This is a genomic window from Xanthomonas sp. F10 (assembly GCF_014206815.1).
Classification (GTDB): Bacteria; Pseudomonadota; Gammaproteobacteria; order Xanthomonadales; family Xanthomonadaceae; genus Xanthomonas_A; species Xanthomonas_A indica.
The window spans coordinates 284,938-338,362 of record NZ_JACHNP010000001.1; the positions used below are offsets into that span (position 1 = coordinate 284,938).

47 protein-coding genes (1 of these 47 cut by a window edge) are annotated in these 53,425 nt (G+C 66.3%); 24 read left to right on the forward strand and 23 right to left on the reverse strand.

The window, feature by feature from the left end; all coding sequences use genetic code 11:
* Nucleotides 1–1,533, forward strand: partial view of a valine--tRNA ligase gene (locus FHR56_RS01210; protein WP_160948125.1) — the 3' portion only. It extends 1,479 nt beyond the left edge of the window; only the last 1,533 of its 3,012 coding nucleotides appear in the window; its start codon lies beyond the left edge, outside the window; its stop codon occupies nucleotides 1,531–1,533.
* Between the two features lie 158 nt (nucleotides 1,534–1,691).
* Here the strand turns inward: FHR56_RS01210 and FHR56_RS01215 are convergent, their stop codons facing one another.
* From FHR56_RS01215 to pssA, 4 genes are all read right to left on the reverse strand, one after another.
* A complete protein-coding gene (locus tag FHR56_RS01215; RefSeq protein WP_160948126.1) occupies nucleotides 1,692–2,846 on the reverse strand; it encodes a pectate lyase in 1,155 nt (384 codons plus the stop codon).
* A 636-nt stretch (nucleotides 2,847–3,482) separates the two neighbouring features.
* A complete protein-coding gene (gene rimI, locus FHR56_RS01220; RefSeq protein ID WP_017907927.1) occupies nucleotides 3,483–3,971 on the reverse strand; it encodes a ribosomal protein S18-alanine N-acetyltransferase in 489 nt (162 codons plus the stop codon).
* A complete protein-coding gene (locus FHR56_RS01225; RefSeq protein WP_160948127.1) occupies nucleotides 3,968–4,459 on the reverse strand; it encodes an alanine acetyltransferase in 492 nt (163 codons plus the stop codon). The genes rimI and FHR56_RS01225 overlap by 4 nt, the downstream gene beginning before the upstream one ends.
* Entirely contained in the window at nucleotides 4,456–5,232 is a 777-nt protein-coding gene (pssA, locus tag FHR56_RS01230) for a CDP-diacylglycerol--serine O-phosphatidyltransferase (RefSeq protein ID WP_019796930.1), read from the reverse strand. The genes FHR56_RS01225 and pssA overlap by 4 nt, the downstream gene beginning before the upstream one ends.
* Before the next feature lie 77 nt (nucleotides 5,233–5,309).
* On the opposite strand from pssA, the gene FHR56_RS01235 reads away from it, so the two are divergent.
* The 3 genes from FHR56_RS01235 to FHR56_RS01245 all read left to right on the forward strand — a co-directional run bounded on the left by FHR56_RS01235 (nucleotide 5,310) and on the right by FHR56_RS01245 (nucleotide 8,207).
* On the forward strand, nucleotides 5,310–5,702 hold the full coding sequence (locus tag FHR56_RS01235) for a DUF4124 domain-containing protein (protein ID WP_160948128.1): 393 nt from the start codon (nucleotides 5,310–5,312) through the stop codon (nucleotides 5,700–5,702).
* 100 nt (nucleotides 5,703–5,802) lie between these two features.
* Nucleotides 5,803–7,497, forward strand: a complete 1,695-nt coding sequence (locus FHR56_RS01240) for a proline--tRNA ligase (RefSeq protein ID WP_160948129.1) — start codon at nucleotides 5,803–5,805, stop codon at nucleotides 7,495–7,497.
* Nucleotides 7,498–7,745: 248 nt separating this feature from the next.
* Nucleotides 7,746–8,207 carry an H-NS histone family protein gene (locus FHR56_RS01245; RefSeq protein WP_019796932.1) on the forward strand — a complete coding sequence of 154 codons (462 nt, stop codon included), beginning with the start codon at nucleotides 7,746–7,748 and terminating at the stop codon, nucleotides 8,205–8,207.
* A 61-nt stretch (nucleotides 8,208–8,268) separates the two neighbouring features.
* On the opposite strand, the gene FHR56_RS01250 is transcribed toward FHR56_RS01245, so the two are convergent.
* Nucleotides 8,269–9,528, reverse strand: coding sequence for a threonine/serine exporter family protein (locus tag FHR56_RS01250; RefSeq protein ID WP_160948130.1), 1,260 nt, complete (start codon nucleotides 9,526–9,528; stop codon nucleotides 8,269–8,271).
* Between the two features lie 99 nt (nucleotides 9,529–9,627).
* On the opposite strand from FHR56_RS01250, the gene FHR56_RS01255 reads away from it, so the two are divergent.
* The 4 genes from FHR56_RS01255 (at nucleotide 9,628) to FHR56_RS01270 (ending at nucleotide 13,240) form a co-directional block, all read left to right on the forward strand.
* Nucleotides 9,628–10,740, forward strand: coding sequence for an ABC transporter permease (locus FHR56_RS01255; RefSeq protein ID WP_160948131.1), 1,113 nt, complete (start codon nucleotides 9,628–9,630; stop codon nucleotides 10,738–10,740).
* Between the two features lie 76 nt (nucleotides 10,741–10,816).
* Complete coding sequence (locus FHR56_RS01260; protein WP_048491594.1) at nucleotides 10,817–11,638, forward strand: ABC transporter ATP-binding protein; 822 nt, start codon at nucleotides 10,817–10,819, stop codon at nucleotides 11,636–11,638.
* A 4-nt stretch (nucleotides 11,639–11,642) separates the two neighbouring features.
* On the forward strand, nucleotides 11,643–12,569 hold the full coding sequence (locus FHR56_RS01265; RefSeq protein WP_019797240.1) for an MlaD family protein: 927 nt from the start codon (nucleotides 11,643–11,645) through the stop codon (nucleotides 12,567–12,569).
* A complete protein-coding gene (locus FHR56_RS01270; protein ID WP_160948132.1) occupies nucleotides 12,566–13,240 on the forward strand; it encodes an ABC-type transport auxiliary lipoprotein family protein in 675 nt (224 codons plus the stop codon). Before FHR56_RS01265 ends, FHR56_RS01270 begins: the two co-directional genes overlap by 4 nt.
* A 306-nt stretch (nucleotides 13,241–13,546) precedes the next feature.
* Here FHR56_RS01270 and FHR56_RS01275 read toward each other — a convergent pair whose 3' ends face one another.
* Nucleotides 13,547–14,122 (reverse strand): alpha-ketoglutarate-dependent dioxygenase AlkB, encoded by a 576-nt coding sequence (locus FHR56_RS01275; protein WP_160948133.1) that lies wholly within the window; start codon nucleotides 14,120–14,122, stop codon nucleotides 13,547–13,549.
* A 113-nt stretch (nucleotides 14,123–14,235) separates the two neighbouring features.
* Here FHR56_RS01275 and FHR56_RS01280 point away from each other — a divergent pair, with 113 nt between their 5' ends.
* A complete protein-coding gene (locus tag FHR56_RS01280) occupies nucleotides 14,236–15,879 on the forward strand; it encodes an electron transfer flavoprotein-ubiquinone oxidoreductase (RefSeq protein WP_160948134.1) in 1,644 nt (547 codons plus the stop codon).
* On the forward strand, nucleotides 15,876–17,942 hold the full coding sequence (locus FHR56_RS01285; protein ID WP_160948135.1) for a glycoside hydrolase family 99-like domain-containing protein: 2,067 nt from the start codon (nucleotides 15,876–15,878) through the stop codon (nucleotides 17,940–17,942). Before FHR56_RS01280 ends, FHR56_RS01285 begins: the two co-directional genes overlap by 4 nt.
* Nucleotides 17,943–17,960: 18 nt before the next feature.
* On the opposite strand, the gene FHR56_RS01290 is transcribed toward FHR56_RS01285, so the two are convergent.
* Both FHR56_RS01290 and FHR56_RS01295 read right to left on the reverse strand, forming a co-directional pair.
* Nucleotides 17,961–18,593 carry a CoA transferase subunit B gene (locus tag FHR56_RS01290; RefSeq protein ID WP_160948136.1) on the reverse strand — a complete coding sequence of 211 codons (633 nt, stop codon included), beginning with the start codon at nucleotides 18,591–18,593 and terminating at the stop codon, nucleotides 17,961–17,963.
* Between the two features lies 1 nt (nucleotide 18,594).
* On the reverse strand, nucleotides 18,595–19,332 hold the full coding sequence (locus FHR56_RS01295; RefSeq protein WP_160948137.1) for a CoA transferase subunit A: 738 nt from the start codon (nucleotides 19,330–19,332) through the stop codon (nucleotides 18,595–18,597).
* 133 nt (nucleotides 19,333–19,465) lie between these two features.
* Here FHR56_RS01295 and FHR56_RS01300 point away from each other — a divergent pair, with 133 nt between their 5' ends.
* Together FHR56_RS01300 and FHR56_RS01305 are read left to right on the forward strand one after the other, a co-directional pair.
* Nucleotides 19,466–20,812 carry a phosphomannomutase gene (locus tag FHR56_RS01300; RefSeq protein WP_160948138.1) on the forward strand — a complete coding sequence of 449 codons (1,347 nt, stop codon included), beginning with the start codon at nucleotides 19,466–19,468 and terminating at the stop codon, nucleotides 20,810–20,812.
* A 43-nt stretch (nucleotides 20,813–20,855) separates the two neighbouring features.
* The gene (locus FHR56_RS01305) at nucleotides 20,856–22,259 is read left to right on the forward strand and encodes a mannose-1-phosphate guanylyltransferase/mannose-6-phosphate isomerase (protein ID WP_160948139.1); all 1,404 of its coding nucleotides are present in this window, start codon (nucleotides 20,856–20,858) and stop codon (nucleotides 22,257–22,259) included.
* Between the two features lie 83 nt (nucleotides 22,260–22,342).
* Here the strand turns inward: FHR56_RS01305 and rfbD are convergent, their stop codons facing one another.
* Genes rfbD through rfbB form a run of 4 tightly spaced genes read right to left on the reverse strand, consistent with a single transcriptional unit; the run spans nucleotide 22,343 to nucleotide 25,809 of the window.
* On the reverse strand, nucleotides 22,343–23,257 hold the full coding sequence (gene rfbD, locus FHR56_RS01310) for a dTDP-4-dehydrorhamnose reductase (RefSeq protein ID WP_152246372.1): 915 nt from the start codon (nucleotides 23,255–23,257) through the stop codon (nucleotides 22,343–22,345).
* The gene (rfbC, locus tag FHR56_RS01315) at nucleotides 23,254–23,811 is read right to left on the reverse strand and encodes a dTDP-4-dehydrorhamnose 3,5-epimerase (protein WP_019797144.1); all 558 of its coding nucleotides are present in this window, start codon (nucleotides 23,809–23,811) and stop codon (nucleotides 23,254–23,256) included. Before rfbC ends, rfbD begins: the two co-directional genes overlap by 4 nt.
* Nucleotides 23,808–24,695: a glucose-1-phosphate thymidylyltransferase RfbA gene (gene rfbA / locus FHR56_RS01320; protein WP_160948140.1), complete on the reverse strand. Its 888-nt coding sequence runs from the start codon at nucleotides 24,693–24,695 to the stop codon at nucleotides 23,808–23,810. Before rfbA ends, rfbC begins: the two co-directional genes overlap by 4 nt.
* Before the next feature lie 58 nt (nucleotides 24,696–24,753).
* Nucleotides 24,754–25,809: a dTDP-glucose 4,6-dehydratase gene (gene rfbB / locus FHR56_RS01325; RefSeq protein ID WP_160948141.1), complete on the reverse strand. Its 1,056-nt coding sequence runs from the start codon at nucleotides 25,807–25,809 to the stop codon at nucleotides 24,754–24,756.
* 225 nt (nucleotides 25,810–26,034) lie between these two features.
* Here rfbB and FHR56_RS01330 point away from each other — a divergent pair, with 225 nt between their 5' ends.
* The 11 genes from FHR56_RS01330 (at nucleotide 26,035) to FHR56_RS01380 (ending at nucleotide 39,233) form a co-directional block, all read left to right on the forward strand.
* Nucleotides 26,035–26,781, forward strand: coding sequence for an electron transfer flavoprotein subunit beta/FixA family protein (locus FHR56_RS01330; RefSeq protein ID WP_160948142.1), 747 nt, complete (start codon nucleotides 26,035–26,037; stop codon nucleotides 26,779–26,781).
* On the forward strand, nucleotides 26,781–27,722 hold the full coding sequence (locus FHR56_RS01335) for an electron transfer flavoprotein subunit alpha/FixB family protein (protein WP_160948143.1): 942 nt from the start codon (nucleotides 26,781–26,783) through the stop codon (nucleotides 27,720–27,722). Before FHR56_RS01330 ends, FHR56_RS01335 begins: the two co-directional genes overlap by 1 nt.
* Nucleotides 27,723–27,742: 20 nt before the next feature.
* On the forward strand, nucleotides 27,743–28,720 hold the full coding sequence (locus tag FHR56_RS01340) for a lysylphosphatidylglycerol synthase transmembrane domain-containing protein (protein ID WP_160948144.1): 978 nt from the start codon (nucleotides 27,743–27,745) through the stop codon (nucleotides 28,718–28,720).
* 106 nt (nucleotides 28,721–28,826) lie between these two features.
* Nucleotides 28,827–30,215 (forward strand): UbiA family prenyltransferase, encoded by a 1,389-nt coding sequence (locus FHR56_RS01345; protein ID WP_343160772.1) that lies wholly within the window; start codon nucleotides 28,827–28,829, stop codon nucleotides 30,213–30,215.
* Entirely contained in the window at nucleotides 30,215–31,522 is a 1,308-nt protein-coding gene (locus FHR56_RS01350) for an FAD-binding oxidoreductase (protein WP_160948146.1), read from the forward strand. Before FHR56_RS01345 ends, FHR56_RS01350 begins: the two co-directional genes overlap by 1 nt.
* A 2-nt stretch (nucleotides 31,523–31,524) precedes the next feature.
* A complete protein-coding gene (locus FHR56_RS01355; protein ID WP_160948147.1) occupies nucleotides 31,525–32,253 on the forward strand; it encodes an SDR family oxidoreductase in 729 nt (242 codons plus the stop codon).
* 155 nt (nucleotides 32,254–32,408) lie between these two features.
* Complete coding sequence (locus FHR56_RS01360) at nucleotides 32,409–34,649, forward strand: hypothetical protein (protein WP_160948148.1); 2,241 nt, start codon at nucleotides 32,409–32,411, stop codon at nucleotides 34,647–34,649.
* Between the two features lie 191 nt (nucleotides 34,650–34,840).
* Nucleotides 34,841–35,785 (forward strand): NAD-dependent epimerase/dehydratase family protein, encoded by a 945-nt coding sequence (locus tag FHR56_RS01365; protein ID WP_160948149.1) that lies wholly within the window; start codon nucleotides 34,841–34,843, stop codon nucleotides 35,783–35,785.
* A gap of 24 nt (nucleotides 35,786–35,809) precedes the next feature.
* Nucleotides 35,810–37,096, forward strand: coding sequence for an NAD(P)/FAD-dependent oxidoreductase (locus FHR56_RS01370; protein ID WP_160948150.1), 1,287 nt, complete (start codon nucleotides 35,810–35,812; stop codon nucleotides 37,094–37,096).
* Nucleotides 37,093–37,491: a GtrA family protein gene (locus FHR56_RS01375; RefSeq protein WP_010377761.1), complete on the forward strand. Its 399-nt coding sequence runs from the start codon at nucleotides 37,093–37,095 to the stop codon at nucleotides 37,489–37,491. The genes FHR56_RS01370 and FHR56_RS01375 overlap by 4 nt, the downstream gene beginning before the upstream one ends.
* A 65-nt stretch (nucleotides 37,492–37,556) precedes the next feature.
* Nucleotides 37,557–39,233 (forward strand): hypothetical protein, encoded by a 1,677-nt coding sequence (locus FHR56_RS01380; RefSeq protein WP_184502577.1) that lies wholly within the window; start codon nucleotides 37,557–37,559, stop codon nucleotides 39,231–39,233.
* A 308-nt stretch (nucleotides 39,234–39,541) separates the two neighbouring features.
* Here the strand turns inward: FHR56_RS01380 and FHR56_RS01385 are convergent, their stop codons facing one another.
* From FHR56_RS01385 to FHR56_RS01435, 11 genes are all read right to left on the reverse strand, one after another.
* Entirely contained in the window at nucleotides 39,542–40,393 is an 852-nt protein-coding gene (locus FHR56_RS01385) for a phytanoyl-CoA dioxygenase family protein (protein WP_160948152.1), read from the reverse strand.
* Nucleotides 40,394–40,441: 48 nt separating this feature from the next.
* The gene (locus FHR56_RS01390) at nucleotides 40,442–41,572 is read right to left on the reverse strand and encodes a hypothetical protein (protein ID WP_160948177.1); all 1,131 of its coding nucleotides are present in this window, start codon (nucleotides 41,570–41,572) and stop codon (nucleotides 40,442–40,444) included.
* Between the two features lie 130 nt (nucleotides 41,573–41,702).
* On the reverse strand, nucleotides 41,703–43,355 hold the full coding sequence (locus tag FHR56_RS01395; RefSeq protein ID WP_160948153.1) for a glycosyltransferase family 2 protein: 1,653 nt from the start codon (nucleotides 43,353–43,355) through the stop codon (nucleotides 41,703–41,705).
* A gap of 325 nt (nucleotides 43,356–43,680) precedes the next feature.
* A complete protein-coding gene (locus FHR56_RS01400) occupies nucleotides 43,681–45,288 on the reverse strand; it encodes a class I SAM-dependent methyltransferase (protein ID WP_160948154.1) in 1,608 nt (535 codons plus the stop codon).
* The gene (locus FHR56_RS01405) at nucleotides 45,278–46,507 is read right to left on the reverse strand and encodes an ABC transporter ATP-binding protein (protein ID WP_343160773.1); all 1,230 of its coding nucleotides are present in this window, start codon (nucleotides 46,505–46,507) and stop codon (nucleotides 45,278–45,280) included. Before FHR56_RS01405 ends, FHR56_RS01400 begins: the two co-directional genes overlap by 11 nt.
* Nucleotides 46,504–47,286 (reverse strand): ABC transporter permease, encoded by a 783-nt coding sequence (locus FHR56_RS01410; protein WP_160948155.1) that lies wholly within the window; start codon nucleotides 47,284–47,286, stop codon nucleotides 46,504–46,506. Before FHR56_RS01410 ends, FHR56_RS01405 begins: the two co-directional genes overlap by 4 nt.
* Nucleotides 47,286–48,482 (reverse strand): cystathionine gamma-synthase, encoded by a 1,197-nt coding sequence (locus tag FHR56_RS01415; RefSeq protein ID WP_160948156.1) that lies wholly within the window; start codon nucleotides 48,480–48,482, stop codon nucleotides 47,286–47,288. Before FHR56_RS01415 ends, FHR56_RS01410 begins: the two co-directional genes overlap by 1 nt.
* Nucleotides 48,483–48,566: 84 nt before the next feature.
* Nucleotides 48,567–49,937, reverse strand: coding sequence for a pyridoxal-phosphate dependent enzyme (locus FHR56_RS01420; RefSeq protein WP_010340227.1), 1,371 nt, complete (start codon nucleotides 49,935–49,937; stop codon nucleotides 48,567–48,569).
* 190 nt (nucleotides 49,938–50,127) lie between these two features.
* Nucleotides 50,128–50,346 (reverse strand): YdcH family protein, encoded by a 219-nt coding sequence (locus FHR56_RS01425; protein ID WP_019797073.1) that lies wholly within the window; start codon nucleotides 50,344–50,346, stop codon nucleotides 50,128–50,130.
* 333 nt (nucleotides 50,347–50,679) lie between these two features.
* Complete coding sequence (locus FHR56_RS01430; RefSeq protein ID WP_160948179.1) at nucleotides 50,680–51,552, reverse strand: hypothetical protein; 873 nt, start codon at nucleotides 51,550–51,552, stop codon at nucleotides 50,680–50,682.
* Nucleotides 51,553–51,569: 17 nt separating this feature from the next.
* Entirely contained in the window at nucleotides 51,570–51,962 is a 393-nt protein-coding gene (locus tag FHR56_RS01435) for a DUF4398 domain-containing protein (protein ID WP_048491628.1), read from the reverse strand.
* 99 nt (nucleotides 51,963–52,061) lie between these two features.
* On the opposite strand from FHR56_RS01435, the gene FHR56_RS01440 reads away from it, so the two are divergent.
* A complete protein-coding gene (locus FHR56_RS01440; RefSeq protein ID WP_160948157.1) occupies nucleotides 52,062–53,201 on the forward strand; it encodes a PilT/PilU family type 4a pilus ATPase in 1,140 nt (379 codons plus the stop codon).
* Nucleotides 53,202–53,425 lie beyond the last annotated feature (224 nt).

A 53,425-nucleotide genomic window follows, 5' to 3' on the forward strand; every position in this document is an offset into this window, starting at 1 on the left:
ACTGCCGACGTCGCCCTGCACCAGGACAGCGACGTGCTGGAGACCTGGTTCTCTTCGCAGCTGTGGCCGTTCGCGACCATGGGCTGGCCGAACCCGCAGGCGATGGCCGAACGCGGCTTCGACCGCTACCTGCCGTCGAGCGTGCTGGTCACCGGCTTCGACATCATCTTCTTCTGGGTGGCGCGCATGATCATGGCCACCGATAGCTTCACCGGCAAGGTGCCGTTCCGCGACGTCTACATCACCGGCCTGATCCGCGACAAGGACGGGCAGAAGATGTCCAAGTCCAAGGGCAACGTGCTCGATCCGCTGGACATCATCGACGGCATCAGCATCGAGGACCTTGTCGCCAAGCGCACCACCGGGCTGATGCAGCCGCGCATGGCCGAGAAGATCGAGAAGGCCACGCGCAAGGAGTTCCCCGAGGGCATCATCGCCCACGGCGCCGATGCGCTGCGCTTCACCATCGCCGCGCTGGCCGGCCACGGCCGCGACATCAAGTTCGATCTGGGCCGCGCCGAGGGCTACAAGAACTTCTGCAACAAGCTGTGGAATGCGAGTCGGTTCGTACTGATGAATACGGATGGTCGGGACTCGGGACCCGGGACCCGGGTTCCGCAACACCCGGTCACCGATGCGGAGAAATGGATCTTGCTGCGCCTGCAGGCGGTCACGGCCGAGGCGCAGGCGCAGTTCGCCGCATACCGCTTCGATCTGCTGGCGCAATGCCTGTACGAGTTCGCCTGGAACGAGTTCTGCGACTGGTTCCTGGAACTGGCCAAGCCGGCACTGAGCGGCGACGACGCGGCCGCCGCCGACAGCACCCGCCACACCCTGCTGCACGTGCTGGAGACCCTGCTGCGCCTGCTGCACCCGCTGACCCCGTTCGTCACCGAGGAACTGTGGCAGCAGGTGGCGCCGCGCCTGGGCATCGACGCGCCGACCATCTCGCTGCAGTCGTACCCGGACGCTGCGACGATGGACGTGGCCGCCTACGCCGGCGCCGCGGCCGACGTGGAATGGCTGAAGGCGATGGTGTCGGCGCTGCGCCGCGTGCGCAGCGAACTGCAGGTGGCGCCGTCGCGGCAGGTGCCGCTGCTGCTGCAGGGCGGCCAGGCACAGGATCGTGCGCAGATTGATAACCCCACGGTGGTTTCCGAAAAGTCCGCTCCCTCTTACTGGACGCAAGACCGTGCCCGCGTAGAACGGTTCACGCCGCAGCTGCGCTTCCTACTCAAGCTCGACGATATTGAGTGGCTGCAGGATGGTGCCGCGGCGCCGGCCGCGGCCACCGCGATCGTCGGCGAGCTGAAGCTGCTGGTGCCGCTGGAAGGGCTGGTCGACCTGGATGCCGAACGCCTGCGCCTGGACAAGGAGATCGCGCGCGTCGCGTCCGAGAAGGACAAGAGCGAGGCCAAGCTGGGCAAGTTCACCGACAAGGTGCCGGCCGCGGTGGTCGAGCAGGAACGCCAGCGCCTGGCCGACTGGAGCGCGCAACTCGACGGCCTGCGCGCGCAGCGCGCCAAGCTGTAGGAGCAGCGCGACTACGCGACCGTAGGAGCGGCTTCAGCCGCGACCTGGTTTTCATGGGAACGCCCGGTCGCGGCTGAAGCCGCTCCTACGACGCGCTGCCGAAATTGCCGCACCACCACACCGCCGCCCGGTCTTCCAGGCGGCGGCGCTGCGATCCCTCAGAGTTTGCCGGCGCCGGCCTTGGCCTTGACGTCGGCGGCCACCTTGTTCGCCGGCAGCAGCGAGTAGGTGTACGGCGGGGTCCAGCCGATGCTGTTGTTCCAGGAGCAGGTCAGCGCCTTGCCGTTGAGCAGCGAGCCGAAATCGCGGTAGACGCTGCCGCCGTAGTCGGCCGCGATCTTGTCGCAGCTGCTCACGCCGCCGATGTCGAAGACGTTGTTCTCGGAGAAGATCTTCGACTCCTTGCCGACGCCGTGCGCGTAGGAGAACGGATACACCGCGTGGCTGGTGCTGCCCACGTGGTAGTTGTTGTACAGGTGCACCTGGCCGAAGCGCACCCGCGGCGCGCGCGCGGAGATGTTCTCGAACAGGGTGTTGTGGATGGTCACCTTGAGCTTGCCGCTGTCGGTGCTGGAGGCGCTGTCGCTGGAGCCGATCAGGTTGTTCTTCTCGTGCGACTTGAACGCCGAGTAGGACACGGTGACGTAGTTGGCGCCCTTCTTGATGTCCAGCGCGCCGTCGTGGTGCTGCTTGGGCCGGCCGTTGGCGGTGCCGTTCTGGTCGTCGGTGCGGCGGCCGTCGGTGAAGGTCACATGGTCCACCCACACGTTGCTGGCGCCCTCGATGGTCATGCCGTCGTACTCGGAATTCCAGTTGCCGGCGCTGCCGTCGTCCGGATCCCACACCGGCTGCGGATCCCACGGATTCTCGATGGTCAGGTTGCGCACGATCACGTCGTTGGCCTTGACGTAGAAGTAGCCCTCGCGGATCTCTGCATTGCTGCCCACGCCGATCAGCGTGGTCTTGGTCGGGATGTCCAGGCGTGCGCGGCTCTTCATGTCCGCGGTGGTGCTGTACGGCGTGCCTTCGCTGATGTCGATGATGCCGTTGACCTTGATGATGCGGCCATTGCTGCCGGCGCTGGCCTTCAGCGCGGCCTTCAGTTGCGCCGCCGTGCTGACGCTGTAGACGTCGGCCGCGGCGGCCTTGGAACCGCCCTTGGTGCCGCCGTTCTGCGTGGCCCAGCCGGTGCTGGCGACCTCCAGGCTGGCGTCGGCCTGGGCGGCGCCGGCGATGCCGGCCAGGCACAGGGCCAGGCCGAACGTGAGCAGCGGCGAGCGCGGCGATGGAGCGATGCGGGACTGCGTGGTCATCCTGGAAACCTCGTGAGCATGCGTGGTTTGGACGCAGGCGCGCGCGCTCCGCCACAGCGGCATGCACGGCGACGCCTGCGCGATCGCTGTCTCCTCGGACAACTGCGGGTCATGCCTTCGTGAGAGGCAGGCGCCGAAGAGGCGCGCACTGTAGGGAGCGCGTAGCGCGTGTAAAGAGACGATGGAGAAACGCACGATCCAACCGCACGATATGTGAGCCGCATCGAACGAATCGCCCGCGCGCGACAGTGCGTCGCGACGCCATCGCTGCGGGACAACAACGTTGTCTCACCGACAGCAGGCGACATTCCGCGGCTCGCCTGCAACCACGCAAAAACACCGGAAAAAACCGCCAAGGTAATTGGGCGCACGCCGGGCCTTGCCCAGCGACGCGCGGCACGCATGCGCGATCACCGCAGCGAACGCGCTGCCGGCCGGCACCACCGCCGACCGCCTGCAGCGGGATCGCTCAGATCATGGGGTGTGGCACGCGGCGCAGTGCCGTTGCGCCGCCCGGGCACAGGCCAGCGCCATCCACCATCCCCTCATCGGCCGCGTGCGCCGACGCTGTCCGCACACAAGCGACAGCAGCGCACGAATGGACCGCACGTCGCCCGCGGCGGACGCGCAGGGATCTCAGGACATGCCGTCGAAGAACAGCTCGATCGCCATCACCAGCGCGTCCTCGCGGCCGTTCGCGGCCGGGTAGTAGCGCGGGCGCCGGCCGATCTCGTTGAAGCCTTCGCTGTGGTACAGGGCGATCGCGTTGGGATTGGACGGGCGCACTTCCAGGAACACCCGGCGCGCGCCGAGGTCGACGCCGTACTTGATCAGCGCGCGCAGCAGCAGCCGGCCGTAGCCGCGCGACTGCCGCTCCGGCGCCACGCAGACGTTGAGGATGTGCGCCTCGTCGGCGGCGACGCTGATCACCCCGTAGCCGACGATCGTGCCCTCCTCCACCAGCACCCAGCCCGGATAGCCGGCCTGCAGGCAGTCGCGGAAGATGCCGCGGGTCCAGGGGAACGGATAGGCGCGGCGCTCGATCTCCATCACCGCATCCAGATCGGCCTCGCGCAAGGCACGCAGCGTGGCCGTCGGCGCCGATGCCGAGCCGAGCGCGCTCATCGCGGCACCCGCTTGCGCAGCGCGCGCAGCTGCGGCCACAGCGCGCGCTTGGCCGCGGCATTGCCGCGCAGTTCGTCCAGCGGCCAGGTCGCCATCAGCGCTTGCGTGGCCGGATCGTTGGGATTGAGGCCGGAGGCCCGCAGCAGGGCGATCTGCAGGCGGTCGGGCAGGCGCAGCCCGACCCGGCGCGCCCCTGCCGCGGGCGCCGCTCTCACCGCGTCCGGCTGCACCGTCGGTGCCGGCGGCGCGGAGGCGCGACGTCGCTCCGGCGCCTCGGTGGCCGGCGCGTCGGCGTAGCCTCCCCGCGGCGGCGCCGATCCCGCTGCCGACCGCTGCACCGGCGCCGCCGGCTCGATCGCCGGCGACGGGGCGGGCTCGGGCTCGACCACGGCCGCGGCGTCCACGTAGACGGTGTGGCCGAGCGCCTGCAGCCAGCCGACCTGCTCGGCCGACCACAACGGCGCATGTCCGGACGCGTGCTCGCTCATGCCGCGTCCGGCACCCTGCGCCAGCGCCGCCACAGCCACAGGCACGGCCCGGACAGCGCGTACAGCACGCCGATCGCCAGCAGCGCCCGCGCCAGGTCGATGACCAGCACCGCCAGCACGATCGGCGCCAGCACCAGCATCAGGAACGGCACCCGGTCGGTGCGCGGGCCCTTCTCGCCGCTGCCCTTGAAGCTCCAGAAACGGATGCGGCTGACCATCAGCAGCGCCGCGGTCACGGTCAGGCCCAGGGCCACATAGCGCAGCTGTTCGCCGTCCCAGCCCAGCGAGCCGTCGGCGAAGGACCACACGAAGGCCATCATCAGGCCCGCCGCGGCCGGGCTGGCGAGGCCCACGAACCAGCGCTTGTCGACCGTGCCGACCTGGGTATTGAAGCGGGCCAGCCGCAGCGCGGCGCAGGCCGCGTACAGGAACGCCGCCGACCAGCCGACCCGGCCCAGCATGCTGCCGTCGAACTTCAGCGCCGACAGCGACCAGTGGTACATCACCAGCGCCGGCGCCATGCCGAAGCTGACCAGGTCGGCCAGCGAGTCGTACTGCACGCCGAATTCGCTGCTGGTGCCGGTCAGCCGCGCCACGCGCCCGTCCAGCCCGTCCATCACCGCGGCCACGAACACCGCCACGCTGGCGTGCACGAACTGGCCGTTGGCGGCGGCGATGATGGCGTAGAAACCGGAGAACAGGCCGGCGGTGGTGAACAGGTTCGGCAGCAGGTAGATGGTGCGCGAACGGGGGGGCGGTCGGGATGGGTCCATCCCGTCAGTCTAATCGACTTGCCAGGCCCGTCGGCGGGTGCTGCAATCGGCGCTCCCGCCGCGCCCTGGAGACCGAGATGCGCGTCCTGCCCCGGCTTTGCTGCCTGCCCCTGCTCGCCGTCAGCGGCCTGCTCGGCGCCACCACCCTGTACCAATGGAAGGACGCGCAGGGCGTCACCCACTATGCCGAGACCCCGCCCGCCGGCGGCAAATACCAGGTCCGCAAGGTCGACACCCGCGGCGACGCCCCGGCCGAGACGCCCGCGGCGGCCCCGGCCGAGAACGGCCAGTGCCTGACCGCGCGCAAGAACCTGGACATCCTCAACAAGCCCGGCAAGATCACCACCGACAGCGATGGCGACGGCAAGCCGGACGGGGAACTGGACGAATCCCAGCGCGCCTCGCAGAAGGCCCTGGCCGAGGCCGCGATCAAGGCCTACTGCACCCCGGCGGCCGCACCCGCCAAGTAACCCGAACGCACCCCGAACACGCCGGGCCGGCCGCGGGCGATGCCCGCAGCGCCGGCAATGACTGGCAAAATGGGCAACCCGCCGTCTGCGAAGCCCCTCGATGCGCCTTTCCCAGTTCCACCTGCACACCACCAAGGAAACCCCGGCCGACGCCGAACTGGTCAGCCACCAGCTGATGCTGCGCGCGGGCATGATCCGCAAGCTCGCCTCCGGCCTGTACACCTGGTCGCCGCTGGGCCTGCGCGTGCTGCGCAAGGTGGAAACGGTGGTGCGCGAGGAAATGAACCGCGCCGGCGCGGTGGAAGTGCTGTTCCCGACCATCCAGCCGCGCGAGCTGTGGGACGCCACCGGGCGCTGGAGCAAGTTCGGCGGGCTGATGCTGCGCATGCAGGACCGCAAGGAACAGGACTACTGCTACAGCCCGACCGCCGAAGAGGCCGCCGCCGATTTCGCGCGGCAGGAGCTGAGCAGCTACAAGCAGCTGCCGGTCAACTTCTACCAGATCCAGACCAAGTTCCGCGACGAGATCCGCCCGCGCTTCGGGGTGATGCGTGCGCGCGAGTTCCTGATGAAGGACGCCTACTCGTTCCACCTCAGCGACGAGGACCTGGCGCGCGAATACGAGAACATGAAGGCGGCCTACACCCGCATCTTCACCCGCCTGGGGCTGCAGTTCCGCGCGGTGCAGGCCGATTCCGGCGACATCGGCGGCGACGCCTCGCAGGAATTCCACGTGCTGGCCGCCTCCGGCGAGGATTCGCTGGCGTTCTCCACCGGCTCGGACTACGCGGCCAACGTCGAGGCCGCGATCGCCGCGGCGCCGGCGCCGCGCGCGGCGGCGGGCGAGGCACTGCGCAAGGTCGCCACGCCCACCCAGAAGACCTGCGAGGCGGTGGCCGAGTTGCTCGGCATCCCGCTGCAGCGCACGGTCAAGTCGGTGGCGGTGATGGCCGGCGAGACCTTCGTGCTGGCGCTGGTGCGCGGCGATCACACGGTCAACGAGATCAAGCTGGGCAAGGTCGCCGGCCTGGCCGGTTACCGCATGGCCAACGAGGCCGAGATCCGCGAGCACCTGGGCAGCGAACCGGGCTTCCTCGGCCCGCTGGGCCCGCGCCAGCCGATCCGCGTGGTCGCCGACCGCGACGTGGCGGCGCTGGCCGACTTCGTGGTCGGCGCCAACGAACCCGGCTTCCACCTGGCCGGGGTCAACTGGGGCCGCGACCTGCCGGAACCGGACGCCGTCGCCGACCTGCGCAACGTGGTCGAGGGCGAACGCGCCCACGACGGCGGCGAGATCCGCCTGGCCCGCGGCATCGAGGTCGGCCATGTGTTCCAGCTCGGCCGCCAGTATGCGCAGGCACTGGATGCGACCGTGGTGGACGAGAACGGCAAGACCGTGACGCTGGCGATGGGCTGCTACGGCATCGGCATTTCCCGCATCGTCGCCGCGGCGATCGAACAGAACCACGACGACGCCGGCATTCGCTGGCCGCAGCCGATGGCGCCGTGGACGGTGGCGGTGTGCGTGATCAATCCCAAGCGCGACCCGGCGGTGGACGCCGCCGGCGAGGCGTTGCTGGCGGAACTGCAGCAGGCCGGGCTGGATGCGGTGCTGGACGACCGCGGCCTGCGCCCCGGGGCGATGTTCGCCGATATAGAACTGATCGGCGTTCCGCACCGGGTGGTGGTTTCGGAACGGGGGTTGGCCGCCGGCACCTTCGAATATCGCGCGCGCAGCGGCGGCGATGCCGAACACCTGGATCGCGCCACCTTGCTGGCCCGATTGCAGGCATGACGAAAGGGCCGGGGGATATCCCGGCCCTTTTTCTTTACGCCGCCATCACGCCGCATGGGCGACACCGACAGGGTATCGCCGCAATTGAATACGTCCGGCATGAATCCATAAGGACATATTCCAGGGGATTGCGTTCGCAGATACCCGGACGCGAATAAGCCGGATATTTGTCAAGCCGATTCGGCATCATTATGATTCTGCGCTGCCAGGGAATGGCGAAAGGCCACCACCCATTTTCCGGAGTAAAGATGACCATCGATCTCAGCGGCCTGTCGGCCAAGCAATTGGGCGCCCTCATCAAGACCGCCAAGAAGCAGCAGTCCATCGTCGCCAAGCGCACTCCCATCGCCAAGGTCCGCACCCAGTTGACCCGTCTGGCCAAGAGCCACGGCTACAGCATCGAGGAAGTCTTCGGCGGCGCTCCCGCCGCACGCGGCCGCAAGGCCGGCAAGCCGGGCCCGAAGCCGGGCCGCAAACTGGGCAAGGTGCCGCCGAAATACCGCAATCCCGCCAATGCCGCCGAAACCTGGACCGGCCGTGGCAAGCAGCCGCGCTGGCTGGCCGATCTGGTCGCCAAGGGCAAGAAGGTCGAGGATTTCCTGATCGCCGGCGGCGCTGCCAAGTCCGCCGCACCGGCCAAGAAAACCGCCAGGAAGGCGGTCAAGCGCGTCGCCAAGAAGGCCAGCAAGAGCGCCGCGCCGAAGGCCTGATCCGGTAACGGGAATACCAACGAAAAACGCCGGCGCCTGCCGGCGTTTTTTATTACCGGATTCAAAGATTCTTGCGCGCCGGCACCAGCAGGTTGCCGAACAACAGGCCGGCGACCAGCGCCATCACGATATTGGTCACCGTCAGCAGCGCCGATTGTCCGCCGAGCACGTCCTGCTGCTGGACCAGGGTCAGCAACCCGCGCAGGCTGGCACTGCCGGGCACCAGCATGATGATGCCCGGCAGCCGCACCAGCGCCCCCGGCCGCTGCACGATGCGCCCGAACAGATTGCCGGCCGCGGTCAGCACCATCGCCGACAGGAAGATGCCGACCGGGCTGCCCCAGGCGTCGCCGGCGAAGCGCGCGATCGTATAGCCGGCCACCGAAGCGGCCATCACGAACGGATAATCGCGACCGCTGGCCTTGAACAGCAGCGCGAACGCATAGGCGGCCACCAGCAGCGAGGCCCATTCCACCCAGCCGTGTTGCGGCCGCGACGCGCGCACCATCGGCTCCAGGCCGAGCAGTTGCGCCAGGGTCACCGCGATGACCGCGCCGACGGTCAGTTTGACGATGGTGGTGACCGCACCGGCGAAGCGTGCCGTGCCCGAAACCCAGTGCTGGCTGGTCAGTTCGTTGACCGCATTGGTCAGCGCCATACCCGGCAGCAGTACCACCAGCGAGGCGATGATCACCGTATTGAGGTTCAGCGGCGCCACGAAACTGGCCACCAGGGTCGCGACGAAACCGGCCAGCAGCGCCGCCAGCGCGTCGTTGGCCTCCTTGGTGGCCGGGCGCTTGTCGGTGAGCTGGGTGAGCACGCCGATCAGCAGGCCGATCGCGGTGGCGGTGGCGATGTCCAGCCACGGCAGGCGCCACAGCCCGGCCACGCCGGCCGCGGCCAGACCGAAGCCGAGCACCTGCATCGCGATCCAGCGCGGTCCCGGCGGCTGGTCCAACTGGCGCAGCGCCGTGTGGCCCTGTGCCACGCTCATGCGCCCGCTGGCCACGTCGTCGGCGATGCGGTCGGCGACGCTGAGCTTGTGCAGGTCGTTGTCGCCCGGCGCCAGCCGCACCACGCGGGTGATGTCGCTGGAGCCGATCGCCTTGGTCGGGTCGCTGAAGCTGAGGATCAGCCCGGTCGGGTTGGACCAGGGCTCGCAGTCCAGGTCCAGTTGCTGCGCCAGCGCCACCACCGCCGCCTCCAGCCGCTGCGCGGTGGTGCCGTAGGTGTGCAGTCGCCCGGCGATGTCGGAGACGAAGGCGATGCGCTGCGCGTAGGTCGCGGTGGCGGAGGGGCTGACGGTGGGAGCGGCGGGCATGTCGGCTAGTATGGCGCGAACGCCGCGCCCGGCCACCCGTCGCGATCACCACATCTGCAACACGGGCGAAACAGGTATGCTCGCGCACCGGACGCCCCCATGATCGAACCGCAACCGCCCAAACTCAGCCAGGACGACCGAGACCCCTCGCGGGTGCGGCTGACCGGCAGTTGGACCCTGGCCACTGCCCTGGCCTCCTCGGAAGCGCTGCGCGGCATGCCGGCCGGCACCACCGGCATCGACGCCAGCGGCATCGCCCAGCTGGATTCGGCCGGGGTGCTGCAGTTGATGCGCTACGCCACGCGCAACGGCATCGCCCACGAGGCGCTGGATTTCCGCCAGGACCACCGTGCGCTGGTCTCGACCATCGAGGACGTCGCCGACGACCGACCCAAGCGCAAGCGCGACTACGGCTTCGCCGCGGCGCTGGAGCGCCTGGGCTACGCGGTACACCGCAACGGCAAGGAAATCGTCGCCCTGGTCGGCTTCCTCGGCGAGACCCTGGTCAAGCTGCTGCGCTTGCTGCACGCGCCGCGCCGGTTCCGCCTGACCGCCACCGTGCACCACATGGAGCAGGTCGGCCTGGACGCGGTGCCGCTGGTGGCGCTGCTGTCCTACCTGGTCGGCGCGGTGATCGCCTTCCTCGGCTCGACCATCCTGCGCGACTTCGGCGCCGAGATCTATGTGGTGGAGCTGGTCAGCATCGCCTTCCTGCGCGAGTTCGCGGTGCTGCTGACCGCGATCGTGCTGGCCGGACGCACCGCCAGCGCCTTCACCGCGCAGATCGGCGCGATGAAGGCGCGCGAAGAGGTCGACGCGATCCAGACCCTGGGCCTGGACCCGATGGACCTGCTGGTGATCCCGCGGCTGGTGGCGCTGCTGCTGATGCTGCCGCTGCTGACCTTCGTGGCGATGATCGCCGGTCTGGCCGGCGGCGTCACCGTCGGCGCCTTCGACCTGGGCATCCCGCCGCAGATGTATCTGGCGCGCATGCACGACACCATCCAGATCCGGCACATGCTGGTCGGCCTGTCCAAGGCGCCGATCTTCGCCATCGTGATCGGCCTGATCGGCTGCCTGGAGGGGCTGCGCGTGGAAGGCACCGCGCAGTCCGTCGGCGAGCGCACCACCTCCAGCGTGGTGCAGACGATCTCGCTGGTGATCATCATCGACGCGATCGCCGCGCTGTGGTTCATGAACATGGGGTGGTGATGGAGCCGGGATTCGGAATTCGGGATTGGGGTTTGGTTGAAGCCGGGCGCTGCGCGCCCGTGCGGGAGCTGTTGCCTTGACCAATCCCGAATCCCCACTCCCGAATCCCGAGCAAGAACTCGCCATCTCGGTGCGTGGCCTGGTCAATCGCTTCGGCAGCCAGACCGTGCACGAGGACCTGGACCTGGACGTGCGCCGCGGCGAGATTCTCGGCGTGGTCGGCGGCTCGGGCACCGGCAAGTCGGTGTTGATGCGCACCATCCTCGGCCTGCGCGACCCCGATGCCGGCAAGATCCAGGTGCTCGGCGTGGATACCGATTCCGGCCGCCGCGCCGATCGCCTGCACGTGGAGCGCAACACCGGGGTGCTGTTCCAGGACGGCGCGCTGTTCTCCTCGCTGACCGTCGGCGAGAACGTGCAGGTGCCGCTGAAGGAGCATTTCGGCGAATTGCCCGACAGCTGGCATTACGAACTGGCGCTGCTCAAGGTGAAGCTGGCCGGCCTGCCCGCCGATGCATTGAACAAGCTGCCCTCGCAGCTGTCCGGCGGCATGCGCAAGCGCGCCGGGCTGGCACGCGCGCTGGCGCTGGACCCGCCGCTGCTGTTCCTGGACGAACCCACCGCCGGCCTGGACCCGATCGGCGCGGCCGCCTTCGACCGGTTGATCCGCACCCTGCAGGAAGCGCTGGGCCTGACCGTGTTCCTCATCACCCACGATCTGGACACCTTGTACGCTATCTGCGACCGCGTGGCGGTGCTGGCCGACCGCAAGGTCATCGCTAACGCGCCGCTGGCCGAGATCGAGCAAGTGGACCATCCGTGGATCCAAGAGTATTTCCACGGCCCGCGCGCCCGCGCCGCGCGCGATGCCAAGACCGCCTGGACCGAGACCCCCTGAGCCCATGGAAACCAAAGCCAATTACGTGCTGATCGGCGCCTTCACCATCGTGGTGGGGATCGCGCTGCTGCTGTTCGGACTCTGGGCCGCCAAGTACTCCTCCGACCGCACCTGGCAGGAATACCGCGTGGTGTTCCGCGAGGCGGTGACCGGTCTGTCGGTCGGCAGCCCGGTGCAGTACAACGGCATCGCGGTGGGGTCGATCACCGAGCTGACCCTGGCGCCGAACGACCCGCGCCAGGTGGTGGCGCGGATCCGGGTCAACTCGACCACGCCGATCAAGAGCGACACCCGCGCCAAGCTGGGCATCACCAGCCTGACCGGCCCGTCGATCATCCAGCTCTCCGGCGGCACGCCGGAAGCGCCGACGCTGACCTCGATCGACAACAGCGATGCGCCGATCATCCAGACCACGCCCTCGGCGCTACAGAACATCACCGACACCGCCAACCGCATCGTCGAGCGCCTGGACGAGGTCCTCAGCGACCGCAACGTCGCCAGCATCACCGCGACCCTGCACAACCTGGAGACGATCAGCGGCGGCCTGGCCGACCGCGACCAGGGCATGCAGTCGCTGATCGTCAGCGCGCGCGACGCCGCGCGCAATCTGGACACCACGCTCAAGACCACCAACGGCACCATCCAGCGCCTGGACCAGAATCTGGTGCAGCAGCTGCCGCCGATCCTGGACAAGCTGGAGGACACGCTGAGCAAGCTGGATTCGGCCGCGGGCAATGCCGACAAGATCCTTGGCGAGAACCGCTCGGCGATCAACAGCTTCGCCAACGACGGTCTCGGCCAGCTCGGCCCGACCCTGACCGAACTGCGCGGCCTGATCCGCGACCTGCGCCGGGTCAGCGACCGCCTGGACAACAACCCCGCGCGCTACCTGCTCGGCCGCGACGCCCCGAAGGAGTTCAAACCCAAATGAAGCCGATGCGCGCCTTCCTCCTGCTCGCCGTGCCGGCCCTGCTGCTGGCCGGCTGTTCGCTGACCGGCGGCAACAAGGAGCCGGTGACGATCTACGCGCCGGACGTGCGGGTGACCGCGGACCCGGCCTGGCCGCAGGTGCGCTGGCAACTGGCGCTGACCAAGCCCAACGCCGCGCGCGTGGTCGACAGTGCGCGCATCGCGGTGCGCCCGACCCCGGACGAACTGCAGGTGTACGGCGGCGTCAGCTGGGCGCAGCCGGCCACCGACATGCTCGAGGACATGCTGCTGCGCGCGTTCGAGGATTCCGGCCGCATCCCGGGCGTGGCCCGGCTCGGCACCGGCATCCGCGCCGACTACAAGCTGCTGCTGGACCTGCGCCGCTTCGAATCGGACTACGCCGGGCGCACGGTGCCGTCGGCGACCATCGAACTCAATGCCAAGCTGCTGTACAGCGCCGACCAGCGCGTGGTCGCCTCGCGCACCTTCCTGGTGACCCAGCCTGCCGCCGGCACCGCCGAATCGCAGGTGGTCGACGCCTTCGGCCAGGCCATGTCGCAACTCGGCCACGACGTGGTCGGCTGGACCCTGCAACAGGGCCAGGCCGACGCGGCGACCGCGCTGGCGCCCAGCGTGCCGCCGCCGGCCAGCCCCAAGCCGCCGCGGCGCTGAAGGCTCCCCTCTCCCGCCGGGAGAGGGGCTGGGGGTGAGGGTACGGCGGCCAGGGAGCCATCTTCTCCAGACACATCCCTGGCCACCCGACCCTCATCCGCCCCTACGGGGCACCTTCTCCCGGAGGGAGAAGGGACAGCCCATCCGTCCCACCGCATGAGCGCTGTGCTCCCCTCTCCCACCGGGAGAGGGGTCGGGGGTGAGGGTACGGCGGCCAAGGAGCCATCTCCTCCAGACACATCCCTAGCCACCCGACCCTCATCCGCCCCTACGGGGCACCTTCTCCCGGTGGGAGAAGGGTGGGCACTAGACGATCCGGCGAAACGTCAGGTTGATCCGCTCGCCGACCGGCCTGGCGGTGCGCGGCAGGGCGTGCCGGTACAGGCGCTGGGTCTCGCCCGCCATCAGCAGCAGCCCGCCGGAGGTCAGTTCCAGCGCCTGGCGCAGCGCCGGCTGCTGGCGATGGCGCAGCACGAAGCGGCGGGTCGCGCCCAGGCTCAGCGAGGCGATCACCGGGGCCGGGCCGAGTTCGCGCTCGTCGTCGCTGTGCCAGCCCATGGCATCACGGCCGGCGCGGTAGCGGTTGGCGAGCACGCTGTTGAAGGCCACCCCGGTCTCGGCCTCCAGCCGTGCGCGCAGCGGCCGCAGCGCCGCCGGCCACGGATGCGGCGCGAAGCGGGTGCCGGAATAGCGATAGCTGGCGTCGGCATCGCCGATCCAGCAGCTCAGCCGCGGCGAATCGACCAGCTTGCCGAACAGGCGGATCCGGTGCACCTCCCACGGCACCTCGCGCAGCAACTGCGCGCACAGCGCCGCCGCCGCCGTCGGGTCCAGCCATTCGGGGTACCAGCGCACATCGGCGCCGGGCAGGTCCAGTTCCATCGCGCCACGCTAGCATGCCTGCCGCCACCATACGCCAGCGTGCGGAATTTGCCCCTTCACGCGCAAACCCTGAAAATGCAGGCAGCCAGAACGAGCCAACGGGAGCGGAGCAGATGACGGGAACCGAGGGCGGCGCCAATGCGCCGGAGCCAGTGGAGCGCGACGTCATGGAGTACGACGTCGTCACCGTCGGCGCGGGCCCGGCCGGGTTGGCGTTCGCGATCCGGCTCAAGCAGCTCAACCCCGACATCTCGGTCTGCGTGATCGAGAAGGCCAGCACCATCGGCGCGCACATCCTGTCCGGCGCGGTGATCGAACCGGCGCCGCTGGATGCGCTGCTGCCGGGCTGGCGCGACAATCCGCCGCCGATCTGCGTTCCCGCGGCCGAGGACGAGTTCTGGTACCTGAGCAAGGACGGCGGGCACAAGTTCCCCATGGTGCCGCCGGGCATGCGCAACCACGGCAACTTCATCGTCAGCCTCGGCGCCATGTGTGCCTGGCTGGCGCCGCAGGCCGAAGCGCTGGGCGTGGAGATCTACCCCGGCTTCGCCGCCGCCGAAACCCTGCACGCCGAGGACGGCACCGTGCTGGGCGTGCGCATCGGCGACATGGGCGTGGCCAAGGACGGATCGCACAAGCCTGGCTACACCGCCGGCATCGACATCCGCGCCAAGGTCACGGTGCTTGCCGAAGGCGCGCGCGGGCATCTGACCAAGCGCCTGATCGCGCGCTTCGCGCTCGACGCCGGCCACGATCCGCAGGCGTTCTCGATCGGCATCAAGGAGTTGTGGCAGTTGCCCGAGGGCCGCGTCAGCCCCGGCAAGATCGTGCACACCCTGGGCTGGCCGGCCGACAGCAAGACCTATGGCGGCAGCTTCCTGTACCACCTGGAGAACAACCAGGTGGCGCTGGGCTACGTCAGCGGCCTGGACTATCGCGATCCCGAGTACCGGCCGTGGGAAGCCTTCCAGCAGTGGAAGAACCACCCGATGATGAAGTCGCTGCTGGAAGGCGGCAGCATCCTCTCGGCCGGCGCCCGCGCCATCGCCAGCGGCGGCTGGCAGTCGCTGCCCAAGGTGGAGATGCCCGGCGCACTGCTGATCGGCGACACCGCCGGCCTGCTCAACGTGCCCAAGATCAAGGGCACGCACCAGGCGATCCGCAGCGGCATGCTCGCCGCCGAACACCTCGCCGCCGGCGCCGCGCTCGACCCGGCCGGCTTCGACGCGCGCCTGCGCGGTTCGGAGGTGATGGCTGAGCTGCGCCAGGTGCGCAACATCAAGCCCGGCTTCAAGAAGGGCCTGTGGTTCGGCCTGCTCAACGGCTCCTGGGAGACCCTGGTCAAGGGCGCCTCGCCGTGGACGCTGAAGGTCGGCGCCGACTGGAAGAGCCTGGACCGGCTGGGCGAGCACGAGCAGCCCAAGCGCGACTACGTGCAGCGCGAGCTGGCCCCGCGCGACCGCCTGCAGGGCGTGTACTTCGCCGCCACCGAGCACGACGAGGATCAGCCGGTGCACCTGCACGTGCTCGATCCGCAGATCTGCGTGACCCGCTGCACCGAGGAATACGGCAACCCCTGCACGCGCTTCTGCCCGGCGGCGGTGTACGAGATCGTCGACGACGCGGCCGGCAAGCGCCTGCAGATCAATGCCGCCAACTGCGTGCACTGCAAGACCTGCGACATCAAGGATCCCTACGCGATCATCGACTGGGTGACACCGGAAGGCGGCTCCGGGCCGAATTACCAGAACCTGTGAGCGCAGGCCTGCCCGCGCGCCTGAAGACCGCGCTGTACCTCACTCTGCGTGCCGGCTTCCGCGCCCTGCCGCTGTCGCCGGCGCAGCGCGACCGCCTGCGCGCGCGCTTCCTCGATCGCCATGCGGACCTGGTGCCGCCACCGCCGCGTGGCCGCGCCGCCGCCGGACACGGCGAACGCCGGCTGCGCGCGCGCGCCGACGAGCGTGCGATCGGATACGTGCCTTCGCAGCAGATACCGTTGCCCTCGCCGCTGCCGGCCACCGTGGTGGCGTTCTACCTGCCGCAGTTCCATCCGATCCCGGAGAACGATGCCTGGTGGGGCAGCGGCTTCACCGAATGGCGCAACGTCACCCGCGCGCTGCCGCAATTCGAAGGACACGTGCAGCCACGCCTGCCAGCCGACCTGGGCTTCTACGACCTGCGCAATCCGCACAGCATGCGTCAGCAGGTCGCCCTGGCGAAGCAGTACGGCGTCGGCGCGTTCTGCTTCTACTTCTACTGGTTCGGCGGCAAGACCCTGCTGGAGACGCCGCTGCGGCAGTGGCTGGACGATCCCACGCTGGAGTTGCCGTTCTGCCTGTGCTGGGCCAACGAGCAATGGTCGCGGCGCTGGGACGGCCGCGGCGACGACGTGCTGATGGCGCAGGCGCACAGCGCGCAGGACGACCTGGACTTCATCGCGCACGTTGCCGACTACCTGCGCGACCCGCGTTGCCTGCGCGTGGACGGCCGGCCGATGCTGCTGGTATATCGCCCGCACCTGCTGCCGGATCCGCAGGCCACCGCCACGCGCTGGCGCGACTGGTGCCGGGAGCACGGCATCGGCGAACTGCACCTGGCCTATGTGCAGGGCTTCGAGCGGCCGGACCCGCGCGACATCGGCTTCGACGCAGCAGTCGAATTTCCGCCGAACATGAGCAATCCGCGCTCGCTGGCCGCCGACCAGCAGCTGCTCAATCCCGACTACAGCGGCGCCGTGCTGGATTGGCGCGCCCTGGCCGCGGAGATCGCCGCGCGCCCGCTGCCCGACTACCTGCTGTATCCGGGCGTCAATCCGGGCTGGGACAACGAAGCGCGCCGCCCCGGCGCCGGCCGCGTCTATCTGCACGCCTCGCCGCGCGGCTACGAGGACTGGTTGCGCACCACCATCCACACCCGGCTGCAGAGCCGCCGCGTCGAGCAGCGCCTGGTGTTCGTCAACGCCTGGAACGAGTGGGCGGAAGGCGCCGTGCTGGAACCGGATGCGCGGCTGGGCCATGCCTATCTCGACGCCACCCGCCGTGCGCTGACGCCGCTGCCGGCGCGCGAGGCGACGCCGCACGCGATCATCCACGCGTGGTATCCGGACGTGCTGCCGGAACTGCTGGCGCACCTGGCCACGAGCGCCCTGCCGTGGCGCCTGCTGGTCACCACCTCGCCCGAGCAGGCCGATGCGGTGCGCGCGCACCTGCGCGGCTGCACCTTCCCGTCCGAGGTGATGGCGCTGGAGAACCGTGGCCGCGACATCCTGCCGTTCCTGCACGCGGCCGAGCGGCTGCTGCGCGAGGGCGTGGACGTGGTGCTGAAGCTGCACACCAAGCGCAGCACCCATCTGCACAACGGCGATGCCTGGCGCAGCGAACTGCTGCAACGCCTGGCCGGCGCCGACCGTGCCGCGCGCGTGCTCGAAGCCTTCGCGCAGGATCCTGCGCTTGGCCTGGTCGCGCCCGAAGGCCACCTGCTGCCGTTGACCGAATTCTGGGGCGGCAACCGCGCGGCCGCCGACTATCTGCTGCGCCGCACCGGCCACAGCGACGCGCGCCTGGCGCAGGCGCAATTCATCTCAGGCAGCATGTTCTGGGCGCGCCTGGACGCGTTGCGGCCGCTGCTGGACAGCGGCCTGTGCCCGTCGGAATTCGAGGCGGAGCAAGGGCAACTCGACGCCACCCTGGCGCACGCGGTGGAGCGACTGGCGGCGCCATTGGCCGAGCGCGCCGGATACCGAGTGGCCACCGTGGCCGAGCTGCTCGGTCAGCCACCACCAGCAGCCAGCGACTACGCCTACGCGCAGCGCAGCGCCTGAACGGCGCCGACGCAGCGCTTACGCGCGCCGGAACGGCACGCCGGTCTTGGCGACCAGCTCGGCCTCGTCCACGCCCTCGGCGGTTTCCACCAGCACCAGGCCGCTGTCGGTGACGTCGAATACGGCCAGGTCGGTGATGATGCGGTCGACCACGCCGACGCCGGTCAGCGGGAGGTCGCAGGCGGGCAGGATCTTGTGGCTGCCGTCCTTGGCCACGTGTTCCATCAGCACGACCACGCGCTTGACCCCGGCCACCAGGTCCATCGCTCCGCCCATGCCCTTGACCATCTTGCCGGGCACCATCCAGTTGGCCAGGTCGCCCTGCGCGCTGACCTGCATCGCGCCGAGGATGGCCAGGTCGATGTGGCCGCCACGGATCATCGCGAAGGAGTCGTGGCTGCCGAAGTAGCTGGCGCCGGCGCGGGCGGTGACGGTCTGCTTGCCGGCGTTGATCAGGTCGGCGTCGACCTCGTCCTCGCTCGGGAACGGGCCGATGCCGAGCAGGCCGTTCTCGGACTGCAGCCACACGTCCACGCCTTCGGGAATGTGGTTGGCGACCAGGGTCGGCAGACCGATGCCCAGGTTCACGTAGGCGCCGTCGGTGAGTTCGCGGGCGGCGCGCTGCGCCATGTCGTCGCGGGTCCAGGCCATGTCAGGCGTCCTTCTGGCGCAGGGTGCGCTGTTCGATGCGTTTTTCGGGATGCGGGTTGTGCACGATGCGGTCGACGTAGATGCCCGGCAGGTGCACCTGGTCCGGATCCAGGCTGCCGGTCTCCACCACCTGCTCGACCTCGGCGATGCAGAGCTTGCCGGCCATCGCACAGGCCGGATTGAAGTTGCGCGCGGTCTTGCGGAACACCAGGTTGCCCGCGGCATCGGCCTTCCATGCCTTGACCAGGGCCACGTCGGCGCGCAACGCGGTCTCCAGCACGTAGTGCTTGCCGTCGAATTCGCGGGTCTCCTTGCCCTCGGCCACCACCGTGCCGTAGCCGGTGGCGGTGAAGAACGCGGGAATGCCGGCGCCACCAGCGCGCAGGCGTTCGGCCAGGGTGCCCTGCGGGTTGAATTCCAGTTCCAGTTCGCCGGCCAGGTACTGGCGTTCGAACTCCTTGTTCTCGCCGACATAGGACGAAATCATCTTGCGGATCTGCCGCGTCGCCAGCAGCTGGCCCAGGCCGAAGCCATCGACACCGGCATTGTTGGAGATCACGGTGAGGCCGCCGACGCCGCTGTCGCGCAAGGCGGCGATCAAGGCCTCGGGGATGCCGCACAGGCCGAACCCGCCGACCGCCAGGGTCTGGCCGTCCGCCACCACGTCGGCCAGCGCCGTGGCCGCATCGGGGAAAAGCTTGCCGCGCCGCCCGCCCGCAGGGGTAGAGGTGTCGCCCATTCGCCAGCTCCGCATTGGAATGTAGACAGCTAGTTTAGCCGCTCGGGGACTGCGACCCCCGCCGCACCGCCGCAACGACCGATTAAGCGCCGTAACGTTACACTCGGGTTTCCCCCAACTAGGACCCTCTTCCATGTCGCTTCCCGCATTCAAGGCCTACGACATCCGCGGTCGCGTTCCCGACGAACTGAACGAGGACTTGGCGCGCCGCATCGGCGTGGCGCTGGCGGGGCAGTTGGACAGCGGTCCGGTGGTGGTCGGCCACGATGTGCGCCTGGCCAGCCCGGCACTGCAGGCGGCGCTGTCGGCGGGCCTGCGCGCCAGCGGCCGCGAGGTCATCGACATCGGCCTGTGCGGCACCGAGGAAGTGTATTTCCAGACCGACCACCTGCAGGCGGCCGGCGGCGTGATGGTCACCGCCAGCCACAACCCGATGGACTACAACGGCATGAAGCTGGTGCGCGAGAACGCGCGCCCGATCAGCTCCGATACCGGCCTGTTCGCGATCCGCGACACCGTCGCCGCCGATACCGCGCCGGCCGCTGACCCGACCGCCGCCGAGCATCACCGTCCGGACAAGAGCGCCTACATCGAGCACCTGCTCAGCTACGTGGACCGCGCCACGCTCAAGCCGCTGAAGCTGGTGGTCAACGCCGGCAACGGCGGCGCCGGCGCCATCATCGACCTGCTCGCACCGCACCTGCCGTTCGAGTTCGTGCGCGTCTTCCACGAGCCGGACGGCCACTTCCCCAACGGCATTCCCAACCCGCTGCTGCCCGAGAACCGCGCCGCCACCGCCAACGCGGTCAAGCAGCACGGCGCCGACTTCGGCATCGCCTGGGATGGCGATTTCGATCGCTGCTTCTTCTTCGATGCCGATGGCCGCTTCATCGAGGGCTACTACCTGGTGGGCCTGCTGGCGCAGGCGATCCTGGCCAAGCAGCCGGGTGGCAAGGTCGTGCACGACCCGCGCCTGACCTGGAACACGATCGAACAGGTCGAGGAGGCCGGCGGCATCCCGGTGCTGTGCAAGAGCGGCCACGCCTTCATCAAGGAGAAGATGCGCAGCGAGAACGCCGTGTACGGCGGCGAGATGAGCGCGCACCACTATTTCCGCGAGTTCGCCTATGCCGACTCGGGCATGATCCCGTGGCTGCTGATCGCCGAGTTGGTGTCGCAGTCCGGCCGCTCGCTGGCCGACCTGGTCGAGGCGCGCATGCGCAAGTTCCCGTGCAGCGGCGAGATAAACTTCAAGGTCGCCGACGCCAAGGCGGCGGTGGCGCGGGTGATGGAGCACTTCGCTTCGCACGCGCCGGCGCTGGATTACACCGACGGCGTCAGCGCCGAATTCGCTGATTGGCGTTTCAACCTGCGCAGTTCCAACACCGAACCGCTGCTGCGCCTGAACGTGGAAACCCGCGGCGATGCGGCCCTGCTGGAACAGCGGACGCAGGAGATTTCCGAGCTGCTGCGCGGCTGATCCAACTCCCTCCCCCTAGACGCACTATGGAGTTCCCCCGCCCATGAGCGACGTCCTTCCCATCATCCTGTCCGGCGGTTCCGGCACGCGGCTGTGGCCGCTGTCGCGCGAGTCGTATCCGAAGCAGTTCCTGCCGCTGGTCGGCGAGCAGAGCATGCTGCAGGCCACCTGGCAGCGCGCGGCTCCGGTCGCCGCGCATGCGCCGATCGTGGTCGCCAACGAAGAACATCGCTTCGTCGCGGCCGAGCAGTTGCAGCAGATAGGCGTAAAGCCGCACGCCATCCTGCTCGAACCCAAGGGTCGCAACACCGCCCCGGCGATCGCCGTGGCGGCGCTGGAGGCCTCCCGCGACGGCGCCGATCCGCTGTTGCTGGTCCTGCCCTCCGATCACGTGATCGGCGACGAAGCCGCCTTCCAGGCCGCGGTGCGCGTGGCCGCCGTGGCGGCCGAGCAAGGCAAGCTGGTGACGTTCGGGATCAAGCCGACCGCACCGGAAACCGGCTACGGCTACATCAAGGCGGCGGCCGGCGACGGCGCGCGCGCGGTCGAGCGCTTCGTCGAAAAGCCCGACCTGGCGACCGCGAAAAGCTACCTGGCCTCTGGCGAGTACTACTGGAACAGCGGCATGTTCCTGTTCCGCGCCTCGCGCTACCTGGAGGAGCTGCGCAAGTTCCAGCCCGCCATCGCCGATGCCTGCACCAAGGCCTGGCAATCGGCCAAGCGCGATGCCGACTTCACCCGTCTGGACAAGGAGGCGTTCGCCGCCAGCCCCTCCGATTCCATCGACTACGCGGTGATGGAGAAGACCGCCGACGCGGTGGTGGTGCCGCTGGACGCGAAGTGGAGCGACGTCGGTTCGTGGTCGGCGCTGCTGGACGTGTCGCCGCAGGACGCCAACGGCAACGCGCACCACGGCGACGTGATCGAGATCGATTGCCGCAACACCTACGCCTACGGCTCGCGCCTGATCGCGATGGTGGGCCTGCAGGACGTGGTGGTGGTGGAAACAGACGACGCGGTGCTGGTCGGTCACCGCGAACGCATCCAGGAAGTGAAGGACATCGTCGGCAGGATCAAGGCCAACGGCCGCTCCGAAGCCACCTGGCACCGCAAGGTGTACCGCCCGTGGGGCGCCTACGATTCGATCGACAACGGCCAGCGCTTCCAGGTCAAGCGCATCACGGTCAAGCCCGGCGCCACGCTGAGCCTGCAGATGCATCACCACCGTGCCGAGCACTGGATCGTGGTCAGCGGCACCGCCGAGGTCACGCGTGGCGAGGAAGTGCTGCTGCTCACCGAGAACCAGAGCACCTACATCCCGCTCGGCGTGACGCATCGCCTGAAGAACCCGGGCAAGCTGCCGCTGGAGCTGATCGAAGTGCAGTCGGGCAGTTATCTAGGCGAGGACGACATCGTGCGCTTCGAGGACACCTACGGGCGCACCTGAGTTCGGCGTCCGCCGCAGAAACAAAGAGCCGGGCACTGCCCGGCTCTTTTTTTGCTGCGTGGCGTTCTGCCGCGTACGGCGGATCAGGCGGTCGGCGTTGCCGCAGCGAGTTCGCCGATCACCTGGCGCAGGCCATCGCGCCACTGCGGCAGTTCCAGCGCGAAATCGCGCTGCAGGCGCGACACGTCCAGGCGCGAATACGCCGGGCGCTTGGCCGGGGTCGGATACTCCGCGGTGGTGATCGGCAACACCCGCGGCGCGCGCGGCAACAGGCCCACCGCCACCGCCTCGGCGAAGATCGCTTCGGCGAAGCCGTGCCAGGTGGTCTCGCCGGCCGCGGTCAGATGCCAGGTGCCGGACGGCAGCGTCGCGCGCTGGGCCAGCACGCGCGCGGTGACATCGGCGATCAGCGCCGCAGGCGTCGGCGTGCCGACCTGGTCGGCGACCACCTTGAGTTCGTCGCGATCGGCTCCCACCCGCAGCATGGTGCGCAAAAAATTGTGCCCGTGCGCGGCGTAGACCCAGGCGGTGCGGAAGATCAGATGCTGCGCAGCGGATGCGCGGATCGCCTCCTCGCCAGCCAGCTTGGTCGCACCGTACACGCCCAGCGGCGCGGTTGGCGCGTCCTCGGGATAGGGCTGGGTGCCCTGGCCGTCGAACACGTAATCGGTGGAGTAATGCACCAGCGGCACGCCGTGCGCCGCGCACCAGGCGGCGATCGCCGCCGGCGACTCGGCATTGGCGCGGTGCGCCGCCTCGGCGTCCTGCTCGGCGCGATCGACCGCGGTGTAGGCCGCGGCGTTGACCACCGCCGTCGGCCGCAGCCGGTCCAGCAGCGCGCCCAGCGTCTGCGGCTGGTCGAAGTCGGCGCGCTCGCAGGCGCTGCCGTCGGGCAACTGGCCGCTGCGGGTGGTGGCCAGCACCGGCCCCTGGCCCGCCAGCGCCCGCAGCAGTTCCTGCCCGACCTGGCCGTTGCCGCCGAAGACCAGCACGCTCATGGCTGATAGACCGGCAGGCGCTCGACCGGGATATCGGCCAGGAACGGCGCAACCGCGTCCTTGCCCGACAGTACCGGCTCGGAGATCGGCCAGTCCACGCCGATCGCGGCATCGTCCCAGCGCACGCCGGCGTCGGCCTCCTTGACGTATACGTCGGTGCACAGATAGCTGAACACCGCCCGCTCCGACAGCACGGCAAACCCGTGCGCGAAGCCCTCCGGAATCCAGAACTGCTTCTTGTTCTCCGCGCTCAGCACCACCGCGGCCCAGCGGCCGAAATGCGGCGAGCCGTGGCGGATGTCGACGGCGACGTCGTACACCTCGCCCTCCAGCACGCTGACCAGCTTGCCCTGCGGCCGCGGCCACTGATAGTGCAGGCCGCGCAGCACGCCCTTGGCCGAGGTGGAGACATTGCTCTGCACGAACTTGGTCGGCAGCCCATGCTCGCCGAAACGCTCAGCGTTCCAGGTCTCGAAGAAATAGCCACGCGCGTCGCCGAACACCGCCGGCTCGATCACCACGCAGCCGGGCAGATTGGTTTCAATCACTTTCACGGAACGGTTCCTCGTACAGCCAGTTCATGCAGGTAGTTGCCGTAAGCGTTCTTGCGCAGCGGAGCGGCAAGTTTCTCCAGCTGCGCCGCATCGATCCAGCCATTCCCGAAAGCGATCTCCTCCGGGCAGCACACCTGCAGGCCCTGCCGCGACTGAATGGTCTCGATGAAGTTGGAGGCCTCGTGCAGCGACTGGTGGGTTCCGGTGTCCAGCCACGCATAACCGCGGCCCAGCGCTTCCAGGTGCAGTGCGCCGGCGTCCAGGTAACGGCGGTTGAGATCGGTGATCTCCAGTTCGCCGCGCGGCGAGGGCTTCAGCTCCGCCGCATGGTCGCTGGCCTGGCCATCGTAGAAATACAGGCCGGTGACTGCGTAGTTGGAGCGCGGCTTGGCCGGCTTTTCCTCGATATCGATGACCTTGCCGGAGGCGTCGAACTCCGCAACGCCGTAGCGCTCGGGGTCGTTGACCCAGTAGCCGAACACGGTGGCGCCCTGTTCCCGCGCATCGGCACGCTGCAAGGTCTCGGTCAGACCGTGGCCGTGGAAGATATTGTCGCCCAGCACCAGGCAGCTCGGCTTGCCGGCGACGAAGTCGCGGCCGATCAGATAGGCCTGAGCCAGCCCGTCCGGACTCGGCTGCACCGCGTACTGGATGTCCATGCCCCACTGCGCGCCATCGCCCAGCAGCGCCTGGAACAGCGCCTGCTCGTGCGGGGTGTTGATGATCAGCACCTCGCGGATCCCGGCCAGCATCAGCACGCTGAGCGGGTAGTAGATCATCGGCTTGTCGTACACCGGCAGCAGCTGCTTGCTGACGCCCTTGGTGATCGGATACAGCCGCGTGCCGGAGCCGCCAGCGAGAATGATGCCCTTGCGTTGTGTCATGAGGTCTTTCCTATGGACGTCCCCACATGGAGGTGCGGACGCATGCGAGGGACGCGGGTTATGCCGCGGTGCCGATCCTTTCCAGCCGGTAGCTGCCGTCGAGCACACCCTGCACCCAGTCCTGATGGCTCAGGTACCAGTCAACGGTGAGCGCGATGCCCTGTTCGAAGGTGTAGTGCGGCTCCCAGCCCAGTTCGTTCTTCAGCTTGGACGCATCGATCGCGTAGCGGCGGTCGTGCCCGGGCCGGTCGGCGACGTAGGTGATCTGGCTGGCCCGCGGCTTGCCGTCTTCGCGCGGACGCCGCGCGTCCAGCAGCGCGCAGATCGCCTGCACCACATCGATGTTCTGTTTCTCCGAGTTGCCGCCGACGTTGTAGGTCTCGCCCACTTTGCCCTTGGCTAGCACGGTGCGGATCGCCTCGCAGTGATCGCCGACGAACAGCCAGTCGCGCACCTGCTTGCCGTCGCCGTACACCGGCAGCGGCTCGCCGGCCAGCGCCTTGGCGATCACCAGCGGGATGAGCTTCTCCGGGAAGTGGTACGGGCCGTAGTTGTTGGAGCAGTTGGTGGTCAGCACCGGCAGGCCATAGGTATGGTGGAACGCGCGCACCAGATGGTCGGACGCGGCCTTGGACGCCGAGTACGGCGAGTTCGGCGCATACGGCGTGGTTTCGCTGAACTTGCCGGTCTCGCCCAGGGTGCCGTAGACCTCGTCGGTGGACACGTGCAGGAAGCGGAACGCGGCGCGGCGGTCCTCCGGCAGCGCCTTCCAGTGATCGCGCACCGACTCCAGCAGGCCGAGGGTGCCGACCACATTGGTCTGGATGAAGGCGCCAGGACCGTCGATCGAGCGGTCCACGTGGCTCTCGGCGGCGAAATTGACCACGGCGTCAGGCTGGTGCTCGGTGAGCAGGCGGCCCACCAGGTCGCGGTCGCCGATATCCCCGTGCACGAACACGTGGTCGGGATTGCCCCCCAGCGACGCCAGCGTGTTCAGGTTCCCGGCATAGGTCAGCGCGTCCAGGTTGATCACGCGTACGCCGCGCGCCACTGCCTCAAGCACGAAATTACCGCCGATGAAACCGGCGCCGCCGGTTACGAGCCAAGTCGCCACTATGTGTTTCTCCTGATTCGGCGCCGTCGGCGCCCGCTATTCGAACGGCACAGGATATACGGTTTATATGAACCAGTCGTCGCTGCCGCGCGGCAGGATCCTGGCCAGCGATTCGGCCACCATACGCCCTCGCATGGTCCCTCGCACCCGGTTAGAATCCTCCGACTGCCCCGCGCCAGCCGCCGCGGCCGGGCCTTCCCGCACTGCTGAAGGATCTCGTACACGATGAAAATCCTCGTCGCCTACAAGCGCGTGGTGGACTACAACGTCCGCATCCAGGTCAAGCCGGACGGCTCCGGCGTGATCACCGAGGGCGTCAAGCTCTCCGCCAACCCGTTCGACGAAATCGCCCTGGAAGAGGCGCTGCGCCTGCGCGACGCCGGCATCGCCAGCGAGGTGGTGGTCGCCACCATCGCCCCGGCCGACGCCGCCGCGCACCTGCGCAACGGCCTGGCGATGGGCGCCAATCGCGCCATCCACGTGGTCGCCGACGCGTCGATCCAGCCGCTGACCGCGGCGCGCACCCTGCTCAAGCTGGTCGAGCAGGAGCAGCCGGACCTGGTGATCCTGGGCAAGCAGGCGATCGACGACGACGCCAACCAGACCGGGCAGATGCTGGCCACGCTGTGGGGCCGGCCGCAGGCGACCTTCGCCGGCAAGCTGGTGGTGGCCGACGGCAAGGCGACGGTGACCCGCGAGGTCGACGCCGGCCTGGAGACCCTGGAAGTGGACCTGCCGGCGGTGGTCACCACCGACCTGCGCCTGAACGAGCCGCGCTTCATCAAGCTGCCGGACATCATGAAGGCCAAGAGCAAGCCGCTGCAGACGCTGGCCTTCGCCGACCTGGGCGTGGAGGCCAACGACAGCCTCACCACCACCCACTACGCCCCGCCGGCCAAGCGCAGCCGCGGCGTGATGGTCAAGGATGCCGCCGAACTGGTGGCCGCACTCAAGCAGAAGGGGTTGCTGTGATGTCTAAGATCCTCGTCGTCGCCGAACACCTCAACGGGCAGCTCAACGCCGCCACCGCCAAGTGCGTCAGCGCCGCGCAGGCGATTTCGCCGGACGCCATCGACATCGTCGTGCTGGCCGCCGACCCGGCCGCGGTGGCCGCCCAGGCGGCGCAGATCGCCGGCGTCGCCCGCGTCCTCACCGTCGCCAACCCCGCCAACGAACACGCCATCGCGCAGGTGCTGGGCCCGCAGATCGCCGCGCTGGCGAAGGGCTACAGCCACGTGTTCGGCCCCTCCACCACCTTCGGCAAGGACCTGATGCCGGTGGTGGCGGCCCTGCTCGGCGTCAACCAGATCTCCGACCTGATGGCGGTGGACGGCGAATACGCGTTCAAGCGCCCGATCTACGCCGGCAACGCCATCATCAGCGTGCAGGCCCCGGCCGACCAGATCGTGGTCGCCACCGTGCGCAGCGCCTCCTGGCCGGAAGCGGCGCAAGGCGGCAGCGCGGCGGTCGAAGCGGCCACCGTGGACGCGTCGCTGCCGAGCCACACCCGCTTCGTCGGCCTGGCCGCCGGCAAGTCCGACCGCCCCGACCTGCAGAGCGCCAAGCGCGTGGTCTCCGGCGGCCGCGGCGTCGGCTCGGCGGAGAACTTCCAGATCGTCTACCAGCTCGCCGACAAGCTCGGGGCGGCGGTCGGCGCCTCGCGCGCGGCGGTCGACGCCGGCTACGTGCCCAACGAACTGCAGGTCGGCCAGACCGGCAAGATCATCGCGCCTGAGCTGTACGTGGCGATCGGCATTTCCGGCGCCATCCAGCACCTGACCGGCATCAAGGACGCCGGCACCATCGTCGCGATCAACAAGGACCCGGAATCGCCGATCTTCGAGATCGCCGACATCGGCCTGGTCGGCGACCTGTTCACGGTGCTGCCGGAGCTGGAAAAGGCGCTGGGCTGAGCGGTCAGGGGGACCTGGGGATGATGCCGCACGGCGCCGACGGCGTGCCCGCGCCGCGCCACCGTGCGGATCATCTGGCGGTGTTCGTCGTGCTGCTGTGCGGCGGCTACCTGGCCGCCCTGTGGTGGGTGGACCGCGGCAACGGCACGTTCGCCCGGCTCGGCGCGGTCTGGCCGTTGCTGGCGCTCGCGGTGCTGCCGGTCTCGGCCAGCTACCTGTTCCGCTTCTGGCGCTGGCGCTGGCTGCTGCAACGGCAAGGCCATGCGGTACCGTTCTGGCTGGGCTGGGCCGCCTACCTGGCCGGCTTCGCCTTGACCGCCACCCCGGGCAAGGCCGGGGAACTGCTGCGCATCCGCTATTTCTCCCGCATGGGCGTGCCGCCGGGGCGCACACTGGCGGTATTCGTGTTCGAGCGCGCCTCCGACCTGCTGGTGATCCTGGCGCTGTCGCTGCTGGCCGCACCGGTCTTCCCGACCCTGGGCACGCTCGCCGCGGTGGTGTTGGGCTTCGTCGCCCTGCTGTTCGGGGCCGCCGCCTGGCCAGCCCTGCTGGCGTGGCTGGAGGCCGTGGGCAGACGCCTGCCCGGCCGCTGGCTTCGAAGGACGGCCCAGTTCGCCGTGTTCGCTGCCACGGAGCTGCGTGCCTGCCTGGGAACCGCGCAGATGGTGCGCAGCCTGATCGCGGGCGCGGGCGCCTGGGGCCTGACTTCAGCGGTCTTCGTCGGCTTGTGCCACGGCCTGGGCCTGCACCTGGACCCGCTGGTCGCGTTCGGCATCTACCCCCTGGCGATGCTGATCGGCGCGCTGTCCTTCGTGCCCGGCGGGGTCGGCACCACCGAGCTGGCGATCGTGCTGATGCTGGACCGGCTGGGCGTCGCCACCGCCGATGCGATCGCGGTGGCGGTGGCCGCGCGGCTGGTCACGCTCTGGTATGCGGTCGCCGTGGGCGCCCTGGCGATGGGCGCGACCGAATTCCTGCAACGGCGCCAGGCCGCCTGAACCGCTGGTTATAATGCGGCCCCGCGATGGATCCCCAGGCCGCAGAATGTCCTTCCCCCCCAGCCCTCCCGCCGAACGCCCGGCTGCTTCAGGGCGCGCGCTTTGCGTGGATCTGGACGGCACCCTGCTGAACTCGGACATCCTCTACGAGTCCCTGCTGGCCCTGCTGGCGCGCAACCCACTGTACGTGTTCCTGCTGCCGCTGTGGCTGCTGCGCGGCAAGGCCGCGCTGAAGCGCGAACTGGCCGCCCGGGTCACGCTTCCGGCCGAGACCCTGCCCTACAACGAGCACGTCCTGGAGCTGCTGCGCAATACGGCGCAGCGCCCGCGCGTGCTGTGCACCGCCTCAGACCAGTTGCTGGTCGCGCCGATCGCCGCGCACCTGGGCCTGTTCGAGGAGGTCATCGCCAGCGACGGCCAGCGCAACCTGTCCGGCCGCAACAAGGCCGACGTGCTGGTGCAGCGGTTCGGCGAAGGCAATTTCGACTACGCCGGCAATGGCCGCGTGGACCTGCACGTGTGGGACAAGGCCGGTGGCGCCTGGGTAGTCAACAACGGCAACGGGCTGCGCGCCGCTGCCGCACAGCGTACCGCCCTCCACGGGCACTGGCCGGCGCCCCCGCGCGCCCGCGCCTGGCTCAAGGCGCTGCGCCTGCACCAATGGCTGAAGAACCTGCTGGTATTCGTGCCGCTACTGACCGCGCATCGCTTCCTGGACGGCGCGTCGGTGCTGCAGTCGGTGATCGCCATGGTCGCGTTCGGACTCTGCGCCTCCGGCGTCTACGTGCTCAACGACCTGCTCGACCTCACGCCCGACCGCCAGCATCCGCGCAAGCGCAAGCGGCCGTTCGCCGCCGGCCGGCTGCCGCTGCTGCAGGGGCTATTCGCCGCGCCCGCCCTGACCGTGGCGGGACTGGCGCTGTCGCTGGCCTGCAACCTGCAGTTCACCCTGGTGCTGCTGGCCTATTACGTGATGACGCTGGCCTATTCGCTGCGGCTCAAGCGCATCGTGATGATCGACGTGGTGCTGCTGGCGGCGCTGTACACCGTGCGCATCATCGGCGGCGCGGTGGCCATCGACCTGGAACTGTCGTTCTGGCTGCTGGCGTTCTCGATGTTCATTTTCCTCTCGCTGGCGCTGCTCAAGCGCTACACCGAGTTGCACGCAATGCTGGGCAGCGGCAAGACCAAGGCCAGCGGACGCGCCTATTCGGTGGAAGACCTGGTGCTGCTGCAATCGATGGGCGCGGCGGCCGGGTACATCGCGGTCATGGTCATGGCGCTGTACATCAATAGCCCGGCAAGCGTGGAGTTGTATCGGCATCCGAAGCTGCTGTGGCTGATCTGCCCGGTGCTGCTGTACTGGGTCAGCCGGGTCTGGATCGTGGCGCACCGCGGCGACATGCACGACGACCCAATCGTGTTCGCCGCCACGGACCGGGTCAGCCAGGTCGTCGTCGTGCTGTGCGGGCTGTTCGCGCTGAGCGCCATCTGATGGCCGACGCCGGGCAGTCCTGGGGGCGCTACCCACGGGCGACGCAAACACTGCTGCCGATCACCGACCGGGCGGCTGCGCTGCCGGCCTTCGCCGGCAACGCGCTTCCGCGGGGCAATGGCCGCAGCTACGGCGACAGCTGCCTCAATCCGGACGGCACCCTGCTGTGCGCGCGCGGCCTGGACCGCTTCATTGGCTTCGACCCGGCCTCCGGCCGCCTGCGCTGCGAGGCGGGGGTCACCCTGGCCGAGATCATCGATCTGGCGCTGCCGCAAGGCTGGTTCCTGCCGGTGACGCCGGGCACCCGCTACGTCACCGTGGCTGGCGCCATCGCCAACGACGTGCACGGCAAGAACCATCACCGCACCGGCAATTTCGGCCACCACGTGCTCGCCTTCGAACTGCTGCGCAGCGACGGCAGCCGCCGCCTGTGCACGCCGCACGACGATGCCGAGGGCTGGTTCGCGGCCACCGTCGGTGGACTCGGCCTGACCGGGCTGATCACCTGGGCGGAGATCCAGTTGCGCCGCGTGCCGGGCCCGGCGCTGGAGACGGAGAACATCCGCTTCGGCTCGCTCGACGAATTCTTCGCGCTGTCCGCCGCCTCGGCCGACAGCCATGAATACAGCGTCGCCTGGATCGACTGCCTGGCCAGCGGCCGCGCCCGCGGCCGCGGCCATTTCACCCGCGCCGATCACTGCGCCGGTCTGCCCGAGGAACGCCCGGCCTCGCCCGGCAAGGGCCTGGCGATGCCGCTGACCCCGCCGGTCTCGCTGGTCAACAAGCTCTCGCTGCGGCCGTTCAACGCGCTGTACTACTGGCGTCAGCCCGCGCGCAGCAAGCGCCGGCTGAGCCACGTGCTGCCGTTCTTCTATCCGCTGGACGGCATCCGCCACTGGAACCGCATGTACGGCCCACGCGGCTTCCTGCAGTACCAGTGCGTGCTGCCGCCGGCCACCGCGCGCGACGGCGTGGACGCGCTGCTGGCGGAAATCGCCCGCAGCGGCAGCGGCTCCTTCCTGGCGGTACTGAAGGAATTCGGCGACCTTCCTGCGCGCGGCATGCTGTCCTTCCCGCGCCCGGGCACCACGCTGGCGCTGGACTTCCCCAACGACGGCGCCGACGTGCTGCGCCTGCTGGAACGGCTGGACCGCATCGTCGACGCCGCCGACGGCGCTCTGTACCCTGCCAAGGACGCGCGCATGTCCGCCGCCTCGTTCCAGCGCGCCTATGCCCGCTGGCAGGACTTCAGCCGCTATCTCGATCCCCGCTTTTCTTCCGGCTTCTGGCGCCGGGTCACGGAGTGAACATGCAACGCGTCCTCATCATCGGCGCCACCTCGGCCATCGCCGAGGCCACCGCCCGGCGCTACGCCGCGCGCGGCGCGGCCCTCCATCTGCTCGGCCGCCAGGCCGCGCGCCTGGACGCGATCGCGTCGGACCTGTCGGCGCGCGGCGGCAAGGCCAGTTGCGGCGTGCTCGACGTCAACGACAGCGCCGGCCATGCGGCGGCCTTCGATGCCGCCTGGGCCGCGCTGGGCGGCGTCGACGTAGTGCTGATCGCCCACGGCACGCTGCCCGACCAGGCCGCGTGCGATGCCTCGGTCGACCTGTCGATGCGCGAGTTCGCCACCAACGGTACCTCGACGATCGCGCTGTGCGCCGCGCTGGCGCCGCGCCTGCGTGCAGGCGCGACGCTGGCGGTGATCTCGTCGGTGGCCGGCGACCGTGGCCGCGCCAGCAACTACCTGTACGGCAGCGCCAAGGCCGCGGTCAGCGCCTACCTGAGCGGCCTCGGCCAGCGCCTGCGCCCGGAGGGCATCAACGTGCTCACGATCAAGCCGGGCTTCGTCGATACGCCGATGACCGCCGCCTTCAAGAAGGGCGCGCTGTGGGCCAAGCCCGACCAGATCGCCAAGGGCATCCTGCGCGCCGTCGACGGCCGCCGCGCGGTCGCCTACCTGCCCGGTTTCTGGTGGGCGATCATGTTCGTCATCAAATCCATTCCCGAATTCGTTTTCCGCAGGATCAAGCTCTGACATGACCGGTACATTCGTTTCCTGCAGGATCGAGATCTGACATGACCGGTCGACATGCCATGTTCTGCATCGCGGCGCCCCTGTCCGAGCAGGGCAACCCAGCGGGAATTTCTGACAGGCCCCACAGAAGCAGCGTCTCTGCGGGGCGTCGTGTCATGAACATGGCACTGCTCATCTGCTTGTTGCTTCTTGGAGGCTGCGGGTTCTATCCGGACCCTGCGTTGGGAATCGATGGCGGTTGCGCCCCGATCAACTCGCCTTTCCTGAAGCAGGATGACACCGTCGCGGGCCGTATCAGCTTCTGCGAAGGCGCCGACGCCTGGGTCGGAACGCTGGAGTCGCGCCCTTATCCTCCTGGCACAAAGCACATCGAAGTCATGCTGACCGGTTATCCGGGAAATCCCGGTGTGAGCCTCAATGCGGTCACCCGCACGGGGAAGACCGCGCGGATCGCAATTCCCGAGCAACCCCGCGAGCATTGGGAACGCTTCATGCTGGTGGTTCCCGAGGACATCGCGCAGGAGGGCTATCGCATCCGGATCGACGATCAGTCCCGCTCTTCTTTCGGCTGGGCCGGCCTCGGCGATTCAATCACGCAGCCCGCCGTGGACTTGGCCGGAGGCATGCTGCCGATGCTGGCCGCCGTGCTGCTGGGGAATGTCTGGTTGCTCGCCGTTTGCTTGTGCCTGCCCGCAGGTGTACCTCCGCGTGAGCGTCTGCTCCAGGGTCTGCTTGCCGCGGGCTGCGGCTGGTTTGCGATCTTCCTGGGCTATGTGCTTTCTGCCAAGTTAGGCAGTGCGCTGGCCTTGCTGATTCTGATACTCCCCTTCCCACTCGCGCTGATGATCGGAAGGCGTCGACACGTCTCGCTCGCCGACATCGCCGACTTGCAGAAGGGCCTGCTCCCCGCACTCCTGCTTGTCTGCCTGATCCTGTGGATCGGATTGTTTCCATTCCATTGGGAGGGACAACTGGATGATGGCCCGGCATTGCGCTGGCGGCATTTCCCGACCGACGCCTGGCTGCCGATGCTGTTCGGCGACATGCTTGCGCGCGGCAGGCTGGACATCCCGATGGTTGGCGATTGGCTGAGCAGCGACCGTCCTCCCCTGCAGGTTGGACTGTACCTCATGCTATACAAGCTGCTACCGCACAACCACGTATTCGTGTACCAGGGAATTTGCAGCTGGGCGCAGGCGCTGGTTCTGCTGCCGCTGGCTTCTCTGCTCGCGCGGTTCATGAGTAAGCGGGCGCAAGCGATGGCATTGCTCGTGCTCAGCCTGTCGGCCTTGATGTTGCTCAGCACCCTATTTGTCTGGCCCAAGCTGCTGGCCGCGGCCTTTTCGCTCATCTACTACCTGGCGCTGTTTCCGGCCGACGGTACACCCAGGCGCTGGGGGCAGGCGGGCGTCGCCGCAGCGCTGGCCATGCTGTCGCATGGCGGCGCGCTGTTCTTCATCGTCGGTGTCGCCCTCGTACACCTGTGCTGGTACAAACGCCAAGGCCTGGCAATGCTGCTGCGGACCGGGCCGCTCGCCGCCGCGCTCTACCTTCCATGGGTGGCCTATCAGCGGCTTGTCGATCCTCCAGGCGACCGGCTTATCAAGTGGCACTTTGCCGACAAGATCGACGTCAGCGACGAGAGCGCCGCGCAGGCGATTCTCCACGCCTATTCCCAGATCACTCCCGGCGAATGGCTGACCGCACGCCTGCAGAATCTCGGCGTGGTCGTCAAAGGCACACTCTCGGCACCGTATGACGCGTGGAGGATGGCGACGCGACAGGATCCCGCATTCCTTTCCCGTTTTATCGAGGACGACTTCTACCACATGTTCCATTCGATGTGGTTTGCCTCGCCCTTGTTGCTGCTCCCTTGCATTGCCGTGATGTATTTGCGCGACCGCCGTCGAGACAATCAACCGCTCAAGAAGCTGTTGCAGGCACTGACGTCTTTTGCCGTGGTCACCCTGGTGTGGGTGATCGCAATCTTTAAGGGAGGGGTAACGACGACGCACATCGGCGCCTACGCGTCTGTACTGCTGCTGCAGCTCGCCATCCTGGCCGCCGTATGGCGCACCAGTGCTCCTCTTTTCTATGCGATCTGCTTGGCCAACGTCACCGTGTCCTTGTCAGCCTATGTGTTTGATCGGCAGTTCCTCCCCGGCTTGCAGTCGGCCTACGTACTGGTGAGCGCCTTGCTGTGCGGCGGGCTGGCATTGGCCACCCTGATCGCCACGGAGAGTTGCTTCGCAAGGGCGGCAAACCTGCCATCGGGAGCGCATTCCGATGGCGAGGAAGCACCCGAGGCTTTTACGCAGAGTTCGGTCGTCGGCGCCTCCCTCCTTGAGGTCCAGGAGCCCTCCGATTACTCGGGCAAAGAGCAGGTTTCTGTATGATTTTGAACGTGCCCGTCCTGCAATTGCGCCGAGCTCCTGCACTGTTGCGATCAGAATGTCGCTGGTGACCCGCAGCGATCGGCGAAAATCCTTCGCTTTCTTTCACAAACAAGTACCGACGGCGGCTCGACTAGCCACTTGCATTGCGCCGACGCACCTTGACTCCATTCATCCGCTTTCGAGTTTGATTCATGGCACAGAAGAATGACAAGATTGTCCTGACCGGCGCTGCAGGGCTGGTGGGGCAGAACCTGATCGTCGAACTGAAGCGACAGGGCTATACCCGGCTGGTAGCCATCGATAAGCACGCGCACAATCTCGACATCCTGCGAGGCTTGCATGCGGATGTGGAGACGATCCTTGCGGATCTGGCTGAGCCGGGCGAATGGAGCAAGGCGTTTGAAGGCGCTCAGCTCGTCGTGCAGTTGCACGCACAGATCACCGGCAAGACCACCGCTCTGTTCACCCGCAACAACCTGACCGCGACCGCACACGTACTCGACGCCTGCCGCGCAGCGAAGGTGCCTTACATGGTGCACATCAGCTCCTCGGTGGTGAACTCGGTGGCCAAGGACGACTACACCAACACCAAGCGCGCGCAGGAAGAGATGGTGGTCGCAAGCGGCCTGCGCCACTGCGTCCTGCGCCCGACCCTGATGTTTGGGTGGTTCGATCCCAAGCACCTGGGCTGGCTGTCGCGCTTCATGGCCAAGACCCCGGTATTTCCGATCCCGGGCGATGGCAGGTTCATGCGCCAGCCGTTGTACGAGCGCGACTTCTGCCGCTGCATCGCCAAGTGCATCGAGCGCGAACCCGAAGGCGATGTCTACGACATCGTCGGCGACACCCGCGTGGACTATGTCGACATCATCAAGACGATCAAGCGGGTCAAGAAACTGCACACCCTGATCGTGCATATCCCGATCGGCTTCTTCGCCTTCCTGCTGCGTGTGTATTCGCTCTTCAGCGCCAAGCCGCCGTTCACCGCCGACCAGCTGAAGGCGCTGAGCGCCGGCGACGACTTCAAGGGCGTCGATACGGAAGCGGTGTTCGGCGTACGCCAGACGCCGTTCGAAGACGCGATCCGCGAAAGCTACACCGACCCGCGCTACAGCCACATCGTGCTCAAGCGCTGAACCGTTATACGAGACTTAGACACTATGAGCACATTCGCGATCGTCGGCAGCGGCCCCATGGGCCTGATGGCTGCCATGGAACTGTTGAAGAAGGGCCACCAGGTCGACGTCTACGAACGCGACGACCGCATCGGCGGCATGTCCGCGGACTTCGATTTCGACGGACTGCGCATCGAGCGCTACTATCACTTCATCTGCAAGACCGATTTCCCGCTGTTCAAGCTGCTCGAGGACCTGAAGCTGTCCGACCGTCTGCACTGGACGGACACCAAGATGGGGTACTACTACCAGGGCAAGCTGCACAAGTGGGGAACGCCGTTCGCCCTGCTCGGCTTCCCGCACCTGGGGCTGGTCGACAAGATCCGCTACGCCCTGCACGTCATGCACACTAAGGGCATCAGCGACTGGACCGCGCTGGACAAGGAGAACGCGCGCGACTGGATCACCCGCTGGATCGGCCCCAAGGCCTACAAGGTGATGTGGGAGAAGGCCTTCGCACTGAAGTTCTTCGAGTACCAGAACGACCTGTCCGCCTCGTGGATCGGCACCCGCATCAAGCGCGTGGCACTGTCGCGGCGCAATCTGTTCAACGAAAGCATGGGCTATCTGGAGGGCGGCTCGGCCGTGCTGCTGGAACGCATGGCCGCGGAAGTGACCCGGCTGGGCGGACGCATCCTGCTGTCGCAGCCGATCGAGGAAGTCGCCTCGGTCGATGGCAAGGTCACCGGCATCCGCACCCACGACGGCCATCATGCCTACGACGGCGTGGTGTCGACGGCACCGATCCAGTACGTGCCCGGCATGGTGCCCGGCCTGCCCAAGACCTTCGCCGATCAGGTTGCCGCCATTGAAAACATCCCGGTCGCCTGCGTGATCCTGAAGCTGTCCAAGCCGGTCAGCGAGAACTTCTGGATGAACATCAGCGACGACCGCATCGCCATCCCCGGCCTGATCGAGTACAGCAACCTCAATCCCGGCAAGGGCACCGGCGAGCACATCGTGTATGCGCCGTACTACATGCCCAAGACCCATCCGAAGTGGCAGTGGAGCAACCAGCAGCTGATCGACGAAGTCATCAGCTACTTGCCGATGATCAATCCGGACTTCAAGCCGGAGTGGATTCGCGCGACCCATTGCCATCGCTACGAGTACGCGCAGACCATCTGTCCGCCGGGGTTCCAGGACATGCTGCCGCCGATGAAGACGCCGCTGCAAGGGTTCTACATGGCGGATACGGCGTATTACTACCCGGAGGATCGCTCGATCAACGAGAGCATCGCTGTGGGAGCCAAGCTGGTGGCTGATCTGTGATCGATCAGAAGTTCTTCAAGTTCCTGGTGGCGGGCGGTCTTGCGGCGCTCGTCAATTTTGGATCGAGAATCCTGCTGAACGAATTTATGCCGTATGCGCAGGCCATCATCATTGCCTACTGCATCGGCATGCTGACCGCCTTTTTGCTGAACCGACTTTTCGTATTCAAGGAATCCAGCAACCACATCCACCAGCAGGCAGCTTGGTTCATCCTCATCAACGTGGCGGCAGCACTGCAGACGCTGCTAATCAGTTTGCTTTTCGCCAAGATTATCTTTCCGAAAATGCAGATGAACTTTTATCCTCAGGCCGTTGCTCATGCGATAGGCGTCATTGCCCCGGTTGCAATCAGCTATCTGGGCCACAAGCATTTCACTTTTCGGGGGCATCGATGAATCAGGCAGCTCAACATAGCGCGCCATCACGGCTGCGCGACAGGACGCTGGCTGCGTTCACATTGATGGTGTCGCAGCCCGCGCTTGCGGCGATCGCCGCATTGGCCGCTCTTTATGCGCTATTGGCCGTAGTGGGTGGAATTCTCACGTTCAGCCCCGTCCCGTTCTGGGACATGTGGGATGGCGGACTGGGATTTTATGTCCGCCAGATGACCGATGTCTCGCAGTGGTGGGCGCAGCACAACGAACATCGCATCGTGCTGTCCAGAATCCTTTTCTTCCTCGACTATCGCTATTTCGATAGCAATGGCGCCGTACTGGTTGTTATCAACTACCTGCTTGCGTGCTCGACCTTTGGGCTACTCGCTTGGTGCGCCCTGCAACGCGACGCAAGTCGGAGACGGGATGGGCGCATGATCGCAGCCTTCATCTTGTGCTGCGCACTGCTGTGGACCCAAAGCAACAACCTGACATGGGCATTCCAGAGTCAGTTCTTCCTCGCGAATCTACTGCCCCTGCTCGCACTGGTGTTGCTGCATGCCTCATGCCGCACGCGCATTCGCGGAAATGCCATCGTGTTCCTGGCAGCCCTGACCGTGGCCGCAATGGCCGCCGTCAGCATGGCAAATGGTGTGTTGGCGGGAGGCGTCGTCGCTGTCGCCTGTCTACTGGGGCGCCAAAGCTGGCGTCGCAATCTGCTGGCCTGGGCCGTGGCGATTGCCGTTCCGGCATTGTACTTCCACCATTACACGGCACCCGCCGGACATGGCTCGATCCTCGCATCGCTTCGGACAGAGCCGCTCGAAGTCATCAAGTTCTTCTTCGCGTACATCGGCAGCCCGTTCGCCCACTTGGACGCGAGTGGCTCGCTCCATCTCGGCTGGGCCATCCTCGCCGGTGTTGTGTTATTGACCGCAGGAGCGATCCTGTCCTGGCGCACGATATTCAAGCGCCATGAAACGGTTGATGTCGATCTTGTCGTCACCCTTTTCCTTGGATACCTCGTCGCCTCCGCATTTGCGACGGCGGGTAGCCGAGCGCTGTTTGGCCTCGATGCCGCCGTGGCGAGTCGCTACACGACACCTGGCCTATTGGTGCTTGGTTGCGTCCTGATCTTGGCATCACGAAACTTCTTTCGCGATCGCGCGCTGACAATGCCTTATCAGATCGGCCTGGCGCTGATGGCGCTCGCCTTCCTGCCTTCGCAGTTGACAGCGACTCGTCCGCAACCTTATCTGGACTTCGAGTGGCGTTTCGCCGCCCTGGCGCTCGAATTGGGAGTCAAGGATGACAAGCAGATCGGGTGGATTTTCCCCGACGCAGCTTGGGCACAGAAAATCGCCGAGCCTGCCGCGAACATGGGTCTCGGCATATTCGCGAAGCCCGGGATTTACGATGCGAAACTCACCTTGGGCGGCAGCTATCCCACGTCACCACTGCAGACCTGTAGCTTGGCCGGGCTGGAAAGCGAGGCTGTCGATGCGTCGACGAACGACTGGATCCGCTTGAAGGGCGGACTGATGAATTCCATCCTGCCTCAGAAGATATCCACCGTATTGCTGGTGGACGCAAACGACACCATCGTGGGTCGGGGCCTGCTGGCCGAGCCCAAACAGGATAGTCCAGGCGCGCCCTTCGGCGCCCCCTTCAAGGCCTACCTGCTGGCACGAGGACAACCAGCCGTTTACAAGATCGTAATACCGGGATTTTGCAAGACCACGGTCGCCCCCAAGAGCCTATAGGATTCGAGGACGCTGGAACTTGCGCGGGCACGGGATCACTACCCTGGCCCGCGCCATTTCCAGAGTTGCTCCAGGCTCTAGGCTCCTACATCGACACGCCATCGTGGACCAGTGTCGTTCACTGTTCGCAGTCGAGCCCTACCAACCGGCGTGGAGCCAGCGGCCACATTGGGCAGCATCAGCAGCTACAGCCCATCGGTGAGCAAAGGCAATCACCATCCAAGACGTAACCCTTGCAGAAGCCAGTGAACCACCTGTGTCGCTCACCGGCTTCAGCACGCCGAGCCGCTCCCCACCGGGTACTCGCGCTAGCTATTTGGCGCGAACATCGGGCGCTCCAGTTGGAGCATGAACCGATTACCGATCATCGGCACCTTACGGATGTCCTTCGGCGCAAAAGGACGTACGCCAAAAAACTCTTCGATGCCATACATGGTCTCCCGTTCGGGCGCACAGTGGAACACCATGCTCTTACGGGTCATACCAGCCGAAAGAATAGGGGTGCCCCCGTGGGGAAGCTCGGGATGCCAAATGAAGCAATCGCCCTTCTTGATTAGCGCAATTTCCGGCTTGATGCCACGCTTGTGCACTTCCTCAGCCACGCGTCCAATGTAGTGGTTGAACGCCTCGCCCAATTGATCGGTGCCAGTGGCCTGGATGGATTCAATCTCGATCAGATGGCCACCGGGATAGTATTGGAGCGGCCCTGCTTCGGCATGCACATCCTCTAGCGCAAACCAGATGCCAGCAAAAATGTTGTGAGGGCGCGTATGGAAAAATGGCGTATCGCGATGGAGTGCCTGTTCGCTCGACTGCTCGAAGAAAAGAGAGGTCGCAACGAATGCTCGGTCGCCGAAGAACGCGTCCAGGGCTTTCATCACCACAGGCTTGGCAATCGCCGCACGCGCCCTGTTGCTCACGAGGTGCATGTTGGTCAACCGCGAATGACGCCCAGTTCCCATGACATGCTTGTCTGCCTCCTGGCGGTGTTTTTCCACGTAGCGCGTGAAGTCAGCACAAATCGCATCGCATTCTTTGGCAGATAAGACGCCTGGCAAATGCGCATAGCCACGCTCATGCAGACTACTCACTGCGGCAGCTGCAGCGGCATCGCTTTCCGGCGAACCGCGCTCAGTTTGGAACATCTTCAAAAACTTCATCACTATCCCCTGCAACGTAACAAACCACTCAGCCCTTAATGACAACGCCTACACCCGGTCAACCTGGTCTGCACCCCACAGTACTGCCGCATCATCCACCATTGCTGAGAATGCATCGGGCCCTTGGCACACATAGGCATTGTCCAGGGCCGCCAATGGCCCCGAAAGCATCTTCCTCGATTCGCAGACATCGATCTGTCGGCTCAATTCGGCGGCAATAGCCTCAGGCGTCATCGTCTCCAGCGACACGATGTTTGCATGGCTTGATGACAGATCCTTGTTGGCGAACCGATTAGTAATCACCGACATGCCGAACGCATCCATCTCCAGCGGCGGATAGCTGGGATGGGGGGAAACCATCAATGAGATTCCGAGCGACGACGTGGAAAGAAGCTCGGCATACTGATCGATCGAAAGTTTGCCCAGCGCCTGCAGGACGAACGGCCCGAGATCGACATCTGAATCCAGCTCGCCGACCGCAAGAACACGCCAGTCGGCACAGCGTGAGTCTGTCCAACCCCACTTCCTCAAGCCCTCGCACAAGAGCTCAAACGCATTACGAGGCGTTCCCGGACGCGCGTACGTGAGGATCACGCGCTGGCGTGGCGTCTGCTGGGTTGAACGCACACGCTCCAGCGACGCTTTCAGTCCATGGTGAAGCACTGGTTCGAACGTCACCGCCCGCCGATAGCCGAATCCTTGGCTCGCGAAATAGTCCCGCAGAAGCGACGTATTGAAAATCGCGATATCGCGATCTTTGCGGTACGTGCTCATCGCGAGTGCCGACTGGCTGGACCATGCATAGAATCCCGGCTCATAGTCCTGGATCAGGTACATCACAGGGCGGTCACTTGCCTGCATCGCCGATTGCCAGGTCGCAAGACGTTGAGCCGAATAAGCGGTCCACCACGCCGTCGCCAACCAATGATCACCCGCAGCGACCGGCAACGTCTGCCCATACCTATCATTGAATGCTACGATCTGACGCGGCGCCTCGCTTTCCTCACCACAGTTGACGAGTTGGTGATCCCCGAACCTCGCCAGCGCCTCGTCGTCGGGTGCCGAATCGACAAGGATGATCCGCGACTCATCGAAGTAGCGGCAGAGTTCACGATAGATGAGGACCGCGGTGTGGATGCCACCAAAGTAATGCTGCTTGTTGATGGAAGGCAGTATCAAATTAAGCCTACGGCCCTGCCGCTCTTCCGCCCTGGGTTCACAGGGCGTGATCTCCCCGACGCTCGTGCGCACTGGGTCGGATGCGACGACTGCTGTCCTCAGCCCACGTGCGGCGCGCCGTAGCAAACGATCAAGCATCTGCCTGCTCTCCTCGCAGGGCCGGCGACGGCGACATGTAATCCAGGTTCGGGCTGTAGAACGGATCTCCGGATTCACGGTATGGCGAATAGGCCTGCGCCGATCGCACGAAATCACTCTCTGGAATTACGCGCGGGTCTCGCGTCTTGGATTCGTGGTGGATAAGGATCGCCTCAGGCACATACACGGTGCGCTTGCCATTCGCCATGGCACGCAGGCACAGTTCCACGTCGCTACCGCAGACGACGAAGGACTCGTCGAATCCGCCGATGGCATCGAAGTTAGCGCGCGAGATGGCGACACACGCACCCGTCACCGCCAGCACTTCGCGGCGCAGAATCGGCGATACGAACAGGTGCTGGTGGTGGATCGGCTGCTGCCCCTTGAACACATGATCGGCCCAGCCCCCCATGCCAACAACCACGCCCGCATGCTGGATGCTGCCGTCTGCATACAGGAGCAATGCGCCACATGCGCCGACATCCGGCCTGAGCGCATTTTCAACCAAACGTTGCAGCCAATCCGCTGAAGCGACTTCGGTGTCATTGTTCAGGAATACGAGCACTTCGCCCTCGGCGCTCGCCGCGGCAAGGTTATTGAGCGCAGACCAGTTGAACGGCACATCCGCCTGCAGCACGCGAAACCATGGCTCGTTGGACATCGCATCAAGCCATTCGAGCGTGGCAGGATCCTTGGACCCGTTATCGACAACGATGATTTCGAAACTCGTGTAATCGGTCCTTCCCTGGATCGACTCGATGCATGGCCGCAACAGATCAAGCCCGTCCCGGGTCGGGATGATGATGCTCGCCTTTGGCGCATGCTGTGCGTAGGGGTAGCGCACGTCATAACAGAACAAGTGCGGACCGTCCTCTACCTGGGCGCCGGGATAGACCGCATCCACGTGGTACTGAATCGCACGCTTGCCCGAATCATGCGCATACGGCTTTGAATCGGCGTTAGCGGCGGTGGAGCCTGCGTGCATGCGCCAGTGATACAGCACGCGCGGAACATGCCCCACCTTGGCTCCCGCCGCCACGCAACGCAGCACCAAATCGTAGTCCTGCGAACCGTCGCACTCGCTACGCGTCAAGCCCACTTGCCTGATCAGGTCGTGTTCGAAACTGACCAGGTGTCCCAGGTACATCTGCGCCAGGAACAAGTCGTAGTTCCAATCCGGCTTGAAGTACGGATTACGCAACCGGCCATCCTCACCCAACATGTCGTGGTCGGTATAGACGACAGCGCTTCCTGTCTTGATGTGGCAATCCACTACCCCCGCCAACGCGTTGCGGTCGAGCACGTCGTCGTGATCGAGGAACGTCACCCACCTTCCGCGGGCGGACGCAAGCGCTGCATTGGTGGTGGCCGCGATGCCGGAGCGCGTTTCCGACCGAGTGAGCCGCAGGTTGGGAATGCACTTCTTGAACTCGGCCAGTATCCGGCCCACGTGGGGCTCGTTTGACGCATCGTCATGGATACAAATTTCCCAGTTCTGGTAGGTTTGCGCGCGCACGCTCTCGATCGCTTCCCTGAGGAATAGCTCGGGCGTATTGCAGACCGGGATGATGACGCTGATCATCCCGCTGTCAGCGGGAACTTCCAGCTGCGGCAATGCGGCGTGCCAGCTTTCGTAGGCATCCAAAGACACCTGTGGTGCGGGGGCCGATCCGCCAGAAGCATATGCCGCCATCCGCCTCGCGAAGTGTCGAGGCCCCTTGACCCCCTCACGAAGACAGGCGCGTACAAGCTGAAAAGGAGATCTCCCTTGCAGACGAGCACGACGCCACGCCCAGAGCAGCGAGCTAAGCAGGGCGCGAATTTGCCGAACTACCATGAAACCCCCATTTCAACACCTCAAATCAATTAGATGCTTTCCTTAGCCATGAGCAGCCAGGCGTGAGCATCACGGTCGTTGCCACACACACCACCCGGTCGCACAGTCGCTATCGACTTAGGCTTGAACCTTGTTACTGCTGCTGTGTGCTGCCGAGATTGTTGCTGCTGCGCCAGAACGCTGCCATCAGCTTGATCTCCAGGCGCGCCTGCAGATCGCGCATCTCCTTTTCAACGGCTTCCCGCAGGGAATCGGAAGTATCGCGCGCAAGCAACGCCGCCTCGGTCTCTTCGTCCCTGCTACGAATGGCATCCATTGAAGCATTAAGCGCGTCCTTGCTCTCCATCAACTCACGACGAAGCTCATCGACGAATCCCAAGGCAACTGCATGATCGCGTTCCGACTGAGAAGATTCATTGTTCATCTCGGTGCCAGCAACACTCCGCTCCTCCGCCGCAACAACCGATGGACGATCGGCTACGAAACTTTCCCGCCCTGTTTCTTCCAGTTGATCCGCCAACGCGATCCGGTCGCGCTCAGCCTCCGCCGCTTTCTGTTCCGTCAACCTCAGCAACTCGGCCGTTGACTGCCACTCACCCAAAGCGATCCGTAGGTCCTCATCCTTTTGGCGACAGGCATCGACGGCCTGCTTCCAACCTTCAGACGCGTTCAACGCGTCTTGCTGTGCCCGCTTGAATAGGGCGACAGTTTGCTCCCATTCGTGAGTAATCTCTTTGATCTGGGCCTGTAGATCCGCATTGGCTTCGGCCGTGGCTTTCCATCCCGCGGTGGCTTTCGCCACATCGGCCTCTGCGGCCTCCAGACGCCGGATCGTCGCGCTCCACTCCCGCGTCGCCACCTCCAGATCCTTCGCATGGGTGTTGGCAACGTCGGCAGTGGCGGCCCATTCCTGCTCTGAATTGAGCGTACGGAGAGCGAGCTCTCTCAGGCCAGACGCCAACTGCCCCAGCAAGCCCACGGCTTGATCATCCGAGGCTCCACGGGTACCCCACCAATCGCGCAATTCCTGGACCTTTTCCTCATCGCGAAGCCCGATGAAGTAGGTCCGATAACAGGGTCCGACGCAATCGCCAGCGAACACCCGCGTGTTGTAGAGCCTGTCCGCAGCCGTTGAAAGGCCTTCCAGTTCGGGAAACTTCACCTTCATGAAGTGAAGGCCCATCAGGCTTTCCCACAACGTCGCGCTTCCCTGTGTCAGCACGACGACGTGCAATCCCTGACTTTCCAGCACAGAAACCACTTCGGCGGCATTCACCAGACCGTAGTCACGATGCTCCTGCAGCCACTCGTAGTCGTCGCTAAAAAGCTCTTTCCAACGATCATTGGCAGCCGCATCTGCCTGAACCACCCACTCTTCATCCGTAGGGCAGCCAATCACAACGACATCCCCAGCGACGCGCCCCATTTCCGATACGGCAGCAGCACGCAGCTCGCGAGGAATATGTTCTAGCACATCAAGTGAGACAACGGCGCCGTATTCGCCTGATTGGAAAGGCAACGCGGTGGCATCGGCCACAATGAAATCCTGCTCATCCCCTTCCACACGTATGTCGGTATACAGCAGTCTTGCTTTCGGTAGAAATTCACCCAGCAACCGTTGCCTGTTCGCACCGACTTCAAGTATCCGGCAATCACCGCGGCCAAGCATGCTCAATATCGCAGAAGCCGCGCCGTAGCGCTGGTAGTGATCAAACGCGATGGCTTGGAGATCAACGCCCATGGACACGCCACTCGTGAGAAATGTAGACGAGCCCCTCGCTGAAGTACGGCGCAGCGACGGTGAACTCATTTACTGAAGAAAGATAATCCAAGCACACCAGGCCCTTGTCGGTAAAAAGGCCGACATCGATGCGATATGTACCTGTCAACAACGGCATGGAAGGAATGTGATACGTAATACCGTGAACTCCACGACCAGAAGGAATATCGACCTGCTCAAGATGCGTATTTGGACCAAAGATGTGCTGACCATCCAGGCCTTTTATTGCAACACCCAAGAGCAAACCTTCGATCATGTCGTCGTTGACCGCGTACTCGATCTCGACCGTCAAAGGCTCGAAGGGCGCCAACATGTCGGTAGACATCGTCGTACGTTCGATGTGAGCAGGCACCGAATCCCGCCTTGCCTCGACCTTTTGCGCAACGGCGCTCGTATCGCCTGATGGAGGCGCCAGCCGTCCCAGTTCGTAATCCCGAAATCTGTCCGCAACAAAACTCGCCTCGCCATGCAATTTTACGCGCCCCTGTTCAAGCCAGATGGCGGTCTGACAGAAGCGCTTCACCTGCTCCAGTGAATGCGAAACAAAAAGCACGGTGGCTCCGCGTGCGCGGATCTGCTCGATCCTCGCCAGGCACTTCATCTGAAAGCGGATATCACCCACAGAAAGCGCCTCGTCGATGATCAGCACGTCAGGCTCGGTGTGAATGGCCACCGAGAAAGCAAGCCGTACGTACATGCCGCTGGAATAGGTCTTGACCGGGCGGTCGATGAATTCACCGATGTCGGCAAATTCAATGATCTTGTCCAGGCTTTGATCGACTTCCGCGTGCGTCAGGCCAAGCAGAGACGCACTGAGATAGACGTTCTCACGACCACTGAAATCTGGGTTGAAGCCGGCCCCCAACTCCAACAGTGCCGCAAAACGCCCCCTTATGCGAACGCTGCCTTTGGTGGGCGAAAGTGTGCCGCACAAAATCTGCAGAAGAGTCGATTTCCCGGCACCGTTACGTCCGATGATGCCGACGGTCTCCCCCCTTGGCACGAGCAGGGTGACATCCTCGAGCGCACGAAAGTTGTGGGATGCACGATCACCCGACGGACGCAACAACGAGAACAGGCGCTTGAGAGGGTGCCCATAGACTGGATAGTCCTTGGTCACTCCACGCATCTCGAGCGCAAGCTTGTTCTCTGGAATTTGGGGAAGCGCAGTACTGGTCATAGGACGTCCGCAAAACCTCGTGATAGGCGCTTGAAAAGCGCATATGCCAGCAGCGCCGCAATGATGGAGATTACAAAATGATTTCCGAGCGCCACCAAATCCAGCGCTTCATGACCCAGGGTTGCTGCACGCAACTGGCTGATCGGAGTGACCAGGGGATTGAATGCAATAAGACCGGAGACAGACGCCGGCATCGCGCTAGGCGGGAAGAAAATCGGACTCAAGAAAAGCAGTACGCTGCTCAGGATGCCGACGAACTGGCCTACGTCGCGAAGATAGACGCCGAATGCTGACAGTATCCAGCCGATCGCGAGAAGCATCGGGACCATTTCAAGCAGGATGACGGGCGTCAACAGCGCCTTTGCAGAAGGCGCCTCGGAAAGAAATGTCTGGGCCAGCAGCAGGATGAGCAAGCTAATCGCCGCCGTGACCAAGGCCCCGGCCACCTTGACAACCACGAGCATGGGCAGCGGAAAGACCACCTTCTTCACGAAATTCGGCTGACCGACCACCAGCGTTGGCGAGGTAATGAGAACTTCGGACAGAAACGAGAACGGAATCAACCCCGCGAAGAGCATCAAGGCAAAATCGCCCGAGTTCTGCGCGCCCGCCCATCGGGCCTTGAAAATACCGCTGAACACCAGCGTGTAGACGCACAGCATCAGGATTGGCAGAAGAACCAGCCAAAGCGCGCCGAGAACCGTCGTTTTATACTTTAATGCAAGTTCGCGCGCGAGCAGTTGGCGAAACAAGAAAATCAGATTCGCATGGCTCTGCATTACCCTTCATCTCCCGCCAAAGCAGCCTGCAAATCCCCACGCAAATCCCCCACATCCTCCACCCCCACGCTCAGCCGCACCAGCGCATCGCTGATGCCGAGCTGCTCGCGCCGCGCGACTGGCACCGAAGCATGGGTCATCACCGCGGGGTGGTTGACCAGGCTCTCCACGCCGCCCAGGGACTCGGCCAGGGTGAACAGGCGGGTGCGCTCGCAGAAGCGCTTGGCCGCGTCGAAACCGCCCTTGAGCACGATCGAGACGATGCCGCCGTAGCCGGTCATCTGCCGGCCGGCCAGGGCGTGCTGCGGGTGCGAGGGCAGGCCCGGGTAGATCACCTTCTCCACCGCCGGGTGCGTCTCCAGCCACTGCGCCAGCGCCAGGGCGTTGTCGCAGTGCGCGCGCATGCGCAGCGGCAGGGTCTTCAGGCCGCGCAGGGCCAGGAAGCTGTCGAACGGGCCCTGCACCCCGCCCACCGAGTTCTGCAGGAAGGCCAGTTGCTCGGCCACTTCGGCGTTGTCGCCGACCACGGCCATGCCGCCGACCATGTCCGAGTGGCCGTTGAGGTACTTGGTCGCCGAATGCACCACGATGTCCGCGCCCAGCGCCAGCGGCCGCTGCAGCAGCGGCGAGGCGAAGGTGTTGTCGACCACCACCAGCAGGCCGTGCTTGCGCGCGATCGCGGCGATCGCGGCGATATCGACGATCTTCAGCATCGGATTGGTCGGGGTTTCGATCCAGACCATTTTGGTGGTCGGGCGGATCGCCGCCTCGAACGCGGCCGGGTCGGTCAGGTCGACGAAGCCGAACTCCAGCGCGGCGGTGCGCTTGCGCACGCGCTCGAACAGGCGGTAGCTGCCGCCGTACAGGTCGTCCATCGCGATGACGTGGCTGCCGCTGTCCAGCAGTTCGATCACCGTGGCGGTGGCGGCCATGCCGGAGGCGAAGGCGAAGCCGCGGCTGCCGCCTTCCAGGGCCGCCACGCAGCGCTCGTAGGCGAAGCGGGTCGGGTTGTGGGTGCGCGAGTACTCGAAGCCCTGGTGCTCGCCCGGGCTGGACTGGGCGTAGGTGGAGGTCGCATAGATCGGCGGCATCACCGCGCCGGTGGACGGGTCCGGGTGCTGTCCGCCATGGATGGCCAGGGTCGCCAGCGCCAGCGCAGGGCCGTCGCCATGGGGGTTCGACGTGTTGTCCGTCATGTGGGGTTACCGGAAAAGGGGCGTGATTCTAGCAGCGCGGTCTGAACGGCCCCATGCAGCGCGGAACCGTCCAGCCCACAGGGATTACTGCACCCGGCGGCGCAGGTAGTTGAGCAGGTCGATGCGGGTGATCAGGCCGAGGAAGGCGCCCTCGTTCATCACGATGGCGACCTGGCCGCGGTCGAACACCGGCAGCAGGGCCTCGATCGGCGATTTGACGTCCAGCCGGTCGAGCTTGCTGACCATGGCCGTGGCCACGGGGTCGCGGAACCGCGCCTCGTCGCCATATACATGCAACAAGACGTCGCTTTCATCGACGATGCCGACCAGTTGGTCGCCCTCCATCACCGGCAGCTGCGATACGTCGTACAGCTTCATGCGCTGGTAGGCGGTGGTCAGCAGGTCCTTGGGGCCGACCACCACGGTGTCGCGCTGGCTGTAAGGGCGCAGGATCAGGTCGCGCAGGTCGCCATGCTGCGGGCGCTCCAGGAAGCCGTTGTCCAGCATCCAGTAGTCGTTGTACATCTTCGACAGGTACTTGTTGCCGGTGTCGCAGACGAACACCAGCACCCGCTTGGGCTCGGTCTGAGCGCGGCAGTACTTCAGCGCCGCCGCCAGCAGGGTGCCGGTGGAGGAGCCGCCGAGGATGCCCTCCTTGGCCAGCAGTTCGCGCGCGGTGTGGAAGCTCTCGGCGTCGCTGATCGAATAGGCCTTCTTGACCCGGCTGAAGTCGGAGATGGCCGGCAGGAAATCCTCGCCGATGCCCTCCACCAGCCAGCTGCCGGACTTCTCGCTGACCGTGCCCTGCTCGATGTACTCGGTCAGGATCGAGCCGACCGGGTCGGCCAGCACCAGCTCGGTATGCGGCGACGCGGCGGCGAAGGCGCGCGACAGGCCGGTCATGGTGCCGGAACTGCCGCAGCCGAACACGATCGCGTCCAGCCGGCCGTCCATCTGCCGCAGGATCTCCGGGCCGGTGCCGAACTCGTGTGCGGCCGGGTTGTCGGGGTTGCCGAACTGATTGATGAAGTAGGCGCCCGGGGTTTCGGCGGCGATGCGCGCGGCCAGGTCCTGGTAGTACTCGGGGTGGCCCTTGGCCACGTCGGAGCGGGTCAGCACCACCTCGGCGCCCATTGCCTTGAGGTTGAAGATCTTCTCCCGGCTCATCTTGTCCGGCACCACCAGGATCAGCTTGTAGCCCTTCTGCTGGGCGACCAGGGCCAGGCCGATGCCGGTGTTGCCGGCGGTGCCCTCGACCAGCACCGCGCCGGGCTTGAGGTCGCCGCGGCGCTCGGCCGCCTCGATCATCGACAGGCCGATGCGATCCTTGATCGAGCCGCCGGGATTGGCGCTCTCCAGCTTCAGGTACAGCTCGCACACCCCGGTGTCGAGCTTGCTGGCCTTGACGATGGGGGTGTCGCCGATCAGGTCGAGGACGGAGGAGTGAATGGCCATCGGGTCCGAATGCGTCGCGCCGCGGTAGCGGCTGGACCGGGCATTATCCGCGCTCGGGGGTGGAAAGTCAGAGAATGCGCGCGGCACGGACGAAAAAAGCCGCAATCGCGGCTTTTCGAGGGGATGACGCGGACGGTGGCAAGCCGACGAGGAGGCCAGCCACCGCCCGCGACAAGGGGGAATAGTACGGTCAGTGCGGCTTCTGCTCGTAAAGGCGCAGCAGCTTTTCCTTGGCGGCGAGCTTTTCGCGCTTCATCTGCGCCAGGGTGACATCGTCGATCGGCAGCACGCCGAGCTCGGCGTCCATGCACTTCTTGTCCAAGGTCTTGTGGCGCTGGTAGAGCTGCTTGAACTCCGGATCGGACTTGATCAACGCGTCGATTTCGGTCTGCGATTGCCCTTCGAACATAGGAATAGCCTCCTTCAGCTAGAAACAAGAACGCCCCGGCCGCTGCGGCACGGGGCGTTGCCTGGGAGCGGAAGCGCGCGAGCCGCCGGCTGCACCGCCGCAACGCCTGGAACCACGGTTCCTGCGACGTCGGACTGCGGTGCGCGCCACTGCGTCATCGGCTCGGACTCCTCCGTTGGCACCAGGCGGCGGGAGTGCCACCTGGAACACCGACCCTACGCTTCCCTACCGCCGCGGACAAGAGAAGCAAGCCCGCTTTGCCGCATTCAGTTGCTCGGCGCTCAGGCCCAGGGAAAAACCCCGTTAAACGCCGATGCAAAGGGCACGACGGGCTTAGGGCGCGATCACAACCTCGGCCGAACGGGCCTTGGTCGACGCCCCCTTCTTGCCGACCGCCTGCACCCGGTTGGCGGGCACGCCGCCACTGACCAGAGCCGCGCGCAGGGCATCGGCGCGCTTCTGCGCCACCCCGGCGTCGGTGTCGTAGGCCTCGATCCGCACCTTGCCCTTGCTGATCTGCAGGTACTGGGACAGGGCCTTGGCCTGGTTCGTGGCATCGCCCGACAGCGCCGCCTTGCCGGCGCCGAAGGCCGCGCCGGAGAAGGTGAAGACCTCCCCGCGCGTCTCGAAGCGCGAGGCCGGTAGCTTGGTGCCGGCGACCAGTTCGGCCTCCTCGCGCGCCAGCTTGGCCGCCTTCTGCTGCGCGGCGCTGAGCTTGGCGGTCTGCTGCCCGGCGACGCTGGCCAGCGCCGCATCGGCGTCCGCGCGCGCAGCCTGCTCGGCCTCGGCCGCCTGGCGCAGGCTCTCGGCCTCCTCGGCCTGGATCTGCGCCTGCACGCGCAGGCGCTCGGCCTCCTGGCGTGCCCGCGCGGCCTCGCGGCGGCTGGCCTCGATCAACAGATCGCTGCGGGTCTTCTCCAACTGGTCGACCTGGCGCCGGGCGATTTCGGCGCGGGCCATGGTCTCGGCGATCTCGACCCGGCGCTCGGCCAGGTAGCGCGCGTCGTCGCGTTCCTTGCGCTTGGCGTTGGCGAAGTTGGCCACCGCCTGCTGCGCCTGCAGACGCTCGTAGGCGGCGACATCGGCGTTGAGCGGATCGGCCTGCAGCGCCACCAGGCGCTGGTTGAGCACGGCCAGTTCCGGGTCGTCGGCCGCCATCGCGCCCAGCGGCGCCAGCAGCAAGGCCAGCAGGGCCAGGCGGCGCATTCCGTGCAGGGCGCGGCTCATGGACGGCCCTCCCCAGTGCCCAGGGTCTGCTGCAGTTGGGCCACCTCGGCCTGGCGCTGTTTCAGCTGCGCATTGGCCACCGCCTCCTCGCTGCGGGCGCGAGCCAGGTCGGCATCGGCGGCCACGCGCAGCGCCAGCTGCGGCGCGGTCTTGCGCTGGCGGCGGTCGAGCGCGGCCTGCTGCGCCTGCTCCAGGCCCTGGCGGGCGCTGGCCAGCAGGTCCGGCGCGTACTGATCGGCATCGGCCTGGATCGCGCGCTGCACCGCCTGCTGCGCGGACAGCAGTTCCGGCGAGGCCACCTGGGCGAACGCGGCCGGCGCGGCGAACAACGCCAATGCGCAGGCCATCACATACTGCTGACAACGGAAGTGTGCGAAGCTAGTTTTCATCTAGGGGGGCCGTGGACGGAGACGTCGATCACGGCCATTGTCGGAAGCCTGTGGCGCGCTTGCAACGGGCGATTGCGGATCGTTGGGGAACCATTGCGCATGGATATCGGCTATTTCCTGAAGCTGATGACCGAAAAGAACGCCTCGGACATGTTCCTGACCACAGGGGCACCGGTCTATATCAAGATCGAAGGCAAGCTGTACCCGCTCGGCGCCACCGGCCTGCCGCCGGGCATGGTCAAGAAGATCGCCTACTCGCTGATGGACGAAGGCCAGGTGCCGCAGTTCGAGCGGGAGCTGGAGTTGAACATGGCCATCGCCCTGCAGGACGCCGGACGCTTCCGCGTCAACGTGTTCAAGCAGCGCGGCGAGGTCGGCATGGTGATCCGCGCGATCCGCAGCAAGATTCCCAGCATCGAGGAGCTGCACCTGCCGCAGGTGCTCAAGGACGTGATCATGACCCCGCGCGGGCTGGTCCTGGTGGTCGGCTCGACCGGCTCGGGCAAGTCCACCTCGCTGGCGTCGATGATCGACTACCGCAACAGCACCACCACCGGGCACATCCTCACCATCGAGGACCCGATCGAATACCTGCACAAGCACAAGATGTCCATCGTCAACCAGCGCGAGGTCGGCCTGGACACCCACGCCTTCCACAACGCGCTGAAGAACGCGATGCGCGAGGCGCCGGACGTGATCCTGATCGGCGAGATCCTGGACGCGGAGACCATGGAGGCGGCCATCGCCTTCGCCGAGACCGGGCACCTGTGCCTGGCCACACTGCACTCCAACAACGCCGACCAGACCATCGAGCGCATCCTCAACTTCTTCCCCGAGAGCGCGCACAAGAACGTGCTGATGAACCTGTCGCTGAACCTGCGCGCGGTGATCTCGCAGCGCCTGGTCAAGGACAGCACCGGCCGCCGCCGGCCGGCCTCGGAAGTGTTGTTGAACACGCCGATGATCCGCGACCTGCTGCGCCGCGGCCAGGTCCACGAGATCAAGCAGGCGATGGAGGAATCGCTGGAGGAAGGCATGGAGACCTTCGACCAGTGCCTGTTCCGCATGGTCAAGCAAGGCCAGATCGAGCAGGAGGAAGCGTTGCGCGCAGCCGACTCGCGCGACGGCCTGGCCCTGAAGTTTCGCCTGTCCGAAGGCGGCAGCGGCGAGCACGATCCCTACGCCGACTACGACAGCGGCCCCAGCGCCGCGCCGCGCATCACCCACGGCTTCGTCTGAGGCCTTCCGCTTCCTCGTAGGAGCGGCTTCAGCCGCGACCGGGCGTTCGCAGACGCCTGGTCGCGCTAGCCCCGCAGCGACGGCGGCAACGGCGGACCGGGTCCACCAGCGGTCGCCGCGCGGTCGCCCTTCCCGGGGCAAACGCCACCTCTACGCAACTGCGCGTCGGGACTGAAGTCCCTCCCACAGTGCACCCAGGGAGTTCACCGAAGGCGCTTATGGAA

Coding starts and splice junctions, on each gene's coding strand:
- FHR56_RS01270 (WP_160948132.1), top strand. CDS start 12,566: ATGAAGCCGATGCGCGCCTTCCTCCTGCTCGCCGTGCCGGCCCTGCTG.
- FHR56_RS01385 (WP_160948152.1), bottom strand. CDS start 40,393: ATGAAGTTTTTGAAGATGTTCCAAACTGAGCGCGGTTCGCCGGAAAGC.
- FHR56_RS01225 (WP_160948127.1), bottom strand. CDS start 4,459: ATGAGCGAGCACGCGTCCGGACATGCGCCGTTGTGGTCGGCCGAGCAG.
- FHR56_RS01330 (WP_160948142.1), top strand. CDS start 26,035: ATGAAAATCCTCGTCGCCTACAAGCGCGTGGTGGACTACAACGTCCGC.
- FHR56_RS01350 (WP_160948146.1), top strand. CDS start 30,215: ATGGCCGACGCCGGGCAGTCCTGGGGGCGCTACCCACGGGCGACGCAA.
- FHR56_RS01335 (WP_160948143.1), top strand. CDS start 26,781: ATGTCTAAGATCCTCGTCGTCGCCGAACACCTCAACGGGCAGCTCAAC.
- FHR56_RS01425 (WP_019797073.1), bottom strand. CDS start 50,346: ATGTTCGAAGGGCAATCGCAGACCGAAATCGACGCGTTGATCAAGTCC.
- FHR56_RS01405 (WP_343160773.1), bottom strand. CDS start 46,507: ATGACCAGTACTGCGCTTCCCCAAATTCCAGAGAACAAGCTTGCGCTC.
- FHR56_RS01300 (WP_160948138.1), top strand. CDS start 19,466: ATGTCGCTTCCCGCATTCAAGGCCTACGACATCCGCGGTCGCGTTCCC.
- FHR56_RS01420 (WP_010340227.1), bottom strand. CDS start 49,937: ATGGCCATTCACTCCTCCGTCCTCGACCTGATCGGCGACACCCCCATC.
- FHR56_RS01255 (WP_160948131.1), top strand. CDS start 9,628: ATGATCGAACCGCAACCGCCCAAACTCAGCCAGGACGACCGAGACCCC.
- FHR56_RS01245 (WP_019796932.1), top strand. CDS start 7,746: ATGACCATCGATCTCAGCGGCCTGTCGGCCAAGCAATTGGGCGCCCTC.
- FHR56_RS01380 (WP_184502577.1), top strand. CDS start 37,557: ATGGTGTCGCAGCCCGCGCTTGCGGCGATCGCCGCATTGGCCGCTCTT.
- FHR56_RS01250 (WP_160948130.1), bottom strand. CDS start 9,528: ATGCCCGCCGCTCCCACCGTCAGCCCCTCCGCCACCGCGACCTACGCG.
- rfbD (WP_152246372.1), bottom strand. CDS start 23,257: ATGAGCGTGCTGGTCTTCGGCGGCAACGGCCAGGTCGGGCAGGAACTG.
- FHR56_RS01305 (WP_160948139.1), top strand. CDS start 20,856: ATGAGCGACGTCCTTCCCATCATCCTGTCCGGCGGTTCCGGCACGCGG.
- pssA (WP_019796930.1), bottom strand. CDS start 5,232: ATGGACCCATCCCGACCGCCCCCCCGTTCGCGCACCATCTACCTGCTG.
- FHR56_RS01340 (WP_160948144.1), top strand. CDS start 27,743: ATGATGCCGCACGGCGCCGACGGCGTGCCCGCGCCGCGCCACCGTGCG.
- FHR56_RS01240 (WP_160948129.1), top strand. CDS start 5,803: ATGCGCCTTTCCCAGTTCCACCTGCACACCACCAAGGAAACCCCGGCC.
- FHR56_RS01365 (WP_160948149.1), top strand. CDS start 34,841: ATGGCACAGAAGAATGACAAGATTGTCCTGACCGGCGCTGCAGGGCTG.
- FHR56_RS01360 (WP_160948148.1), top strand. CDS start 32,409: ATGAACATGGCACTGCTCATCTGCTTGTTGCTTCTTGGAGGCTGCGGG.
- FHR56_RS01355 (WP_160948147.1), top strand. CDS start 31,525: ATGCAACGCGTCCTCATCATCGGCGCCACCTCGGCCATCGCCGAGGCC.
- FHR56_RS01290 (WP_160948136.1), bottom strand. CDS start 18,593: ATGGCCTGGACCCGCGACGACATGGCGCAGCGCGCCGCCCGCGAACTC.
- FHR56_RS01400 (WP_160948154.1), bottom strand. CDS start 45,288: ATGGGCGTTGATCTCCAAGCCATCGCGTTTGATCACTACCAGCGCTAC.
- FHR56_RS01415 (WP_160948156.1), bottom strand. CDS start 48,482: ATGACGGACAACACGTCGAACCCCCATGGCGACGGCCCTGCGCTGGCG.
- rimI (WP_017907927.1), bottom strand. CDS start 3,971: ATGAGCGCGCTCGGCTCGGCATCGGCGCCGACGGCCACGCTGCGTGCC.
- FHR56_RS01410 (WP_160948155.1), bottom strand. CDS start 47,286: ATGCAGAGCCATGCGAATCTGATTTTCTTGTTTCGCCAACTGCTCGCG.
- FHR56_RS01265 (WP_019797240.1), top strand. CDS start 11,643: ATGGAAACCAAAGCCAATTACGTGCTGATCGGCGCCTTCACCATCGTG.
- FHR56_RS01435 (WP_048491628.1), bottom strand. CDS start 51,962: ATGAAAACTAGCTTCGCACACTTCCGTTGTCAGCAGTATGTGATGGCC.
- FHR56_RS01280 (WP_160948134.1), top strand. CDS start 14,236: ATGACGGGAACCGAGGGCGGCGCCAATGCGCCGGAGCCAGTGGAGCGC.
- rfbA (WP_160948140.1), bottom strand. CDS start 24,695: ATGACACAACGCAAGGGCATCATTCTCGCTGGCGGCTCCGGCACGCGG.
- FHR56_RS01215 (WP_160948126.1), bottom strand. CDS start 2,846: ATGACCACGCAGTCCCGCATCGCTCCATCGCCGCGCTCGCCGCTGCTC.
- FHR56_RS01440 (WP_160948157.1), top strand. CDS start 52,062: ATGGATATCGGCTATTTCCTGAAGCTGATGACCGAAAAGAACGCCTCG.
- FHR56_RS01235 (WP_160948128.1), top strand. CDS start 5,310: ATGCGCGTCCTGCCCCGGCTTTGCTGCCTGCCCCTGCTCGCCGTCAGC.
- FHR56_RS01275 (WP_160948133.1), bottom strand. CDS start 14,122: ATGGAACTGGACCTGCCCGGCGCCGATGTGCGCTGGTACCCCGAATGG.
- FHR56_RS01295 (WP_160948137.1), bottom strand. CDS start 19,332: ATGGGCGACACCTCTACCCCTGCGGGCGGGCGGCGCGGCAAGCTTTTC.
- FHR56_RS01370 (WP_160948150.1), top strand. CDS start 35,810: ATGAGCACATTCGCGATCGTCGGCAGCGGCCCCATGGGCCTGATGGCT.
- FHR56_RS01430 (WP_160948179.1), bottom strand. CDS start 51,552: ATGCGCCGCCTGGCCCTGCTGGCCTTGCTGCTGGCGCCGCTGGGCGCG.